Origin of the sequence: Xanthomonas sp. SHU 308 (assembly GCF_000364645.1) — a bacterium.
Lineage (GTDB): Bacteria > Pseudomonadota > Gammaproteobacteria > Xanthomonadales > Xanthomonadaceae > Xanthomonas_A > Xanthomonas_A sontii.
The window spans coordinates 1-57,671 of the sequence record NZ_AQOK01000337.1 but is presented as its reverse complement, the minus strand read 5'-3'; the positions used below and the strand labels follow the sequence as shown (position 1 = coordinate 57,671).

46 protein-coding genes and 3 tRNA genes (1 of these 49 running past the window's edge) are annotated in these 57,671 nt (G+C 65.7%); 42 read left to right on the top strand and 7 right to left on the bottom strand.

Going from position 1 to position 57,671, the window contains the following annotated elements:
• The 4 genes in view from D588_RS0111880 to D588_RS0111865 are tightly spaced (at most 41 nt apart) and all read left to right on the top strand, a layout consistent with a single transcriptional unit that may run on beyond the window.
• Nucleotides 1–987, top strand: partial view of a prepilin-type N-terminal cleavage/methylation domain-containing protein gene (locus D588_RS0111880; protein WP_043084567.1) — the 3' portion only. Its footprint begins 24 nt before the window's first position; the window shows 987 of its 1,011 coding nt (coding positions 25–1,011); its start codon lies off the left edge, out of view; its stop codon occupies nt 985–987.
• 41 nt (nt 988–1,028) lie between these two features.
• Nucleotides 1,029–1,517, top strand: a complete 489-nt coding sequence (locus D588_RS0111875; RefSeq protein WP_232764285.1) for a PilX N-terminal domain-containing pilus assembly protein — start codon at nt 1,029–1,031, stop codon at nt 1,515–1,517.
• 15 nt (nt 1,518–1,532) lie between these two features.
• The gene (locus D588_RS26645; protein WP_232764284.1) at nt 1,533–4,955 is read left to right on the top strand and encodes a PilC/PilY family type IV pilus protein; all 3,423 of its coding nucleotides are present in this window, start codon (nt 1,533–1,535) and stop codon (nt 4,953–4,955) included.
• The gene (locus tag D588_RS0111865; RefSeq protein WP_026143629.1) at nt 4,942–5,379 is read left to right on the top strand and encodes a type IV pilin protein; all 438 of its coding nucleotides are present in this window, start codon (nt 4,942–4,944) and stop codon (nt 5,377–5,379) included. The genes D588_RS26645 and D588_RS0111865 overlap by 14 nt, the downstream gene beginning before the upstream one ends.
• Nucleotides 5,380–5,419: 40 nt before the next feature.
• Here the strand turns inward: D588_RS0111865 and D588_RS0111860 are convergent.
• Nucleotides 5,420–5,496 (bottom strand) — tRNA-Asn (locus D588_RS0111860).
• A gap of 50 nt (nt 5,497–5,546) precedes the next feature.
• Nucleotides 5,547–6,074 (bottom strand): GspH/FimT family protein, encoded by a 528-nt coding sequence (locus D588_RS26640; protein ID WP_081613541.1) that lies wholly within the window; start codon nt 6,072–6,074, stop codon nt 5,547–5,549.
• Between the two features lie 147 nt (nt 6,075–6,221).
• On the opposite strand from D588_RS26640, the gene uvrB reads away from it, so the two are divergent.
• From uvrB to D588_RS0111840, 4 genes are all read left to right on the top strand, one after another.
• Nucleotides 6,222–8,252, top strand: coding sequence for an excinuclease ABC subunit UvrB (gene uvrB / locus D588_RS0111855; protein ID WP_017916129.1), 2,031 nt, complete (start codon nt 6,222–6,224; stop codon nt 8,250–8,252).
• 98 nt (nt 8,253–8,350) lie between these two features.
• Nucleotides 8,351–8,425, top strand: a tRNA-Val gene (locus tag D588_RS0111850).
• A 152-nt stretch (nt 8,426–8,577) separates the two neighbouring features.
• Complete coding sequence (locus D588_RS0111845) at nt 8,578–8,835, top strand: hypothetical protein (RefSeq protein ID WP_017907229.1); 258 nt, start codon at nt 8,578–8,580, stop codon at nt 8,833–8,835.
• 253 nt (nt 8,836–9,088) lie between these two features.
• The gene (locus D588_RS0111840) at nt 9,089–10,762 is read left to right on the top strand and encodes a type IV secretory system conjugative DNA transfer family protein (protein WP_026143628.1); all 1,674 of its coding nucleotides are present in this window, start codon (nt 9,089–9,091) and stop codon (nt 10,760–10,762) included.
• Nucleotides 10,763–10,947: 185 nt separating this feature from the next.
• Here the strand turns inward: D588_RS0111840 and D588_RS27840 are convergent, their stop codons facing one another.
• Nucleotides 10,948–11,085: a hypothetical protein gene (locus tag D588_RS27840; RefSeq protein WP_157835126.1), complete on the bottom strand. Its 138-nt coding sequence runs from the start codon at nt 11,083–11,085 to the stop codon at nt 10,948–10,950.
• 77 nt (nt 11,086–11,162) lie between these two features.
• Here D588_RS27840 and D588_RS0111835 point away from each other — a divergent pair, with 77 nt between their 5' ends.
• From D588_RS0111835 to D588_RS0111790, 10 genes are all read left to right on the top strand, one after another.
• Nucleotides 11,163–11,585: a hypothetical protein gene (locus tag D588_RS0111835; RefSeq protein WP_017916128.1), complete on the top strand. Its 423-nt coding sequence runs from the start codon at nt 11,163–11,165 to the stop codon at nt 11,583–11,585.
• 61 nt (nt 11,586–11,646) lie between these two features.
• Nucleotides 11,647–12,657 carry a type IV secretion system protein gene (locus D588_RS0111830; RefSeq protein WP_017916127.1) on the top strand — a complete coding sequence of 337 codons (1,011 nt, stop codon included), beginning with the start codon at nt 11,647–11,649 and terminating at the stop codon, nt 12,655–12,657.
• On the top strand, nt 12,654–13,415 hold the full coding sequence (locus tag D588_RS0111825) for a TrbG/VirB9 family P-type conjugative transfer protein (protein ID WP_043084564.1): 762 nt from the start codon (nt 12,654–12,656) through the stop codon (nt 13,413–13,415). The genes D588_RS0111830 and D588_RS0111825 overlap by 4 nt, the downstream gene beginning before the upstream one ends.
• A complete protein-coding gene (locus D588_RS0111820) occupies nt 13,412–14,590 on the top strand; it encodes a TrbI/VirB10 family protein (RefSeq protein WP_017916125.1) in 1,179 nt (392 codons plus the stop codon). Before D588_RS0111825 ends, D588_RS0111820 begins: the two co-directional genes overlap by 4 nt.
• A 19-nt stretch (nt 14,591–14,609) precedes the next feature.
• The gene (gene virB11, locus D588_RS0111815) at nt 14,610–15,653 is read left to right on the top strand and encodes a P-type DNA transfer ATPase VirB11 (protein ID WP_017907223.1); all 1,044 of its coding nucleotides are present in this window, start codon (nt 14,610–14,612) and stop codon (nt 15,651–15,653) included.
• Nucleotides 15,654–15,799: 146 nt separating this feature from the next.
• Nucleotides 15,800–16,672, top strand: coding sequence for a lytic transglycosylase domain-containing protein (locus tag D588_RS24605; RefSeq protein WP_193314146.1), 873 nt, complete (start codon nt 15,800–15,802; stop codon nt 16,670–16,672).
• Nucleotides 16,673–16,744: 72 nt separating this feature from the next.
• Entirely contained in the window at nt 16,745–17,146 is a 402-nt protein-coding gene (locus tag D588_RS0111805) for a TrbC/VirB2 family protein (RefSeq protein WP_043084570.1), read from the top strand.
• Nucleotides 17,139–17,450 (top strand): VirB3 family type IV secretion system protein, encoded by a 312-nt coding sequence (locus D588_RS0111800; protein WP_081613540.1) that lies wholly within the window; start codon nt 17,139–17,141, stop codon nt 17,448–17,450. The genes D588_RS0111805 and D588_RS0111800 overlap by 8 nt, the downstream gene beginning before the upstream one ends.
• A 169-nt stretch (nt 17,451–17,619) precedes the next feature.
• Nucleotides 17,620–20,091 (top strand): VirB4 family type IV secretion/conjugal transfer ATPase, encoded by a 2,472-nt coding sequence (locus D588_RS0111795; protein ID WP_017916121.1) that lies wholly within the window; start codon nt 17,620–17,622, stop codon nt 20,089–20,091.
• A 398-nt stretch (nt 20,092–20,489) separates the two neighbouring features.
• Nucleotides 20,490–22,100: an alpha-amylase family glycosyl hydrolase gene (locus D588_RS0111790; RefSeq protein WP_017916120.1), complete on the top strand. Its 1,611-nt coding sequence runs from the start codon at nt 20,490–20,492 to the stop codon at nt 22,098–22,100.
• Nucleotides 22,101–23,094: 994 nt separating this feature from the next.
• Here D588_RS0111790 and D588_RS0111785 read toward each other — a convergent pair.
• Together D588_RS0111785 and D588_RS0111780 are read right to left on the bottom strand one after the other, a co-directional pair.
• The gene (locus tag D588_RS0111785) at nt 23,095–25,857 is read right to left on the bottom strand and encodes a TonB-dependent receptor (protein WP_017916119.1); all 2,763 of its coding nucleotides are present in this window, start codon (nt 25,855–25,857) and stop codon (nt 23,095–23,097) included.
• Nucleotides 25,858–26,342: 485 nt separating this feature from the next.
• Nucleotides 26,343–28,436: a glycoside hydrolase family 97 protein gene (locus D588_RS0111780; RefSeq protein ID WP_017916118.1), complete on the bottom strand. Its 2,094-nt coding sequence runs from the start codon at nt 28,434–28,436 to the stop codon at nt 26,343–26,345.
• 240 nt (nt 28,437–28,676) lie between these two features.
• Between D588_RS0111780 and D588_RS0111775 the strand changes: the two genes are divergently transcribed.
• From D588_RS0111775 to D588_RS0111765, 3 genes are read left to right on the top strand one after another with little or no spacing between them, the layout of a single operon-like run.
• Complete coding sequence (locus D588_RS0111775; protein WP_026143625.1) at nt 28,677–30,878, top strand: Six-hairpin glycosidase-like protein; 2,202 nt, start codon at nt 28,677–28,679, stop codon at nt 30,876–30,878.
• A complete protein-coding gene (locus D588_RS0111770; RefSeq protein WP_017916116.1) occupies nt 30,875–32,359 on the top strand; it encodes an MFS transporter in 1,485 nt (494 codons plus the stop codon). Before D588_RS0111775 ends, D588_RS0111770 begins: the two co-directional genes overlap by 4 nt.
• Before the next feature lie 8 nt (nt 32,360–32,367).
• Entirely contained in the window at nt 32,368–34,041 is a 1,674-nt protein-coding gene (locus D588_RS0111765; protein ID WP_198526762.1) for an alpha-amylase family glycosyl hydrolase, read from the top strand.
• A 62-nt stretch (nt 34,042–34,103) separates the two neighbouring features.
• On the opposite strand, the gene D588_RS0111760 is transcribed toward D588_RS0111765, so the two are convergent.
• Nucleotides 34,104–35,177 carry a LacI family DNA-binding transcriptional regulator gene (locus D588_RS0111760; RefSeq protein ID WP_017916114.1) on the bottom strand — a complete coding sequence of 358 codons (1,074 nt, stop codon included), beginning with the start codon at nt 35,175–35,177 and terminating at the stop codon, nt 34,104–34,106.
• A gap of 325 nt (nt 35,178–35,502) precedes the next feature.
• Between D588_RS0111760 and thrS the strand changes: the two genes are divergently transcribed.
• Both thrS and infC read left to right on the top strand, forming a co-directional pair.
• Nucleotides 35,503–37,407: a threonine--tRNA ligase gene (thrS, locus tag D588_RS0111755; RefSeq protein ID WP_017911219.1), complete on the top strand. Its 1,905-nt coding sequence runs from the start codon at nt 35,503–35,505 to the stop codon at nt 37,405–37,407.
• 63 nt (nt 37,408–37,470) lie between these two features.
• Nucleotides 37,471–37,995 carry a translation initiation factor IF-3 gene (gene infC, locus D588_RS0111750; protein WP_304412340.1) on the top strand — a complete coding sequence of 175 codons (525 nt, stop codon included), beginning with the start codon at nt 37,471–37,473 and terminating at the stop codon, nt 37,993–37,995.
• A gap of 73 nt (nt 37,996–38,068) precedes the next feature.
• Here the strand turns inward: infC and D588_RS28200 are convergent, their stop codons facing one another.
• On the bottom strand, nt 38,069–38,236 hold the full coding sequence (locus tag D588_RS28200; RefSeq protein WP_198526761.1) for a hypothetical protein: 168 nt from the start codon (nt 38,234–38,236) through the stop codon (nt 38,069–38,071).
• Nucleotides 38,237–38,376: 140 nt separating this feature from the next.
• Between D588_RS28200 and rpmI the strand changes: the two genes are divergently transcribed.
• From rpmI to D588_RS0111655, 19 genes are all read left to right on the top strand, one after another.
• On the top strand, nt 38,377–38,574 hold the full coding sequence (gene rpmI, locus D588_RS0111745) for a 50S ribosomal protein L35 (RefSeq protein WP_010342861.1): 198 nt from the start codon (nt 38,377–38,379) through the stop codon (nt 38,572–38,574).
• A 10-nt stretch (nt 38,575–38,584) separates the two neighbouring features.
• The gene (gene rplT, locus D588_RS0111740; RefSeq protein WP_010342859.1) at nt 38,585–38,944 is read left to right on the top strand and encodes a 50S ribosomal protein L20; all 360 of its coding nucleotides are present in this window, start codon (nt 38,585–38,587) and stop codon (nt 38,942–38,944) included.
• Between the two features lie 203 nt (nt 38,945–39,147).
• Nucleotides 39,148–40,143: a phenylalanine--tRNA ligase subunit alpha gene (gene pheS / locus D588_RS0111735; RefSeq protein ID WP_010342858.1), complete on the top strand. Its 996-nt coding sequence runs from the start codon at nt 39,148–39,150 to the stop codon at nt 40,141–40,143.
• 131 nt (nt 40,144–40,274) lie between these two features.
• Nucleotides 40,275–42,653, top strand: a complete 2,379-nt coding sequence (pheT, locus tag D588_RS0111730) for a phenylalanine--tRNA ligase subunit beta (RefSeq protein ID WP_017916113.1) — start codon at nt 40,275–40,277, stop codon at nt 42,651–42,653.
• A 23-nt stretch (nt 42,654–42,676) separates the two neighbouring features.
• The gene (locus D588_RS0111725) at nt 42,677–42,976 is read left to right on the top strand and encodes an integration host factor subunit alpha (protein WP_003466661.1); all 300 of its coding nucleotides are present in this window, start codon (nt 42,677–42,679) and stop codon (nt 42,974–42,976) included.
• Nucleotides 42,957–43,313: a MerR family transcriptional regulator gene (locus tag D588_RS0111720; protein ID WP_009597860.1), complete on the top strand. Its 357-nt coding sequence runs from the start codon at nt 42,957–42,959 to the stop codon at nt 43,311–43,313. The genes D588_RS0111725 and D588_RS0111720 overlap by 20 nt, the downstream gene beginning before the upstream one ends.
• Before the next feature lie 103 nt (nt 43,314–43,416).
• Nucleotides 43,417–43,493 (top strand) — tRNA-Pro (locus D588_RS0111715).
• 570 nt (nt 43,494–44,063) lie between these two features.
• Entirely contained in the window at nt 44,064–44,756 is a 693-nt protein-coding gene (locus D588_RS0111710; protein ID WP_026143621.1) for a polysaccharide biosynthesis/export family protein, read from the top strand.
• Nucleotides 44,753–46,189, top strand: coding sequence for a GumC family protein (locus D588_RS0111705; protein ID WP_026143620.1), 1,437 nt, complete (start codon nt 44,753–44,755; stop codon nt 46,187–46,189). Before D588_RS0111710 ends, D588_RS0111705 begins: the two co-directional genes overlap by 4 nt.
• A gap of 309 nt (nt 46,190–46,498) precedes the next feature.
• A complete protein-coding gene (locus D588_RS0111700) occupies nt 46,499–47,959 on the top strand; it encodes an undecaprenyl-phosphate glucose phosphotransferase (protein WP_017916111.1) in 1,461 nt (486 codons plus the stop codon).
• A 178-nt stretch (nt 47,960–48,137) separates the two neighbouring features.
• Complete coding sequence (locus D588_RS0111695; RefSeq protein ID WP_017916110.1) at nt 48,138–49,409, top strand: hypothetical protein; 1,272 nt, start codon at nt 48,138–48,140, stop codon at nt 49,407–49,409.
• Nucleotides 49,406–50,503, top strand: coding sequence for an acyltransferase family protein (locus tag D588_RS0111690; RefSeq protein ID WP_017916109.1), 1,098 nt, complete (start codon nt 49,406–49,408; stop codon nt 50,501–50,503). Before D588_RS0111695 ends, D588_RS0111690 begins: the two co-directional genes overlap by 4 nt.
• Nucleotides 50,500–51,633, top strand: coding sequence for a glycosyltransferase family 4 protein (locus tag D588_RS0111685; RefSeq protein WP_017916108.1), 1,134 nt, complete (start codon nt 50,500–50,502; stop codon nt 51,631–51,633). Before D588_RS0111690 ends, D588_RS0111685 begins: the two co-directional genes overlap by 4 nt.
• Complete coding sequence (locus tag D588_RS0111680) at nt 51,630–52,679, top strand: GDP-mannose--glycolipid 4-beta-D-mannosyltransferase (protein ID WP_017916107.1); 1,050 nt, start codon at nt 51,630–51,632, stop codon at nt 52,677–52,679. The genes D588_RS0111685 and D588_RS0111680 overlap by 4 nt, the downstream gene beginning before the upstream one ends.
• Nucleotides 52,676–54,178 (top strand): lipopolysaccharide biosynthesis protein, encoded by a 1,503-nt coding sequence (locus D588_RS0111675; RefSeq protein WP_017916106.1) that lies wholly within the window; start codon nt 52,676–52,678, stop codon nt 54,176–54,178. Before D588_RS0111680 ends, D588_RS0111675 begins: the two co-directional genes overlap by 4 nt.
• A 52-nt stretch (nt 54,179–54,230) precedes the next feature.
• Nucleotides 54,231–55,418 carry a glycosyltransferase gene (locus tag D588_RS0111670; RefSeq protein WP_017916105.1) on the top strand — a complete coding sequence of 396 codons (1,188 nt, stop codon included), beginning with the start codon at nt 54,231–54,233 and terminating at the stop codon, nt 55,416–55,418.
• A gap of 50 nt (nt 55,419–55,468) precedes the next feature.
• Complete coding sequence (locus D588_RS0111665; RefSeq protein WP_017916104.1) at nt 55,469–56,260, top strand: polysaccharide pyruvyl transferase family protein; 792 nt, start codon at nt 55,469–55,471, stop codon at nt 56,258–56,260.
• Nucleotides 56,247–57,038 (top strand): WecB/TagA/CpsF family glycosyltransferase, encoded by a 792-nt coding sequence (locus D588_RS0111660; protein ID WP_017916103.1) that lies wholly within the window; start codon nt 56,247–56,249, stop codon nt 57,036–57,038. Before D588_RS0111665 ends, D588_RS0111660 begins: the two co-directional genes overlap by 14 nt.
• Nucleotides 57,039–57,112: 74 nt before the next feature.
• Nucleotides 57,113–57,583, top strand: a complete 471-nt coding sequence (locus D588_RS0111655) for a cupin domain-containing protein (RefSeq protein WP_017916102.1) — start codon at nt 57,113–57,115, stop codon at nt 57,581–57,583.
• The last annotated feature ends 88 nt before the right edge of the window (nt 57,584–57,671 follow it).

Below are 57,671 nucleotides of genomic sequence, written 5' to 3'. Positions count from 1 at the left end.
GTGCCGGGCCGGCGCCGCAGCGCGGGCCTGAGCCTGATCGAATTGATGATCTCGCTGGTGCTGGGCTTGCTCGTCGTGGGTGCGGCCATCGGCATCTTCCTCACCAACCGGCGGACCTACACGGCCACGGAGAATCTCGGGCGCATACAGGAGAATGTGCGCACCGCGTTCGAGCTGATGACCCGCGACATTCGCGAGGCCGGTGGCAATCAGTGCAACAGCAGCGACAACATGGGGATGTCGAACGTCATCAACAATCCTGCATCGCGCTGGTGGACGAACTGGTCGGGCAACCGGATGGTCGGCGTGTCGGCAAGCGGTAGCTTTCCCGATGTCGTGTCAAATCGTGTGGCCAATACCGATGGCCTGATGCTGTTGTCTTCCGGCGACGCGACCGCGGTCGTCACCGCGCATAACCCGGCATCCGCGCGGTTCACAGTCAATGCGAGTACCCATGGTTTCAGGAATGGCGACTTTCTGATCGCGTGCGGCCCGAATGCCCAAGGTACCGGGGTGTTGCGAATGGGCGCGCTGTTCCAGATGAGCAGCGGCCAGGGAGGTACTACCATCGGCCATGCTGCATCCGGGTCGCCGGGAAATTCTAGTGCCAACCTTGGCATTAACGGTTCCGTTTTCACCTATGGGCCGAACACCCTGCTCAGTCGGCTCAATGCATCGCGCTGGTTCATCGGCACCAACCCGCGCGGCGGGCGCTCGCTTTATCAGGGCGTGTTGACCAACACCACCGGAACTCCGTCGATCGTCGATCAGGAAGTGGCCGAGAACGTTCAGAACATGACCATCACCTATCTGATTCCCAGCAATGGCGGCTACGTCAGTGCTGCGACAGTGGGGGCGCGTTGGAGCCAGGTGAGCGCCATCAATCTGTCCTTGACCTTCCAGACCCAGGATGCGATTGGAACGAACGGGCAGCCGGTGACGCGCACGATCAGCAATGTCATCACTTTGCGGAATCGCAACGAATGAGTACAACGCCCTCCCCAATCCGGGTCGCGCGCCAGGCCGGCGTGTCCTTGATCGTCGTGCTGCTGCTGCTGCTGGTGATGACCCTGCTGGGCCTGGCGGTCGTGCGCGGGACGCTGATGCAGGAGCGGATGAGTGGTAATCTGCTTGATCGCAGCGTCAACTTCCAAGCTGCCGAGTCGGCGTTGCGCGAGGGCGAGGCGCTGGCTGCCGCGCAAACCGTCGTGCCCACCGGCAGCGGATGCAGCGCTGGCGTTTGTGGGCGTCCGCTGGCCACCCAGACCGAGCGCTGGCGCGACCCCGGCTTCAACGGTTGGATCAACGCCAGCACCGCCAGCCGCAGTGCGTCGGCGTCCGCCACGAGTTTCTACATCGAATACATGGGTTCGTCCGAAGCCTGGTTCGAGTGCAACAGCGACGAGAAGTACACAGGCCAGCAGATCTGCGTGCGACCCATGTATCGGGTAGTGGCGCGCAGCCAGGCGCCTGGCCGCGCCAGCGTCATTCTTCAGTCCAGTTATATCGCGCCGTAAGACGGAGTCACCGCCATGAGCCAGTTTCACGACCATCGTGTGCAGCGACGCGGCCTTTGGCCCCGTCTCAACGCATTCGCTGCGGCCTTTGCCTGCACCATGCTGGCGCTACCGGCAAGCGCCGGTATCGTGGTACCCAGCTACCCGCTGCAGTCGGGGGGGCGCATCGCGCCCAATGTGTTGTTCATCCTGGATGACTCCGGCTCAATGGAAAACAATTACATGCCGGATACGTTGCCGCAGGCCAGAGATGGTGACAACGGCAATAACATCAGCTCTTACGTGTATACGAGAAATTCGATCTACTATAACCCTGCGACGAACTACCAGCCTTGGGTTGACGCCAGTGGCGCGTCGATGGCCGGTGGTACTGATTATGGTAGTGTCTATAGCGACGCTCACAATTTGACGTCGCCGATTAATCTTTACGATTATACGATCACGTTCTATGTTCCAAAGGATCTGAGCGAAAAATCGGAATCCTATTTGTCTGATGCCGCAAATTACCATCGCTACCAGATCATGCGGGACGGCGTCATCATTCGCAGCGAATTGCTGTACAACGTTGCGAACCAACAGGGGTTGAGTGGCCGTGGTTGCACCAACAGCAGTCGCGGCTGGCAATGGAAGAACTGTACGCGCGCGACGCCCACTGGCAGAAGCGAGGCGGACGAGCGTACCAACTTTGCGACCTGGTACTCCTACAGTCGCACGCGCATCAAGGTGGCCAAGGGAAGTGCTGGACATGCGTTTGCAGATCTGGGGACCAATGTCCGGGTTGGTTTCCGCACGATCTGGCAAAGAACGGCGGATTCACTCCCGATGAACGATGCAAACCCCATCCCGGTGACCAGGAACGACGGCCTGTTCGACAACCCAAATGGACTGAATGGGGATAACAACAATCGTAAGGTCTGGTACGACCGGCTGTATGCTGCCTATGGCAACAATGGTACGCCGCTGCACAGGGCGCTCAGCAATGCCGGCGCGTATTTCAGTAGCAGCGATGCTTCGGGTCCCTATGGTCCGCAAGCCGGCGCCGCGCAGCTCGTTTGCCGGCAGAACTTCACGATTCTGACCACCGATGGCTACTGGAATTCCAAGGGTGGCTACACGCCTGTCAACGAGCAGGATAACGTCGCCGGTTCTGCCATTTCCGGGCCGACCGGTAATACGTACACGTATACTCCTGCACGGCCCTATGCAAGTCCTGACGCGGATACCTTGGCCGACGTGGCGATGCGCTACTGGAAGTCGGATCTCAGGCCCGACATGGCCAATTCGGTGCCTACCAATTCCGCGGATCCTGCGTTCTGGCAGCACATGACGACCTTCGCGATTTCCATCGGTGCGAAGGGCATTCTGGATCCGGAAAATGATCTTCCGGCCCTCACCTCGGGCGCGAAGAGCTGGCCGACGCCTTCCAACGACAGCATCGCCAATATCGACGATCTTTGGCACGCGGCCGTGAATGGGCGCGGCAGTTTCATCGTGGCGAGCAATCCCGACGAATTCACGCAGGGGCTGAAGTCCGCACTTGGGTCGATCGTCGAGCGTACCGGTACAGCCGGCAACCTCGCTGCGAATTCCAGCAGTCTCACCAGCAGTACGAATGTCTATCAGGCCAGTTTCGTCTCCGGTAAGTGGACTGGGGCGCTCAAGGCGATTCCGGTAACAAGTACCGGCGTGGACTCGACCAATCCGTCCTGGGTAGCTAGCATTCCCGGTTCGGGGCGCACTATCCGCACGTGGAGCGGCACGGCGGGCGCGAGCTTCCCCACCTCCGCGCAGCAAACGGCATTGGCGCGTGCGGCGACCCCAACCGCCGCCGCTGTCAGCGGAGCCAACAACGCGGCCTACATCACCGGCACCCAGGATCTGGAGCAAAATCGTCCCAACGGGTATTTGCGCACCCGTAGCACCTTGATCGGCGACATCGTCAATTCCTCGCCGGCCTACGATACGGTCAGCGGCACCATCTTCATCGGTTCCAACGACGGCATGATGCATGCGTTCAACGCCGATACCGGCGTGGAGCGCTTCGCGTATGTGCCAGCCAGTCTGAACTTCACCGACTTGGCCACCCTCAGCGCACCGGACTACGACCATCGCTTCTTCGTGGATGGCCCGATCAGCATTTCCCGCAGGGATCAATTGAACAATCAGACAATCCTGGTCGGCACACTCGGTCGTGGCGGCAAGGGCATCTATGCGTTGGATGTGACCAGCCCCGACAGTTTCTCCAACAACAATGTGCTGTGGGAAAAGTCCGGCGACAATCAGGTGTCGACCACGGCCGACAATAATATGGGTCTGAATCTGGGCGCACCGGTCATCGCCAAGCTCAACAACGGCGATCTCGCGGTCATCGTGGCCAACGGCCCTAACAGCACCAACGAGCGCGCTGTGTTGTTTGTGTACCGGCTCAGCGATGGTGCGTTGCTTTCGGAAATCGACACAGGGGTGGGCTCTTCCTCGTCTCCGAATGGACTGTTTGCGCCCGCTGTGCGCGACGTGGACGGCAACGGGACCATCGACTATGTCTACGCCGGCGACATGCAAGGAAATCTCTGGCGCTTCGACCTCTCCGCGACGACCTCTTCCAGCTGGAACGCCGCGAGCAATCGCCTGCGCCTGTTCACTGCGACCAACTCCACAGGCACGCCTCAGCCCATCACTTCGGCACCGGCGATCGCGCGTGACCCTGCCAGCTTCCAGTTGTGGATCTTCTTCGGTACCGGTCGTTTTCTCACCACCGACGATGTGACCAACACGACCGTGCAGTCGGTCTACGGGATCAAGGACTCCACGACCAGTGTCGCCAAGGCCGACCTGCAGCGGCGCAAGTTCGTGGCGAGCGGCGTGGTCAACAATCAGATGGTGCGTGTCATGGAGGCCAACAGCGCGTTGGCAACGGGCAAGAAGGGCTGGTATCTGGACCTGATCGATCCGCCGGTGCCCGATCCCGCGCCTGCGACGGCCAATGGCGAGCGCGTCTACACCGGTGTGAACGTCATTTCCGGCGTGCTGACCTTCACCAGCAACATCCCCGACGATGACCCGTGCCTGCCGGGTGGCAAGGGTCAGGACAATGCCATCGATGCGTTCACTGGCTCCAGTCTCAATCAGTCGTTCTTCGATTTGGATCGGGACGGGTCTTATGCCGACGAAACGCTGACGGTCGGTGGCGTGTCGATTCCTGTCGCGTCGGTGGCCCTCGGTGGCTTGGGCAGCGCGAGCAATTACTTCACCGGGGGGGGCAGGCGGCAGCGGCGGTCTGGCTTGCCTGAATATCAACGATGGCAGCGCGGTCTGCAAACGGATCCGCGAAATTCGCAAGGTGGGGCGTGTGCAGTGGAAGGAATTACTCCAGGAATGACAGCGCTCGACCCGAAACGTTTCCCGCATCCATTGGAGCCAAGGCATGCCCAGTCGTAGTCGATTCGCAGCACAGCGCGGTTTCAGTCTGATCGAACTGATGATCACGGTGGCGATCATCGCCATACTGGCCAGTATCGCCATGGTCAGCTACAACTGGGCGATGATCAAGGCGCGGCGTTCGGCCGCTGCTGGTTGTTTGCAGGAGGCGGCGCAATACATGGAGCGCTTCCATACCACCAACATGAGCTACGTGAGCGCGGCCGGCACTGCTCCTGCGCTGCCGGCGTGCAGCGCCGACGTCAGCAACTTCTACACTGTGAGCCTGGCTGCCAGCAATGCAACAAGTTTCAGTATCACCGCGGTGCCGATCTCGGGAAAGGCGCAAGCGCGGGATGCTGACTGCGCGACATTGGCGATCAATCAGAGCGGCCTGCGTTCGGCCAGTGGCTCTCTGTCCTCGACCCCGGCGAAGTGCTGGTGAGGCAAAAAAAACCGCCGGGTAACGGCGGTTTTTTTTTAGGTGGCGCCCGAAGTTGGACTCGAACCAACGACCCCCTGATTAACAGTCAAGTGCTCTAACCGGCTGAGCTATTCGGGCGAGGCGCGCATTGTAAGCAGATCTTGGACGGCTGGCAAGCGCCTTTTTCGCTAAGGCCGGCATCGATGCCCGCCTGCATGGCGGACCGAGCGCGCCCTCCCGGTCGCGCTGACGATCACTTCGGTCATGATCGCGTGCCGGCGACAGATGCTGAAGGTGAGATTGCTCCCTGCAGCGCGCCCATCGGGGAGGTAGCGCATCTGCGAGCGCCCGGAAGACGAAACAATGCGCAGTCTGGGATGGCTGGGGGCTGCGGCTTCGGCCAGGATGTCATCGGGTCGATTGGGCTGCCTGTCGCCATCCGGATCCGTGTAGATCATCCAGTTGCCGCTCCAGTCGATATCGGGGGCGCAGCGTCCTTGAGTCTTCGAGGGGCACAGAGCCACCGGTTGTCCGCGGGCGATAGCCCAGCTGCGCGCCAAGGCAAGGTGCGCCAGTAACTCGTTGGTCGTGGCCAGTTCCCGATGCCGGTCAAGCAAGCGCCCAAAAGGTGGGAGCCCGAGGCTCAGCACGACCAACACGAGTGCTAGGCTGACGATCGCTTCCAGCAGGGTAAAGCCTTGAGTCCTTGTGGCCATGTCCGCTCCTTAGTTCGCGCCCCAAGCTTGCGGCGGAGGGGGTGCGCAAAGGCATCGCCTGGAAGCTGATAGGGCTGTAGGAATAATCCAGACATCCCTGTCATCCTCTGCTGGCTATACTCGTCGGTCATCTGCAGGTGAAGATGCATGTCCGACCGTTTCCAACTCGTATCGCCGTATTCGCCGGCCGGCGACCAGCCGCAGGCGATCGAGAAGCTGGTGGCCGGCTTCGAGGCCGGCCTGGCCAAGCAGACCCTGCTCGGCGTGACCGGGTCGGGCAAGACCTACACCATCGCCAACGTGGTCCAGGCGATCCAGAAGCCGACCCTGGTGATGGCGCCGAACAAGACGCTGGCGGCGCAGTTGTACGGCGAATTCAAGGCGTTCTTTCCCAACAACGCGGTCGAGTACTTCGTCAGCTACTACGACTACTACCAGCCCGAGGCCTACGTGCCGTCCTCGGACACTTTCATCGAGAAGGACAGTTCGATCAACGAGCACATCGAGCAGATGCGCCTGGCCGCGACCAAGACCCTGCTGTCGCGGCGCGATGCGCTGGTGGTGGCGACGGTCTCGGCGATCTACGGCTTGGGCGCGCCGGAGGACTACCTGTCGCTGCGGCTGATCCTGTCGATCGGCGAGCACGTGGAGCAGCGCCAGTTGATCCGCCACCTGACCGACCTGCAGTACACCCGCAACGAGTACGAATTGCACCGCGGCAGTTTCCGCGTACGCGGCGAGGTCATCGATGTGTTCCCGGCCGAATCCGACAGCGAGGCCTTGCGCATCGAACTGTTCGACGGCGACGTGGAGCAGCTGACCCTGTTCGATCCGCTGACCGGCGAGACGCTGCGCAAGCTGCAGCGCTACACGATCTACCCCAAGACCCACTACGCCACCACCCGCGAGCGCACGCTCAGCGCGGTGGACACGATCAAGCTGGAGCTGAAGGATCGGCTCGAACAGCTGTACGCGCAGAACAAGCTGGTGGAGGCGCAGCGGCTGGCGCAGCGTACCCAGTTCGACCTGGAAATGATGGCCGAGGTCGGCTTCTGCAACGGCATCGAGAACTACTCGCGGCATCTGACCGGCAAGGCGCCGGGCGAACCGCCGCCGACCCTGTTCGACTACCTGCCGCCGGACGCCTTGCTGGTGGTGGACGAGTCGCACGTCACCGTGCCGCAGATCGGCGCGATGTACAAAGGCGACCGCTCGCGCAAGGAAACCCTGGTGGAATTCGGTTTCCGACTGCCGTCGGCGCTGGATAACCGGCCGCTGCGCTTCGAGGAATGGGAGGCGCGCTCGCCGCGCAGTATCTACGTCTCGGCCACGCCGGGGCCCTACGAGTTGCGCGAGTCGGCCGGCGAGATCACCGAACTGGTGGTGCGCCCGACCGGGCTGATCGATCCGGAAGTGGAGATCCGGCCGGTGGCGACCCAGGTCGACGATCTGCTGTCGGAGATCAACCTGCGCGTGGCCGATGGCGACCGCGTCCTGGTCACCACGCTGACCAAGCGCATGGCCGAGAACCTCACCGAGTACCTCGGCGAGCACGGGGTGAAGGTGCGCTACCTGCACTCGGACATCGACACGGTCGAGCGCGTGGAGATCATTCGCGACCTGCGTCTGGGCAAGTTCGACGTGCTGGTCGGCATCAACCTGCTGCGCGAGGGTCTTGATATGCCGGAGGTCTCGCTGGTCGCGATCCTCGACGCCGACAAGGAAGGCTTCCTGCGCTCCACCGGCTCGCTGATCCAGACCATCGGTCGTGCCGCGCGCAACCTGCGCGGCAAGGCGATCCTCTACGCGGACAAGATGACGCGTTCGATGCAGGCCGCGATCGACGAAACCGGGCGCCGCCGCGAGAAGCAGGTGGAGTACAACCTGGAACACGGGATCGTCCCGAAGTCGGTGGCGCGCCCGATCGTGGACATCCTGGAGGGCGCGCGCGAGGACGCGACCGAGGCCAAGTCGGGCAAGGGCAAAGGCAAGGGCAAGGCGCGCCGGGTCGCGGAAGAGCCGGCCGACTACCGGGCGCTGGCGCCGGCGGAGATCGCCGCGCGGCTCAAGGCGCTGGAGCAGGAGATGTACCAGCACGCGCGGGACTTGGAGTTCGAGGATGCGGCGCGGGTGCGCGACCAGATCAAGAAGCTGCGCGATGCCAGTCTGGTCGGCTAGGCGGGCCGCAGCGGTGCCCGATCGGAAGGTGGGTATTGTTCTTGTCCGCCAGGTGGGCTAAGATTCGCGCCCCTGCAGCGGTGCGCCGCGGCAGAGAAGGGCGGTTAGCTCAGCGGTAGAGCACTACCTTGACATGGTAGGGGTCACAGGTTCGAACCCTGTACCGCCCACCACGACGCGAAAAAGCGAACGTGGAAACGACAAAGCCGGCAGACGCCGGCTTTTTTGTGTCTGCGCTCACGCCACCGGGTGCGCTCGGATGCTGGCCGCGCGGCCGGGCTTGCTTTAGCATCCGAGCGGACGATCAGGCGAGGAGGCCAGGCGCATGGTGGAATACCATCATACGGTGCAAGTCAAAGGACGCTACCAGCTCGTGGCGTTGACCCGGGAGCCGGACTACAGCCCGGCCAACGTGGTGGGCTATACGGTCACCACCGACGGCGGTGCGCGGGTGGATCCGCACGACATGTCGTGGGACGAGGCGCGTGTCTTCCTGGACACTCTGGTCGAGCGCGATCGGGACGCGGTCAGCGCGGAAAAGAAGCCCTCGCGGAACAAGCCGAGCACGCGGCAGCGTCGCTAGCGCGCCTGCACGTCTGGGCGGGCGCAAACCCGCCGGTAGCGATCGCTCCGCAGGACATGCCGGAGTTCCGGGCCTTGCGCAGGCGCCATCTGGGGCCTGGCGCTTGTGATGGGCCGACCTCCCTGGCCAAGCGCCGTTTCCGGTCGATGCCGTGCTTGCAGGTCCTCCTGCCGCGCGCACACCGACGCAACTCCTCTCAAAGCACGGAACTCGCTCTAGAATGTCGGCCAGGATGGATCAGGGAGGATAGGGCTTGTCGAATCGTAAACTCGTTGCGGCGGCGCTCGTCGTCGTGCTCACGGCCGTCTGCGGCTATTTCCTGTCCGGCTATCTGGTCCTGCTGCTGCTGAAGCTGGACACACGGATGTTCGGGCTAGGCACCTACTACCAGTACGTTCATGCCATTGGCTTGCCGGAGGTGGCTCCGTACGTCGGCAAGATCAAATGGGCCGGCTACCTCGGCTTCGGCTTGCCCGGCCTGGTGGCCCTGCTGATCCTGGTGCTGATGTTCAGGCCGCCCAAGCGCAGCCTGCATGGCGACGCGCGCTTCGCCGGCGCGGCCGACCTGTCCAAGCATGGGCTGTTCAAGACCAGCGGCGACGGCATCGTGGTCGGCAAGTTCCGCGGCAAGCTGGTGCGCCTCAGTGGCCAGCAGTTCGTGATCCTGGCGGCCCCGACCCGGTCGGGCAAGGGCGTCGGCGTGGTCATTCCGAACCTGCTGGAGTACCAGGAATCGGTGGTCGTCCTGGACATCAAGCAGGAGAACTTCGATCTGACCAGCGGCTGGCGCGCCAGCCAGGGCCAGGAGGTGTTCCTGTTCAATCCGTTCGCCGAGGATCGTCGCACCCATCGCTGGAATCCGCTCAGCTATGTCTCCGACGATCCGGCGTTCCGCGTCTCGGACCTGATGAGCATCGCCGCCATGTTGTATCCGGATGGCTCCGACGACCAGAAGTTCTGGGTCAGCCAGGCGCGCAATGCGTTCATGGCGTTCTCGCTGTACCTGTTTGAGAACTGGGACGACGAGCGCAACATCGGCTTCCCCGGCGGTCTCGGCACGCCGACGCTGGGCGCGATCTACCGCCTGTCGTCCGGCGACGGCACCGACCTGAAGAAGTACCTGAAGTCGCTGTCGGAGCGGCGCTTCCTCAGCGGCAATGCCAAGTCGGCGTTCTCCAACCTGCTGTCGCAGGCGGACGAGACCTTCGCCTCGATCATGGGCACGCTGAAGGAGCCGCTCAACGCCTGGATCAATCCGGTGCTGGATGCGGCCACCAGCGACAACGACTTCCTGCTGACCGACCTGCGCAAGAAGAAGATGACCATCTACATCGGCATCCAGCCCAACAAGCTGGCCGAGAGCCGCCTTATCATCAACCTGTTCTTCAGCCAGATCATCAACCTCAACACCAAGGAACTGCCCAAGAGCAATCCGGCGCTGAAGTATCAGTGCCTGCTGCTGATGGACGAGTTCACCGCGATCGGCAAGGTCGACATCATCGCCTCGGCAGTGTCATATATGGCTGGCTACAATGTCCGCCTTCTGCCGATCATCCAGAGCATGGCGCAGCTCGATGCCACCTATGGCAAGGACATCTCGCGGACCATCATCACGAATCATGCACTGCAGATTCTCTACGCTCCGCGCGAGCAGCAGGATGCCAACGACTACTCCGAGATGCTTGGCTACACCACCTTCCGCAAGAAGAACGTCACCCGCGGCAAGGATGTGACCCGAAGCGTGTCGGAGGAGAAGCGGGCGCTGATGCTGCCGCAAGAGTTGAAGGCGATGGGCAACGATCAAGAGGTGTTCTTGTACGAGGGCATTCCGCATCCGGTGAAGTGCGACAAGATCAAGTACTACAAGGATCGCTACTTCACCGCGCGGCTGCGTCCCAAAGTCGATATTCCGACACTCTCGATATGAAAGTGTGACGAAAAACACCTATTTTTTGGGCGCATTTATCATTTGAACGTTTTTTTGCCAAATGCTTGACGTGAGCATGCCCCTGCGGCACATTCTCGCGAGTATGGCGGTGCGTTGGTAACAGAAACAGGAACAGGGGCGTGGGCCGAACGGCGCACGTAAGGGGTGACATGGAAGGTTTGCTGTCAAATTCCGTTTTCTTCGGCGCTGATCGCGCGGCCTCGGATCCGTCCGGTTGTCTGCCGCAGATCCGTGCCCGCGCCGTTTCCGGCGCCTTCCTTGCCGCGACGCGCGTGTCGTGCCGTCGCGTCGAACTTCGCCATCCAGCAGTGGGCCGCCTGCGCGCCGCCCGCTCTCTATACGTTTCCGCAATTCAGAGGCTCGCGTGAAAAGAACGCATATGTTTCGGCTGATCGCTACGTTGAGTGCCGTCGCGCTGTTGAGCGCCTGTGCAACCAGGCCGGCACCCGACTTCCGCGGCAAGTGGAAGCCGGTCAACCGTTTCTCCGAGTCGACCATGGAGATCCCGCTGTACTCGTCGTACGTGTATCAGGCGATCCCGATGGACGGCACGCTCAAGACGATGCTCGAGCGCTGGGCCAAGGATTCGAACATGCAACTGTCCTACGGCATCCAGTCCGATTACACGCTGTATGCCCCGGTCGCCAAGATCAACACCACCAGCATCCAGCAGGCGGTCGCCGAGCTGAGCGTGGTCTATGCGCAGGAAGGGCTGAGCGTGACCGCGGCGGGCAATCGCATCCTGGTGCAGCCGTCGTCGTCGCTGAGCGGCGCGCCGGCAGCCAGCGGCAGCGCGAAGTGACGTCACCGTCGGCCTGCACGCTGCGCGCCGACAGCCACATTACGAAACCTGGTGAAGTCTGATGTTCGGTAAAAAGCCGGTCGAAAGCGAAAACGTCAACAAAGCGGTAGCGAAGGCGGTCAACTACGAAATCAGCATTGCTGATCTGGCTCGCCGCAGCGAGCGCCGTGCGTGGTGGGTCGCGTTCGGCGCCATCATCATGTGCCTGCTCCTCGGCGGCGGGTACTACTACATGCTGCCGTTGAAGGAGAAGGTGCCGTATCTGGTGATGGCCGATGCGTATACCGGCAATTCTACCGTGTCTGTGCTGCGCAACATTGGCGATGTGCAGAGCGTCACCACCAGCGAGGCGTTGGCCAGGAGCAATGTGGCACGCTTCATTACCGCGCGCGAGTCCTACGACTCGGAGATGATGGGGCTCAACGACTGGAATACGGTGTTCTCGATGGCGCCCCGCGATACCGCGGTGGGGGCTGAGTACTTCAATCTGCATGCGCCCAGCAATCAGTCCGCGCCTTACTACATCTACGGCAAGGTGCGCTCCATTCGGGTCAAGATTCTGAGCATTACGCTGCTCGGTGGCGGCGGCAAGCCATATACCGGCGCCAATGTGCGCTTCCAGCGCAGCATCTACGACAAGAAGACCGGCCAATCCACGTTTCTCGACAATAAATTCGCCATTCTTGGCTTCCGTTACAACAATAATCTGGCCATGGACGAGGATCTGCGAGTGCAGAATCCGCTGGGTTTCCAAGTGACCGACTACCGGGTCGACAACGATTACTCGGCCATGCCGGTTCCGCCGTCGCCCGCCGTGCAGACGCCTGCCACGGGCGCGGTCCAGCAGCCGGCGTCCGCTCAGATGGATGGAACGACGGGGCAAGTGCCGGGGCAGCAGATGCCGGGCCAGCCGGTGGCGCCGGGCGCTGGCGGCACGATGCCGGTTCCGCAGCAGGCGCCGATGGCCAACCCGGCCAGCGCGCCAGTCTATCCGGGAGCGCAGCCCGCTACTGCGCCTCCCGTGCCCAACGTTGCACCTCAGCACAATGGTAATGGAGCGAACGTTCGATGAGTTTCCTGACGAAAACCGGTGCGGCGCATATTGCGTTGCTGGCTCTGGGCCTGTTTGCGCCGATCGCGTCGGCCCAGGTGGTTCAGCAGTACGAGTACGAGCCTGACAAGATCTACCAGGTGCGTACCGGCCTGGGCATCACCACCCAGATCGAACTGAGCCCGAACGAGAAGATCCTCGATTACAGCACCGGTTTCACCAGTGGCTGGGAACTCAGCCGTCGCGAGAACGTCTTCTATCTGAAGCCGAAGAACGTCGACGTCGACACCAACATGATGATCCGCACCGCCACCCATTCCTACATTCTGGAACTGAAGGTGGTGGCCACGGACTGGCAGCGGCTGGAGCAGGCCAAGCAGGCCGGCGTGCAGTACAAAGTGACCTTCACCTATCCGAAGGACACCAGCTTTGCCGCCGCCAGCGACGAGGTGAAGGATGAGTCGCAACTCGACACGCGGCTGACTAAGGACCGCCATTACTACTTCGACTACGACTATTCCACGCGTTCCAAGCAAATGTGGATCGTGCCGAGCAGCGTCTACGACGATGGCAAGTTCACCTACATCAAAATGGATCTGACGCGTTTCCCGACGGGCAATTTCCCGGCCGTGTTCGGGCGCGAGAAGGAAAGCGATGAGGATTTCCTGGTCAACACCACAGTCGAGGGCAATACCCTGATTGTCCACGGGACCTATCCCTTCCTGGTCATCCGCCACGGCAAGAATGTTGTCGGCTTGCGTAGGAACAAGCAAAAGTGAACTCGAATCTACCCCCGTCTGACGAAAACTACGGCAACGACCACGGTCAGCCGCGCTCCCCGCATGCGGACGATGCGCCGCGCGAGAATCCCTATTTCGCTCGCCAGCAGCAGACTGCTGACCCGAATCTGGACGCCAACGAGCCGGTGCTCCGCTCCAGCGATCTGAAGAAGCTCAATCGCAAGGCGCTGGTGTTCCTGGGCGGCATCGCCGCGCTGTTGGTCCTGGCGATCTTCTGGCTGGTGAGTGGTAGCAGCGCGCCTGAGCCGGCACCGAAGCCGCGCCAGGAAGCGGTGGTGGCACCTGCGTTGCCGCAGACCGCGGCGCCGCTACCGGTGCAGCCGGCCGAGCCGGTGCAACTGGCCGAGCAACCGAGCCTTCCGCCGCTGCCGCCGATGCCCACTGAAAAAGACCCCATGGTGCAGTCCTCGTCTCGGCAGGACCGCGGGCCGTCACTCCTGGAGCGGCGCATGGCCGGCATGCAGCAGGAAGCAGGCATGGGCGGGCAGGGTATCGGCATGCCGCAGGGTCAGGAGCTGGGAGGCTTGCAGCAGCAGGACCAGGTGACGTCCGCAAAGCCGATCGCCAATCCGGACGGTTTGCTGGTGCGCGGCACCTATATCCGTTGTGTGCTGGAGACCCGGATCATCACAGATTTCCCGGGCTTCACCTCCTGCATCATCACCGAGCCGGTGTACTCCATCAATGGCAGGCGCCTGCTGCTGCCGAAGGGATCGAAGATTCTCGGTCAGTACGGCGCCGCAGAGCCGACCGGTCCGCGCATGCAGGTGGTCTGGGATCGCATCACCACGCCTACCGGCATCGACGTGACCCTGGTTGGTCCTGGCGTCGACAACCTCGGCAGTGCCGGTCATCCGGGCCAATACAATGCACATTGGGCGAGCCGCATCTCGTCCGCGCTGATGATCAGCTTGCTCAGCGATGCCTTCAAGTGGGCGGCGGCCGAGCATGGCCCGAAGACCACGACGACCGGCCTCAACTCCGGCGTGGTCACCGAGCAGCCGTTCGAGAGCAATACGGCGCAGTCCATCCAGCGTCTGGCCGACCAGGCACTGGATCGCCGGCGTCCGGCCACCGTGACCATCAACCAGGGCACCATCGTGAACGTCTACGTGGCCAAGGACGTCGACTTCACGGCCGTGTTGCCGCGTTGACCGAGATCGAGACAGCGACGTGACGTTCGACGACTCTCCGACCGCGCAGATCTCCACGGATTTCCTGGATTACCAGTACTCGGTGCTGGGCATCCTGGATTACCTCAACTCGCCGGACGTGACGGAAATCTGCATCAACCGTCCCGGCGAGCTGTACCTGGAGACCCTGCGTGGCTGGCAGCGAATGGATATCCCTTCGCTGACCTTCGACCGCGCGCGGCAGTTCTGCACAGCGGTGGTCAACGAGAGCAATACCGGCCAGCGCATCACCGATGCCGATCCGGTGGTGTCGTTGACCTTTCCCACCGGGCAGCGCGCGCAGTTCGTGATCCCGCCGGCCTGCGATGCCGGCAAGGTGTCGATCACCATCCGCCTGCCGTCAAAGCACACCAAGACCCTGGAGCAGTACAAGGAAGACGGCTTCTTCCAGGAGATCCTGGAGGTGCAGTCGGGGCTCAGCGAGCAGGATCGCGAGCTGCTCGAACTACGGAGGCAGCGCGATTACGCCGAATTCTTCAAGAAGGCGGTGCTGTTCAAGAAGAACGTCGTCGTCGCCGGCGCGACCGGCAGCGGCAAGACCACCTTCATGAAGTCGCTGGTCAATCACATCCCGCACGAAGAGCGGCTGGTGACCATCGAGGACGCGCGCGAGCTCTTCATCAGCCAGCCCAATTCCGTGCATTTGCTCTACTCGAAAGGTGGACAAAGCACGAGCAACGTCACCGCGAAGAGCTGCATGGAAGCATGCCTGCGCATGAAGCCGGACCGCATCATCCTTGCGGAGCTGCGCGGCGACGAGTCGTTCTACTTCATCCGCAACTGCGCCTCCGGTCATCCCGGTTCCATCACCAGCTGCCATGCTGGCAGCATCGGGCAGACCTGGGATCAGTTGGCGCTCATGGTCAAGGCGTCGGCCGAAGGGTCGGGCCTGGAGTTCGCAGTCATCAAGCGGTTGTTGATGATGACCATCGACATCGTTGTCCACATCAAATCGCACGCGGGCCGGCGCTATATCACCGGTATCGATTTCGATCCGGAACGCATGCAGTCGGGTGGGGGATGAATATGTTCATTAAGGTGAAAGGGCGAAACAGCGCCGATTGACTTTGAATTTTTCTTCCAACACGATTGATTTGCGACATCTGCGGCGTTCTTGGCGATTTGCCACGACGCCGATGCATAGGGAGTAACCACGGCATGTTGCCAGGCATGGAACTACTCAGCTGTCCCGAAATGGCGGTTCCGGCTGAAGTCATGCAGCACGTTGTGCGCGTCGAGTCGTCGCACAATCCGTTCGCGATCGGCGTGGTCGGCGGCCGCCTGGTGCGCCAGCCGCAGAACCTGTCCGAAGCCGTCGCCACCGCGCGGATGCTGGAAGAGAAGGGTTACAACTTCTCCCTGGGCCTGGGGCAGGTCAATCGCTACAACCTGATCAAGTACGGCCTGGATACCTACGAGAAGGCGTTCAAGACCTGTCCGAATCTGCAGGCCGCGTCGAAGATCCTGGCCGAGTGCTATAGCCGCTCCGGCGGCAACTGGGGCAAGTCGTTCAGTTGCTACTATTCCGGCAACTTCGAGACCGGGTACCGCCACGGTTACGTGCAGAAGGTCTACGCGTCGATCAATCAGAGCAGGGCGCTTGCCGCGTCCACCGCTGGTGCGATCCCGGTGATCCCGGCGGGAGGCGTGCGCCGCGTGGTCACAGACTCGGTGAAAGCCGCGGCGGTGCGCGAAGTGGATTCGATCGTGTCGAGGCGGATCGACGCGGCGGCCGGTCAGCTTGCCAGCGGTCTCGCCACGCAAGGTCAACCATCACTGCGTGCCCAAGCTGCCGTTGCGGCGCCAGCGCAGCCAACGGCAGGTGCTGTAGCGGCCGTGTCGGCACAGGCGGCTGCCGCAGATTCCGATCTTTATGTAATACGACCGACAGGCGCCGGCAAAGGAGTGGCGGTTCCTGCAGGTGGCGGAGCGCCCACAGTTCCGCACGTTGCCGCACACGCGCCTCAGGCAGTGGCGGGAACGGCCGTTCCTGGCACAAGTACGCCGCCGCCGACGTCTGGCGACGGGGCCTTCGTATTCTAGCCAGATGCAGTAGCACGGCCATGCAAATGGCTTTTGACCACCCCCTGTTTCCAAATCAAGGAGAAACCCATGATGTTCAAGAAAGCTAAAGTGAATTCGAACGCCAAGGTCATCGGTATGGCGGCGTTGAAGGCGGCGATGTTCACCGCAGCCGTGTTCGCCTCTGGCGTCGCGATGGCGGCGGGCGCCGGTGTCGACTATGCCGGCGCCGACCAGAAGGTCTGCGGCTTCCTCGGCAAGACCAACAACATTCTGAACATGGCTTCGATCGTGGTGGTGACGATCGCCGTCGTCTTTGCCGGTTACCAGATCGCCTTCGCGCACAAGCGGGTCTCCGAAGTGGCTCCGGTTCTGCTGGGTGGCGTGTTGATCGGTGCTGCCGGCCAGTTGGCCAAAATGCTCATCGGCGACACTGGCCAGACGGCCTGCACCGCGGCCATCACGCTCGTTCAGCACGCCGTGCAGTATGCATAAGAACGTACTTTTCCGGGGCTGCACCCGGCCTGCGATGTTTTTCGGGGTGCCGTACATCCCGTTCTTCATCGGCGCGGGCGGCGGCTTCCTGATGGGTATCTATTTCAATATGTGGCTGCTGGCGCTCATTCCGGTCATCGTCTTCATCATGCAGCAGATGACCAAGCGGGACGAGATGATCTTCCGCATGCTCGGGTTGCGCTGGATGATGCGGATGCGCGTGCGCAACCTGCAGCGCTATTCCGGCATGTGGGTGTTCTCGCCGAATGAGTACAGGAAAGAGGTGCCGGGCGCCAAGCGCTAGCTTGGAACCGGGCGCCGGGTCTCGACCCCATGCACGACGCCTGTGTCGTGCATGGGGTTGTTCGGTTTTTCGTGTCGACTCGCCGGCAGTGCTGGTGTGAGCGGGGTCGGCGGTTCCCGGTGCATCTGCGCCGGGCCTTGGCAAGACGAAACGGATTCTGAGTTCTATTATGTTCATCCCGGATACTTCGATCAGCGAATTCATCTCCATCTCCACGCATGTGGCGCCGTCCGTTCTGAAGACGACGGGAGGAGATTTCATGCTGGTCTGGCACCTGGGCGGGCTTCCATTCGTGGGCCGCGAAGAGTGGGAGATCGAACACCGGCACAACACGTTCAACCGCATGCTGCAGACGCTGCGCGCTCCGGATTTCGCCAATGTGGCGTTCTGGGTGCACGATGTGCGCCGCCGCCGTCGCATCAAGAACGGCAGCAAGTTCAAGCAGGCGTTCAACCAGGCCTTGTCTGATCAGTACTACGGGACATTGTCCTCGCAGAAGATCATGCAGAACGAGCTGTACATGACCATGATGTATCGCCCGGTAGTGACCGGTAAGCGTCTCATGGATAAGTCGTCGAACATTTCCCAGTTGCAGTCAGAACAGGACCAGGCGATCGCCAAGGTCCTTGAACTTGCAGGCAACGTCGAAGCCGTGCTGAAGGATTATTCGCCGTACCGGCTTAGCATGTACGAGGCCACCAATGGCGTGGTGTTCTCCGAGACGCTGGAGTTCTTCGGTTATCTGATCAATCGCATCGACGAGCCGGTACCGGTGCTGCAGGCGCCGGTGCCCGCCTATCTGCCGGTCAGCAAGCACATGTTTGCCAACAAGACCGGCGACTTCGTGATCAAGACCCCGGAGGGTGTCAATCATTTCGGTGCCATTCTGAACATCAAGGAATACACCGACGGAACCTATCCCGGCATCCTCAATGGCCTGAAGTATCTCGACTTCGAGTATGTGGTGACCCACTCCTTCAGCCCGATGGGCCGGCACGACGCGCTGAAGGTGCTCGATCGCACCAAGGGCATGATGGTGTCCTCGGGCGACAAGGCGGTCAGCCAGATCCACGAACTCGACTTGGCGATGGATCAGCTGTCGTCGGGCAACTTCGTCCTGGGCGAGTACCACTTCACCATTGCGGTCTACGCCGATACGCAGGAGAAGCTCTCGCAGCAGGTGGCGACCACCCGCGCGGAACTGTCCAATGCCGGCTTTGTCTCGACCAAGGAGGATCTTGCGGTTGCGTCCTCTTTCTACGCCCAGTTGCCAGGGAACTGGCGCTACCGTACGCGTATCGCCAGTGTCAGCTCGCTGAACTTCCTCGGTCTGTCGCCGCTGCACAATTTCGCTCAGGGCAAGCGCGAGAACAATCCGTGGGGCGAGTGCGTCACCACCTTGCAGACCACCAACGGCCAACCGTACTACTTCAATTTCCACGCCACGCATCCTGCGGAGAACTCGCTCGGCGAGAAGGCGATCGCCAACACCATGGTGATCGGCAAGTCGGGTACCGGTAAGACCGCGTTGATCAACTTCCTGCTCAGCCAGGTGCAGAAGTTCGATCCGATCCCGACCATCTTCTTCTTCGACAAGGATCGCGGCGCCGAGATCTTCGTGCGCGCCTGCGGCGGCAATTACCTGGCGCTGGAGAACGGCAAGCCCACCGGCTTCAACCCGTTCCAGTGCGAGCGCACCGAGGCGAACGTGCAGTTCCTGGCCGACCTGATCAAGGTCCTCGCCGGCAAGATCGAGTACACCTCGCGCGAGGAGGAGGACATCTTCCGCGGCGTGGAGGGCATGCTCGACACGCCCATGCATCTGCGCAGCATGACCAACTTCCGCAAGAGCCTGCCCAACATGGGCGACGACGGCCTGTACGCGCGCATGCGCAAGTGGACCGCCGGCAACTCGCATGGCTGGGTGTTCGACAATCCGGTCGATACGATCGACCTCGAGAAGGCCAGCATCATCGGCTTCGACTACACCGACGTCATCGACAATCCGGAAGTGCGGGTTCCGGTCATCAACTATCTGCTGCATCGGCTGGAAGCCCTGATCGATGGCCGGCCGCTCATCTACGTGATGGACGAGTTCTGGAAGATCCTCGATGGCAAGGGCGGCCTGAAGGAATTCGCCAAGAACAAGCAGAAGACCATCCGTAAGCAGAACGGCCTGGGTATCTTCGCCACCCAGAGCCCGGAGGATGCGCTCGCTAGCGACATTTCCGCGGCGCTGGTCGAACAGACCGCGACGATGATCCTGCTGCCCAATCCCAATGCCAGCAAGGAAGACTACATGGACGGCCTCAAGCTCACCGAGGCCGAGTACCAGGTCGTGGTCAGCCTGGACGAGCGCTCGCGCTGCTTCCTGGTCAAGCAGGGCCATGGATCGTCGGTGTGCCAGCTCAATCTGCGCGGCATGGACGATGCGCTGTCGGTCATCTCGGCGTCGACCGACAATATCGAAATCATGCACCAGGTGCTGGAGCGCAAGGCCAAGGAACACGGCGTCGCGCCGGACGATCTGACGCCAGAACAGTGGTTGAACGAGTTCTACGCACGTCGCAAGGGCTCCGGAAAATCGGGTCCGGCGAGGTCGGTGTCTTCGGATAATCGGGGGGCCGCGGCGGTCAGCTGACCGCTTTGCCCAAATCACGCATGACGGCTTTTCTACAAGAATCGAGGAGAGCAGGAAAAACCAGGACTACGATTCGCTCGGACAGTATCAACGAGTCTGTCCGCTCGCATTGAAGTCCGGTAGTTGGAAGGGAACAAAGCCGGCAAATATGTCGCCAACGGAACACTGAAAAAGACATGCAGGCTTAGGTCTGTCGATTGCCCTCGAAGAAGTTGGTCTGGCTAGGCGATCAGGCATGTCAAAACTATCTGGTCGCTATACCTGGTACTCGAAGCCTTAGGGGTGAGACTCCTGAATACGTATGCAAGTACCGCTGAAATTCCTGCATCAACGCTACTCTAGCGCAGCGTTTCGCGTGCCCGTCGCACGCGCGATTTCTGCCCGAAGGGGGGCGTTGCATGTCTCAGGCTCCATGGTGGCGCGGTGCCGTCATCTATCAGATCTATCCGCGTAGTTTTCTCGACGCCAACGGCGACGGTATCGGCGATTTGCCGGGCATCGTGCGCAAGCTGGACTACATCGCGGCGTTGGGCGTGGATGCGATCTGGATCTCGCCGTTCTTCAAGTCGCCGATGGCCGATTTCGGCTACGACATCGCCGACTATCGTGAGGTCGATCCGCTGTTCGGTACCATGGCCGACTTCGATGCCCTGCTGGCCAAGGCGCATGCGCTGGGCCTGAAGGTGATGATCGACCAGGTGCTCAGTCACACCTCGGTGGAGCACGACTGGTTCAAGGAAAGCCGGCAGAGCCGCGACAATCCTAAGGCGGATTGGTACGTGTGGGCCGATGCGCGTGAGGACGGGGCGCCGCCCAACAACTGGCTGTCGATCTTCGGTGGCGTGGCGTGGCAGTGGGAACCGCGCCGCGGGCAGTACTATCTGCACAATTTCCTTGCCTCGCAGCCGGATCTGAACTTCCACAATCCGCAGGTGCAGCAGGCGACGCTGGACAACGTGGAGTTCTGGCTGGCGCGCGGTGTCGACGGCTTTCGCCTGGACGCGATCAATTTCTGCTTCCACGATCCGCAACTGCGCGACAACCCGCCCAAACCGCCGGAAAAGCGCGTCGGCCGCGGTTTCAGCCCGGATAATCCGTACGCCTTCCAGTACCACTACTACAACAACACGCAGGCGGAGAACCTGCCGTTCCTGCAGAAGCTGCGCAGCCTGCTCGACCGCTATCCGGGGACGGTAAGCCTGGGCGAGATCTCGTCGGAGGATTCGCTGGCGACCACGGCCGAATACACCCGCGCCGGGCACCTGCACATGGGCTACAGCTTCGAATTGCTGACCGACGATTTCAGCGCGGCCTACATCCGCGAGACGGTCTCGCGCCTGGAAGCGGCGATGACCGAAGGCTGGCCGTGCTGGGCGATTTCCAATCATGACGTGCAACGCGCGGTGACGCGTTGGGGGCAGGGTGCCGAGACGCCGGCCTTCGCGCGGCTGCTGATCGCGATGCTGTGTTCGCTGCGCGGCTCGGTCTGCGTCTACCAGGGCGAAGAGCTGGGCCTGGGCGAGGCAGAGGTGCCGTTCGAGGCGCTGCAGGATCCCTACGGCATCGCATTCTGGCCGAACTTCAAGGGCCGCGATGGGTGCCGGACGCCGCTGCCGTGGGATGCCAGCGAGCAAGCTGGGTTCAGCACGGGGACGCCTTGGCTGCCGATCGCGGCAGCGCATCGCGCGCAATCGGTGGCGGCGCAGGAGGCCGACCCGCAGTCGGTCCTGCATGCGATTCGCCAGTTCCTGGCCTGGCGCAAGCGCCATCCGGCCTTGCGTGAGGGCGACATTGTCTTCCACGAGACGGCCGAGCCCGTGCTGATGTTCCAGCGTCGCCACGCCGCGCAGCGCTTGCTGCTGGCGTTCAATCTGTCCGCCGAGGCCGCCGACGTGGCGCTGCCTGAGGGCAGCTGGCAGGCGCTGCAGGTGCCGGGCGTGGTCGCGGGTGCGGTCGAAGAGCGCTTGCGTTTGCCCGGCTATGCGATGGTGTGCCTGCAGGGCGCATGAGCGGGACCAAGTGATTCCTGCGACGGCAGCGTCGCATCCTGCTGTGTGGCTACGGCACTGCCGAGACGGTGTTTGTGAGAGACAGTCCGGCGTGCACTGCGTCGGATAGGCCGCATGCATGCCACCGACGTGGGCGCTTGTTGGACGACAAGGATCGCTCTGGAAGTTCAGTGTCCGTAGTAAGCATGTTGTGGTGACCACGCCACGCCGTCTTCGCGGTTTGGCGTGCCCGGTAATCAGGGCACGCGTCGTCGCCGACAATCACGCCGTCCTGGAACCAAGGCCAGCTCGGAGACTTGCCTTGCTGGCCCACACAACAGACTGCTGCGTCGCTGTCGCTCTTGCTGCCGGCTAGGCGACGCGGCCACGAATCCGCCGTCATCGCTGCGCTGGTGTCCATCGCGGCAATGTCACCATGTCTGCACGCCAGCCCTTGTGTTCTGAAACGCCGCTTTTCCAGCGACGCCACCTGGTCTCGATCTTGCGGCCTCCTGGCTGAGACCCATCTTTGAAGATGGTGCTGCTCACCTCGGTCAGCTGCCGCAGTATCGATTCGGCGCGGATGCATGGTCCGTGGCGCGGCCGGGCCGACCAGTTCGGAGTTCAGCAATGAATGTCCAGGCATGGCGCTTTCTGGCACGCAGAGGGCTTGGGCCATGCACTCCTGAAGTGCAGATCTTTTTCGGCGACGCGGCCATTCCGCGCACTCGCGGCTTTTTTGTCGGGAACTTCGCGGACGCGGCGAGATCTCCATCAGTTCCCGCACGATCGCTTGCTGTAGATCTTCTCGCAGGCGAAGGGGCTGGTGTGCGCCCTCCAGGCCGCTCGTCTTGATCCCGATCGGCAAACCAGATCGCCACCGCTGCTCGATCCTGATCTCATCGTTTTCTCGTCGGCCACCGCGGCATTTGACGCAACCGTCCGCGGCAACCGCCCCAACGAAAACGCCCGCCGGGTGCGCCGGCGGGCGTCGTCTGCAGCCTCTACGCGGGACTCAGAACTTGTAGTTCACGCCCAGCATGTAGGTGCGTCCCCATTCGACGTACTCCAGCGGGCGATCCTTGGTGCCGGCGTAGGTGCGGTAGGGCGAGTTGGTCAGGTTGCTCGCCTGCAGCAGCAGGCTCAGCCCGGCGAGGGTGCTGCCGTCGGCGAAGGTGTAGCTGACCTGCGCGTCGGTGACGTTCTCGCCGACGACGTAGCGCAGCGTGCGGTTGCCGTTGAAGTTGCCGATCTCGCCGATGAAATCCGAGCGCCGCCGCTGGCTGACGCGGGCCTCGAAGCCGTTGCGCTCGTAGTAGGCGGTGAAGTTGTACACGCGCTTGGACAGCCCGGGCAGGTCGATCGGCGCCGAGCCCACGCTGGAGGCGCTTTCGGGATCGACGATCTTGATGTCGCTGTCGTTGAACGTGGCACTGGCCTGGATGCCGAAGCCGCGCAGGCTGTCGGTGAACATGTCCAGCGGCAGCGAGGCGGTCAGCTCGAGTCCGCGCAGGGTGCCGCCCTTGCCGTTCTGCGGCGAGGAGAAGGTGCCGGTGGTCTGCACCGGCATGGTCATGTTGGGCGGCCGAACGTAGCTGGCGAGCAGGGCGGAGAAGTCGTAATCGTCGCGCGATTGCGTGTAGATGTAGCTCTTCAGGTCCTTGTAGAACACCGCGGCGGCCACGTAGGCCTTCTCGCCGAAGTACTTCTCGTACGACAGGTCCAGCGCGTTGGCGCGCCACGGGTCGAGCAGGGGATTGCCGCCGCTGCCGCCGGGCTTGCCGGTGGAGGTGTCCACGCCGAAGTCCAGGCCGGCGCGCATCTGGTCCACGCGCGGCCGCGCCACCTGCTTGGCTGCGGCGAAGCGCAGGGTCTGCTGGTGCGGGAACAGGAAGGCCAGGTTGAGGCTCGGCAGCCAGTCGTTGTAGGTCTTGCCGGCGTCGATCGGCAGCACGTTCTGGCCGGCCGGACGGGACTGGTCGAAGTAGCTGGACTGCGAGCTCTGGTCGGCGTGCTGCAATTGCACGCCGATGTTGCCGCGCACGCCGACCTCGCCGATGTCGGTGTTGATGTTGGCGCGGAGCCAGGCCGTGGTGATCTTCTCCTGCACCGTCCAGGACTTCGGAATCAGGTAGTCCAGATTGGTGACCGGGTTGAAGGTCATGTAGCGCGAGACCGCCGCCGGCACGTTCCAGGCCGGGATGGTGCCGATGCCGGCGAAGCCGAGGTTGACCGGGTCGTACTGCAGATCGCTGGCGATGCTGGTGTCGCCTTGCGCGCCGAGCAGGATGTTGCCTTCGGCCTGGGTCTTCTGCTTGCGGCGGTCGGCGTAGTTCACGCCCACGTCGATGTCCGAGAACCAGGTCAGCGCCTGCGGCGCGGGCAGCGTCGCCGCCAGGCGGCCGCCCTTCAGCCGGTCTTCGACCTCCGGCACCTTGCCGTAGCCGGAGCCGTAGATGGTGTTGGTCAGGAACAGGTTGTTCGGGTCGGAGTAGTCGCGGCCGGGTGTGATCTGCGAGAAGCCGTTTGGATGGACGGCGATACCGATCGAATCGAACTGCGGTCGCGGGATCAGCTGCAGGTTGTTTTCGAGGTTCAGTTCGTCGCGGGTGGCCTTGGAGTAGTTCAGGTCGGCCATTAGCCGGACGCTCCCCAGGTTGAACTCGTTGTTCCAGCCGAACGCGTCGATTTTGTCCTTGCGCTTGTTGTACATGCCACGGACAAGCGGATAGGCGTTGTTGATGGTGCCGCCGGTGAAGGTGCCATCGGCGTTGCGGCTGACATTGGTGAACACCGGGAGGATAGATGCCGGGTTGTTCGGATCCTCGCCATTGCCGCTGAGACTCAGCTCGAACTGATTGGCGGTATCGATCTGTTCGGCTTCGGTATGGAACGCATCGAAGGTGCTGGTCCAGGTGTTGGATGGCCGGAATTGCACGGTCGCCATCACGCCATCGCGCTTGTTGTTGCCGGTACGGCGCAATGCCTTGATGCCGTCCGAGAAGAAGGTGCCTTGCGGAACGCCGCGGCGCTCGCCCTTGTCGGTTTTCTCGGTCGTCCACGGCTCGTACAGGCCGACCTGGTTTTCCTGGATGGGCATGTCGCTGTGGGCATAGCCGATCGAGAAGCCCAGGGTGTTGTCCAGGAACTGGTCGATGTAGCTGGCGCTGAAGCGGTTGCCGAAGGCGTCGACGTTGGCGGCCTTGCCGAGCGAGCTCTTCTGCAGGCGGCCGCTGACGGCGATCACCCGGTCCGGGAAGCTCAGCGGACGCACGGTCTGCATGTCGATGGTGCCGGACAGGCCCTGGCCGACCAGGCCGGCATCGGGCGTCTTGTACACGGTCACGCCGTTGACCAGCTCCGACGGGTACTGATCGAACTCGACGCTGCGGTTGTCGCCGGTGCTGACCACTTCGCGGCCGTTGAGCAGGGTGGTGGCGAAGTCGGGCGACAGGCCGCGCACGCTGATCACCTGGGCGCGGCCGGCGACGCGCTGCGCGGCCAGGCCGGGCAGGCGCCCGAGCGATTCGGCGATGCTCACGTCCGGCAGCTTGCCGATGTCTTCGGCCGAGATCGCTTCGACGATGGACGTCGAATCCTGCTTGATCGCGATGGCGTTCTCGATGCCGCGGCGGATGCCGGTCACCTGCACCTTGTCCAGTTCGGTGACCGGATCGTTGGATGTGGTGGCGGTGGTATCGGACTGTGCAGCAGCCAGCATCGGCGTCATCGCGACGGCCAGCGCCAGCGTCAGCGCGTTGCGCTTGTGGTTCAACATTTTCCCCTCCCAGGCAATGTTGTCTTGCGAATGTCTGAACCGGCGAGGCGGCCGGATGTGCGTGTCGCGCAGCCGCAGGGCGGTGTCGCGATTGCGCTGTATGGTAGACACGCGGCTTCGTCGCGAACGTCCGCTGCATACGTATTCACTGGCCTGCATCGCATTGGAAGCGCTTTCAGGATCGCAATGTCGTGCGCGCGCCGCTACGCCGGTGCCGCGGCGAGCATGCGCGTGCTTCATGCAACTGACGTCGTGCTGCATGCACATTCGGGTGCTGCACTGAGAGTGATGCCAGGGAGTACGCCGGCATGCGGACGTCGGGCGAGCTTGCAGATGGCGCGACATGGTTTGGCGGACGCGCCGCGCCGCTGACCTGCCGCGCACGATGGCGCGGCGCCGCAGAGGCGAACGCCGTGATCCGGCATGGCGAGTGCATGCCTCCGCCGCAGTGCTGCCGGCGGTGCCGCGTGCCGCATGGTGGTGCGTCAGCGCGACGCCGCCGTGCCAGCGGAGGCCGGTGCCGGGTCCAGCGGGACGAAACGGATCGCCTGGCCGCCGCCGGGTGCCAGCTTCACCTGCAACTGATCGCGGCTGGTGACCATGCGCTGCTCGCGCACGAAGTCGAACGGATTGTGCTGGTAATCGGCGGCGTCGCCGTCGCGGTAGATCTCGGCGCGATAGCGTACGCCGGGTTCGAGGAAGCTCAGCGCGATCGGCAGCACGCGGCCGTGCTCGTCGGTGATGCTGCCGAGAAACCAGTCGCGGCTGTGGCGATCCTTGCGCACGATGGTCACGTAATCGCCGATCTCGCCGTCGAGCACGCGGCTGTCGTCCCAGTCCACCGCCAAGTCCTCGATGAAGCGGAAGGCGTCGCGGTGCTGCAGGTAGTGCTCGGGCAGGTCGGCCGCCATCTGGATCGGGCTGTACAGGGTCACGTACAGTGCGAGTTGCCGCGCCAGCGTACTCGGAATCGCGCGTCCGCCGCGGCCCGTCAGGCTGAGGATGCCGGGGGTGTAGTCCATCGGCCCGGCCAGCATCCGCGTGAACACCAGGTTCACTTCGTGCTCCGGCGGGTTCGGCGGCTCGCCCCAGGCGTTGTACTCCATGCCGCGCGCGCCTTCGCGCGAGAGCCAGTTCGGGTAGGTGCGACGCAGGCCGGTGTCCTTGATCGGCTCATGGGCGTTGACCGACAGGTGGCGCTTGGCGGCTTCCTCCACCACCTTGAGATGGTGGCGGGCCATGAACTGGCCGTCGTGCCATTCGCGCAACAGCGGGCCGCCGGCAGGATTGCGCCGGTCCACCTGGCCGTCGTCGCAGACGTAACCGGTCTTGAAGGTGTCCACGCCCAGCCGCGCGTACAGGTCCAGCGCCGCATCGAGCTGGTCTTCGTAGTGTTCCACCGCGCAGCCGGTCTCGTGGTGACCGATCAGGTGCACGCCCTTCTTCGCCGCGTAGGCGCTGAGCGCATCGATGTCGAAGTCCGCGGTGGCACGGGTGAAGTCGAAGTCGTCGCCGTTGCCGACCCAGTTGCCGTCCCAGCCGGGGTTCCAGCCTTCGACCAGCACGCCACGAAAGCCGTGCGCTGCGGCGAAGTCGATGTAGCGGCGGGTGTTGGCGGTGGTGGCGGCATGCCTGGGGCCGCGCGCCCAGGTGTCCTGGTTCAGGTGCATCGACCACCACACGCCGATGTACTTGGCCGGGTGCACCCAGCTCACGTCGCCCAGCGCGTTGGGTTCGTTGAGGTTGAGGATCAGGTTGGAATCGACCAGACCGCCGGCCGTGTCGCTGATCTGCAGCGTGCGCCACGGTGTGTCGAAGGGCAGGGACCGGCGCACCTTCCAGCCTTCCGCCGAAGGCGACAGTTGCGCATGCAGGCGCTGGCCTTCGCCGCGGCGCAGCCACATCCCTGCGTAGTCGACCAGGGCCGCCTCGTGGATGGCCAGGTGCAGGCCGTCCTGGCTGCGCAGGGTGAACGGCGTGTGCGCCAGTGGCACCTCGCGCAGCGGCGTGCGTCGGTACAGGTATTCGTAGTGGATGGGTGCGCCGGCGGGAATCCACCAAGCTGTGGCGTCGGGGACGATGTCGAACTCGGTGAGTTCCTCGTCGATGATCGCTTCCTGCATGCCGGCCTGCTGCGGAAAGCTATAGCGGAAGCCGAGCCCGTCGTCGTAGACCCGGAACACCACCGCGAAGCGGCGCTGGCGGCCGCCACGCTCGCCCAGGTCCACGCGCAGTTCGTTGTAGTGGTTGCGCACGTAGCGGCGCTCGCCCCACGGCTGTTCCCAGGTCTCGTCGACGCTCCGGCTGTGCTGGTCCAGCACCTCCAGGTCGCGATCCAGCGCGCCGTCGCGCAACTGGAAGCCCAGCCGCGATTCGCCGATCACCGCCTCGCCCAGCCGCTGCACGCGATAGCTGGGGCGGCCTTCGTCCAGTTGCAGGGAGACGCGCAGGATCCTGCCCGGCGAGTCCACGCTGGCCACCGTCTGCGGCGCGGCGTGCAGGCATGGCGCAACGCACCACAACACGCTCGCCAGCAACGACGGCAGACGCAGGCGCGACAGGACCTCAAACAGCGGCATCTCCCCTCCCAGGGCGACCGTGGCATCGCAACGACTATAGCGAGGCGGTTCCTGGCCGCCGGAGGCCCGTACGATGAATACGTATGCAACTGCACGCGCCGCGGTGCCGCCCGTCTACCATGTCCGCAGCGCCCCGCGATGCGGAGGCGGCGACCGCAGCGCCGGCATGCCGGCCTGCGCTTCCACCATGCAGGCAAAGAGGGAGGGAGGTCGATCGGTGCGAGCCGGTCTGCCGCTTCGATGCTGAAGATGATTTGCTTGGCCGCCACCTTGGGTGCTGCGGCGTCGGCGTCTGCTGGACAGGCGTCATTGCAATGGCGTGGCCAGACCGCGCAGGCCGAGGCCACGGCCGACGGCGGTTTTGTGCTGCACGCGGCCCAAGGCACACGCACGGTGCCGGCGCAGCCGTTGCGCAGCGAGACCGATAGCCCGTTGTTCGACGCGCTGTTCGCGCTGGCGCAACAGGAACTGCACGACGATCAGGTGCAGGCGATCCGCGATCCGGCGTTCGATCACGGCAAGCCGTTGCCGTGCGATTGCTACCAGACCGGCGAGCGCTGGCCCTACGTGTGGACCCGCGACGTCAGCTATGCCGCCGACCTGGCCCTGGCGCGGCTGGATCCGGAGCGCACGCGCCGCTCGCTGCGCTTCAAGCTGTCGCCGATGCGCGGCACCGACGCGCTGCCGGGGCTGTTCGTGGCGCAGGACACCGGCTCCGGCGGCAGCTGGCCGGTGAGCAGCGACCGGGTGGTGTGGTTCCTGGCCGCGCGGCACCTGCTGGACGATCCGGGCTTCGCCGCCGATACCCGCGCCGCGCTCACTGCCACGCTGGCGCAGGATCGCGCGTTCGCGTTCGACCCGCGCATCGGCCTGTACCGCGGCGAGACCTCGTTCCTGGACTGGCGCGAGCAGACCTATCCGGCCTGGACGCGCGAGGATGTCGGCTTCATCGCCAGTTCCTTCGCGCTGTCCACCAACGTGCTGCATTACCAGGCGCTGCGCCTGGGCGAGCGCCTGGCCCGGGAGCAGGGCGACACGCAGGCGGCCGCGCGCTATGCCGACTGGGCCGATGCACTGCGCCAGGCGATCGCGCAGCGTTTCTGGCGCGAGGACCGCGGCACTTACGTCGGCTACATCGGCACAGCCGAGCATCCGGTGCGCTACGAACGCTACGACCTGCTGGGCCTGTCGCTGGCGGTGCTGGCCGACGTGCTGCCGGCCGCGCGCGCGCGCCAGGCGCTGGCCCGCTATCCGGCGGTGGAGGCGGGCAGCCCGGTGGTGTGGCCGCAGCAGCGCGACGTGCCCATCTACCACAACCGGGCCATCTGGCCGTTCGTCAGCGCCTATGCGCTGCGCGCGGCGCGGCAGACCGACGACAGCGCGCGCATCGACCTGGAAGTGCGCTCATTGCTGCGCGGCGCCGCGCTGGCCGGCTCGAACATGGAGAACTACGAGTTTCTGAGCCAGGCCGCACATGTGGACGACGGCCCGCTCAGCGGCCCGGTGGTCAATTCACCGCGGCAGTTGTGGTCGGTGGCCGGCTATCTGGCGATGGTGATGGAAGGCGTGTTCGGCGTGGAGGACGACGGCCGCGTGCTGCCCAAGCTGCCGACCAGCCTGGTGCCCATGCTGTTCGGCGAGCGCCAGGAGATTGCGTTGCAGCTGAAGGACCGCCGGATCGTGCTGCGCCGGCCGATGCAGCTGCAGGGCGACCTGCTGGTCGCCGGCAAGACCCACAGCCAGAACGGCGTCATCACCATCGACTTGGTGGCACGCCACAGCGGAAGTGCGCCCTTGCAGATGCTGACGGCAGAAGACGCCTTCGCACCGCTGGCGCCGCCGGCACCGCAGGTGCGACGCGAGACCGGGGGCTGGCGGGTGCAGGCGGCTGCGGACACGGTGTTGTACGTCGATGGGCAGGCACGCACGGGCAGCGCCGACGGCGCGCTGCTGCCGCTGGCCGAGCGCGTGCAATGCCTGAGTCTCACCCGGAAGGGTGCGCGTTGGGAGTCGTTGCACAGCCCCACTGTCTGCGTCGGCAACGTCGCCCGCGTGGAGGGCGCCGACGATTGGAGCTGGACCGCGCCGCACGATGGCGCCTATCGACTGAGCGTGCGCTACGTCAATGCGCATGGGCCGATCAACACCGGTGTCACCGCCGCGGTCAAACGCCTGCAGGTGCAATGCGGCGACGCGCCAGCGCAATCGCAGCCGCTGGTGATGCCGCACAGCGTCGGCGAGCAGACCTCGACGGCGGCGCTGTTCGTGCTGCAGGCCGGGCAGCGCTGCCACGCCCGGCTGCTGCCGGCGGCAAACATGAGCGCACTGCAGCACTTCGCGCGCTACACCGGTGGCCAGGGCGGCGCCGATGGCGTGGTCAATACCGCCGATGTCGCCGCGCTGCTGATCGCGCCGGCCGGCCCGATCGAGGAGCATCCATGAGCGCCTTGCCACGTACCAAGCCGGCGCTGTCGTTCTGGCAGATCTGGAACATGTGCTTCGGCTTCCTCGGCATTCAGTTCGGCTTCGCGCTGCAGAACGCCAACGCCAGTCGCATCTTCCAGACCCTGGGCGCGGACATGGAGCAGGTGCCGGGATTGTGGATCGCCGCACCGTTGACCGGCCTGATCGTGCAGCCCATCGTCGGCTACCTGTCCGACCGCACCTGGAACCGCTTCGGCCGGCGTCGCCCGTACTTCATGGTCGGCGCGCTGTTCACCACGTTGGCCCTGCTGGTGATGCCGAACTCGCCGACGCTATGGGTGGCGGCCGGCACGCTGTGGGTGCTGGACGCCTCGATCAACATCTCGATGGAGCCGTTCCGCGCCTTCGTCGGCGACCAGTTGCCGACACGCCAGCGCGCCACTGGCTACGCCATGCAGAGTTTCTTCATCGGTGTCGGCGCGGTGGTGGCGAGCATGCTGCCGTGGCTGCTGGCGCACTGGGGCGTCAGCAACACCGCCGGCTCAGGGGAGGTGCCGGCGACGGTGCGCTACGCGTTCTATTTCGGCGGCGCCGTGCTGTTCCTGTCCATCGGCTGGACCGTACTGCGCACCCGCGAGTATCCGCCCGAAGACCTGCACGGCTTCGACGACGTCACGCAGGCCGCCACGGCGGCGCAACCGCGCCGTGTCGATGGCGCCGCTGCGCTGTGGTGTGCGGTGGGCATTGCCGGCGCGGTAGCCATCGCCTGGTGCCGCGGCGACCGCATGCTGTACGTGCTGGCCGGCCTGTGCATCGCTTACGGCGTGCTGCAGGGCGTGGCGCCGCGCCTGCGTCGCGGACACATGCTGGCGGCGATCGTCTGCGATCTGCAGACCATGCCGCGGGCGATGCGACGGCTGGCCGGGGTGCAGTTCTTCTCCTGGTTCGCGTTGTTCGCGATGTGGATCAACACCACCGCCGCGGTCACCCAGACCCACTACGGCACCCAGGACGTCACCTCGGCCGCCTACAACGAGGGCGCCAACTGGGTCGGTGTGCTGTTCGCCGCCTACAACGGCTTCGCCGCACTGGCCGCGATCGCCATTCCGCTGCTGGTGCGCGCCTGCGGGCTGCGCGTGAGCCATCTGCTCAACCTGTGCCTGGGCGCGGCCGGCCTGCTGTCGTTCCTGTGGATCCGGGATCCGCAGTGGCTGCTGCTGTCGATGGTCGGGGTGGGCTTCGCCTGGGCCTCGATCCTGTCGCTGCCCTACGCGCTGCTGTCGGACAGCGTGCCGGCGGCGAAGATGGGCGTGTACATGGGCATCTTCAATTTCTTCATCGTGATCCCGCAGTTGGTCGCGGTCAGCGTGCTGGGCTTCGTGCTCACGCACTGGCTCGGCGGCCGGCCGCTGTACGCGCTGGCGATCGGCGGCGGCAGCCTGCTGGTGGCGGCGCTGTGCGTGCTGTGGGTGCCGTCGGATTCGGGAGCGAACGCATGATCGATCGGATGTCGTTGTTGGCGCTGGCCCTGCTGGGCGCCTGCGCCGCGTCGGCGCAGGCCCAGGCGCCTGCGCAGGAGGAGTTCTACGGCACGCTGGAGCCGTTCGCCAGCGAGGCGGTGTACTTCGTGGTCACCGACCGCTTCGTCAACGGCGATCCCGGCAACGACCATCGCGACCAGGGCGGCGCGCACCGCACCTTCGATATCCCGATCCCGGCGCCGCCGGGCGAGAGCGACAACATCGGCTACCTCGGCGGCGACTTCAAGGGCGTGGTCGACAACGCCGGCTACATACGCGACCTGGGCTTCGGTGCGGTGTGGATCACCCCGATCGTCGACAACCCGGACGAGGCCTTCACCGGCGGCAAGCCGATCACCTGGGGCAGCTCGCTGAGCGACCGTGGCAAGACCGGTTACCACGGCTACTGGGGCGTCAATTTCTACAAGCTCGACGAACATCTGCCGAGCCCCGGTCTGGATTTCGCCGGCTTCACCCAGGCCATGCACGCGCAGCAGTTGAAGGTGGTGCTGGACATCGTCGGCAATCATGGCTCGCCGGCCTGGACCATGCCCAAGCGGCAGCCGATGTTCGGCCAGGTGTTCGACCGCGACGGCACGCTCATCGCCGATCACCAGAACCTGCCGCCGTCCAAGCTGGACCCGGCGCATAACCCGCTGCACGCGTTCTACAACACCGGCGGCAACCTGGCGCAGTTGTCCGATTTCAACGAGCGCAACCCGGCGGTGATGGAGTATCTGGTCGGCGCCTATTCGCAGTGGCTGGGGCAGGGCGCCGATGCGTTCCGGATCGACACCATCGGTTGGATGCCGGACAGCTTCTGGCACGAGTTCGTGCGCCGCATCCGCGCGCAGCGCCCGGGCATGTTCATGTTCGGCGAGGACTTCGACTACAACGCGCACAAGATCGCCGGCCACACCTGGGCCAACAACGCCGGCGTCAGCGTGCTGGATTTCCCGCTCAAGCAGGCACTGGCGGCGACGTTCGGCCACGCCCAGCGCGGCTACGAAACGCTGCAGCCGGCGCTGTACCTGGAACGCGGCCCGTACGCCAATCCGTACGAGCTGATGACCTTCTACGACAACCACGACATGGCGCGGCTGGACGCCAGCGACGCCGGTTTCATCGATGCGCACAACTGGCTGTTCACCGCGCGCGGCATCCCGGTGATCTACTACGGCTCGGAGACCGGCTTCATGCGCGGGCGCGCCGAGCATGCCGGCAACCGCAACTACTTCGGCCAGGCGCGGGTGAACGCGGCGCCGAGCAGTCCGATCTTCGCGCCGCTACGGCGCATCGCCACGCTGCGCCAGCGTAGCCCGGCGTTGCAGCGCGGCCTGCAGCTCAACCTGCAGCTGTCCGGCGACGAGGCGGTGTTCTACCGGGTGTTCCAGCATGCGGGCAGCACTCAGACCGCGCTGGTGCTGCTGAACAAGAGCGACGCGCCGCGCACGCTGGAAGTGCGCCGCTATCTGCAGCCCGGCACCTGGCACGACGGCTTCGACGGCAGCGCCACCGAGGTGACCGATGCGCTGCGCGCCGAGGTGCCGGCACATGGCGTGCGCGTGTTCCTGTCCGATGCGCCGATCGTGCGCCCGGACCTGCGCGCGCGGCTGCGCTGGCTGATGGCGGCCAAGGACGGCGTCGCGCCGACGCCGTGAACGCGGCGCTGCCGGTCGGCGTCAGCGCGCCGGCCGTCGGCGCGTCGGTGCCAGAGTAGGGCTCAGTTGCGCAGCAGCGAGGAGCCGCGCAGCGCCAGTGTCACCGGCAGGGTGCGGCTGCTCACCGGCTGCCCGGCGATCTGCGCCAGCAGGGTGTCCACCAGCACCGCACCGGCCAGCTTGGTGTCCTGCTGCACCGTCGACAACGCCGGATCGACGCTGGCCGCCACCGGGATATCGTCGAAGCCGGCCAGGGCCACGTCCTCGGGCACGCGCAGGCCGTGCTCGCGCAAGGCCTTCAGTGCACCGATCGCGATCAGGTCGCTGGCGGCGAACAGGGCATCGAAGCGCTCGCCGCGGCCGAGCAGGGCCAGGGCGGCCTCGTAGCCGGACTGCTCGGTGGTGATCGCATCGACCTGCAGCGCCGGCGTGGCGTCGGCGCCGGCCGCGCGCAGCGCCTGTAGATGGCCGCGGTAGCGTTCCAGGAATTCGGGGTAATGGTTGGAGGCGTCGCCGAGGAAGGCGATGCGGCGGCGGCCCTGCGCCAGCAGGTGCGCGGTGATGTCGTGCCCGCCCTGAAAGTTGTCGCTGCCGATCGACACGCCCGGCTGCCCGGGCAGCACCGCGCCCCAGCGCACGAAGTGCGTGCCCTGGTCGACCAGGTGCTGCAGCCGTTGCTGCGCCTGCAGGTAGTCGCCATAGCCGAGCAGGATCAGCCCGTCGGCCTTCTGGCTGTCGCCGTAGTCGGCGCGCCAGTTGTCCGACAACTGCTGGAACGACACCAGCAGGTCGTAGCCATGGCGGGCGCAAGCGCGGGTGATCGAGCCCAGCATCGAGTGGAAGAACGGGTTGATCAGCGAGTCGTCGGTGGTCGGGTCTTCGAAGAACAGCAGCGCCAGGGTGCCGGCATTGCGCAGGCGCAGGCTGGAGGCGTGCTTGTCGACCTTGTAGTTCAGCTCGCGCGCGATCGCCAGGATCTTGCGCCGGGTCTGCTCGTTGACCGCGGGACTGCCGCGCAGCGCGCGCGAGACCGTGGGTTGCGACACGCCTGCCAGATAGGCGATGTCCAGCGATGTGGCCTTGCCTTTGATGACGGCGCGTCCGGGTGCGGGGAAAACGTCGGCGAAGCATGCCATGGCGGCTGCTGGAGCTCTTGCTGCGGCGCAGCGAAGACCTCGGGCGCGCACCAGGAATGACCGTTTTGGTAAACGGCCGCAATTACCATTTTGGTAAAAGCTGGTTTACCATTCTTGTCTATCGACCTGATCCGGACATGGGTGGCCCGCGGCGACGCCGGCCGAGCGTGCGACATGAGCACTACCACCGCCCTCGCTTGAGTTCCCGCCCAAGGCTGTCCGAGCAGGCGCCCTTGTGGCGCCTTCTTTCTGTCCCGCGCCCAGGCTGGCCTGCCGCCGAGGTGGCGCGGACGTCATCCCCCAGTTTCCCTTTCCGCCGACTCCCATGATCACGATCACGCTCCCCGACGGCAGCCGCCGCGAATTCGAACACCCCGTCAGCCCCATGGACGTGGCCCAGTCCATCGGCCCCGGTCTGGCCAAGGCGACCATCGCCGGTCAGGTCGATGGCCGCCTGGTCGACGCCTGCGACCTCATCGACCACGACGCCAGCCTGCGCCTGATCACCGCCAAGGACGCCGAAGGCGTGGAGATCATCCGCCACTCCTGCGCGCACCTGGTCGGTCACGCGGTCAAGCAGCTGTATCCCGAGGTCAAGATGGTGATCGGCCCGGTCATCGCCGAAGGCTTCTACTACGACATCTACAGCGAGCGCCCGTTCACCCCCGAGGACATGGCGGCGATCGAGAAGCGCATGCAGGAGCTGATCGCGCAGGACTACGACGTGATCAAGAAGGTCACCCCGCGCGCCGAGGTGATCGAGCTGTTCAAGCAGCGCGGCGAGGACTACAAGCTGCGCCTGATCGAGGACATGCCCGACGACGTCACCGCGATGGGCCTGTACTACCACCAGGAATACGTGGACATGTGCCGCGGCCCGCACGTGCCGAACACGCGTTTTCTCAAGGCCTTCAAGCTGACCCGCATCTCCGGCGCCTACTGGCGCGGCGACGCCAAGAACGAGCAGCTGCAGCGCATCTACGGCACCGCCTGGGCCGACAAGAAGCAGCTCGAGGCCTACATCCTGCGCATGGAGGAGGCCGACAAGCGCGATCACCGCAAGATCGGCAAGCAGCAGGACCTGTTCCACCTGCAGGAGGAGGGCCCAGGCCTGGTGTTCTGGCACCCCAAGGGCTGGTCGATCTGGCAGGTGGTCGAGCAGTACATGCGCAAGGTCTACCGCGACAGCGGCTACGGCGAGGTGCGCTGCCCGCAGATCCTGGACGTGTCGCTGTGGCAGAAGTCCGGCCACTGGGACAACTACCAGGACAACATGTTCTTCACCGAGTCGGAGAAGCGCACCTACGCGGTCAAGCCGATGAACTGCCCCGGCCACGTGCAGGTGTTCAACCAGGGCCTGCACAGCTACCGCGACCTGCCGATCCGCTACGGCGAGTTTGGCGCCTGCCACCGCAACGAGCCGTCCGGCGCGCTGCACGGCATCCTGCGCGTGCGCGGCTTCACCCAGGACGACGGCCACATCTTCTGCACCGAGCAGCAGATCGAGGCCGAGGTCACCGCCTTCCACCAGCAGGCGCTGAAGGTGTACGGCGACTTCGGCTTCGACGACATCCAGATCAAGATCGCCTTGCGCCCGGAAAAGCGCCTCGGCGACGACGCCACCTGGGACAAGGCCGAGGCCGCCCTGCGCGCTGCGCTCGGCGCCTGCGGGGTGGAGTGGCAGGAACTGCCGGGCGAGGGCGCCTTCTACGGCCCGAAGATCGAGTACCACCTCAAGGACGCGATCGGTCGCACCTGGCAGCTCGGCACCATGCAGGTGGATTTCATGATGCCCGGCCGCCTCGGCGCCGAGTACGTGGACGAGCACAGCCAGAAGAAGCATCCGGTCATGCTGCACCGGGCCATCGTCGGGTCGATGGAGCGGTTCATCGGCATCCTGATCGAGCATCACGCCGGCATGTTCCCGGCCTGGCTGGCGCCGGTGCAGGCCGTGGTCATGAACATCACGGACGCACAGGCAGACTATGTAGACAACGTGCGGAAACTCCTTGCAAATCAAGGCTTCCGCATCGAGGCCGATTTGCGGAACGAAAAAATCGGTTATAAGATTCGCGAACACACGCTGCAGCGGGTGCCGTACCTGTTGGTCGCGGGCGACCGCGAGACGGAAAACGGCGCGATTGCGGTCCGTACGCGATCGGGGGAGGATCTGGGCACCATGTCGGTCGCCGCCTTCGCCGAACGGCTGCGCGCCGAGCAGTTGGCGTGACACCACCCTGGTGCGGACGGAGCCTCCGTCCGCGCCAGTCCGATTCCCCTGGGAGATTGCAACATCAGTACCCCTGACAACAAACAGAACCGCAAGAACCAAGAGATCCGCGTGCCGCGCGTGCGCGTGATCGGCGCGGACGGCGAGATGGTCGGCGTGTTGACCCGCGACGAAGCGCTGGCGCTGGCCGAAGAGGATGGACTCGATCTGGTCGAGATCCAGCCGCAGGCCGATCCGCCGGTCTGCAAGATCATGGACTTCGGCAAGTTCAAGTTCGAGCAGCAGAAAAAGGCCAACGAAGCCAAGAAGAAGACCAAGCAGGTCGAGATCAAGGAAATCAAGTTCCGTCCGGTCACCGACGAAGGCGATTACCAGATCAAGCTGCGCAACATGCGCCGTTTCATCGAGGAAGGCGACAAGGTCAAGGTCAACATCCGCTTCCGCGGTCGCGAGATGAGCCATCAGGAGCTCGGTCGCGAAATGGCCGCGCGGATCGAGGCCGATCTGGGCGAAGACATCGTCATCGAATCGCGTCCGCGCCTGGAAGGCCGGCAGATGGTGATGATGATCGCGCCGAAGAAGCGCTGACCCAGGCCAGGATCGCGCCCCGCCCCGTGCGGGCGCGCGGCCGCACGGGCGCCAACGGCGCCCACCGGCATGGTCATCCCCGCGTTTTTTGCCCCGGCGCAGGCTGCGTGGTGATGCCGTGCGCGCCGTTTTCGATTCCCCATTCCCCATTCTCGATTCCCGGCGCGCCAGTGCGCGCCCACCCGAACCGCATGATTTGCAAGGCATTCCAAGCCCTGGCATAATGCGCGGCCCAGTTCATCGGGTTTGCCGCTCGCGCGGCAATAGGACCCGCCCGGATCCTTAGTGGATCAAGGGCTTACAAGCAGGTAAGGGCACGGACGGAAAGTGTGGCGCAGCCACCGCCCTGACCAGTGACAAAACACCATCAAGGACATTGCAATGCCCAAGATCAAGACCAACCGGGCGGCGGCCAAGCGTTTCCGCAAGACCGCCTCCGGCAAGTACAAGGCCGGCCACGCCAACCGTAGCCACATCCTCACCAAGAAAGCGACCAAGCGGAAGCGCAACCTGCGGCAGACGAACCACGTCCGTGCCGAGGACGCAGGCCGTCTGGACCGTATGCTTCCCTACCTCTGAGGACTGAACCATGGCTCGAGTCAAGCGTGGCGTCCAGGCGCGCCGTCGTCACAAGAAAGTTCTGAACCTCGCCAAGGGCTACTACAACGCCCGTCGCAAGGTCTTCCGCGTCGCCAAGCAGGCGGTGATCAAGGCGCAGCAGTACGCCTACATCGGCCGCAAGCAGAAGAAGCGCAATTTCCGTTCGCTGTGGATCACCCGCATCAATGCGGCGGCCCGCATCAACGGCATGAGCTACAGCCGTTTCATGAACGGCCTGCTCAAGGCCGGCATCACCCTCGACCGCAAGGTGCTGGCGGACATCGCCGTGCACGACGCGCAGGGCTTTGCCGCCCTGGCGGAGAAGGCGAAGGGCGCGCTGGCGGCATAAGTTTGCGAGTCCCTGCAGGAACCCGCGCGTCCGCGTGCGGGGTTTCGGCGGGAGCCATCGCAGGCGTGCAGGGGAAGGGCGCAAGTCCTTCCCCTTTTGCGTTTTTGGGCGTCCCGATGCGGGGTGCCTGCCGGGTAGGTGAGGTCCCGCATCGGTGGGACACGGTGGCCACGGTTCGGCCGGAGCAGTGAGGCGCGAGTGCAATGAGTGAGATCGATTCCCTGAGCGGGCAGGCGCTGGCGGACATCGCCGCGGCGCAGAGTCCGGAGGCGCTGGAGCAACTGCGGGTCGCGCTGCTCGGCAAGAGCGGCAGCATCACCGCCCAGCTCAAGCAGCTCGGCGCGCTGGCGCCGGAGCAGCGCAAGCTGGCCGGCGAGGCGATCAACCGCGCGCGCGACACGGTGTCCGCCGCGCTGGCCGAGCGCCGCACGCTGCTGGAAACCGCGGCGCTGGACGCGCGCCTGGCCGCCGAGCGCATCGACGTGACCCTGCCGGGGCGGCGCGGCGAACGCGGCGGGCTGCATCCGGTCACCCGCACCCTGGAGCGCATCACCGAGATCTTCGCGCGGCTGGGCTACGAGTTGTCCGACGGCCCCGAGATCGAGGACGACTGGCACAACTTCGAGGCGTTGAATTTCCCGCCGCACCACCCGGCGCGGGCGATGCACGACACCTTCTATTTCGGCGACGGCCGCCTGCTGCGCACCCACACCTCGGGCGTGCAGGTGCGCTACATGGGGGAACATGCGCCGCCGCTGCGCATGATCGCCGCCGGCAAGGTCTACCGCAGCGACAGCGACCAGACCCATTCGCCGATGTTCCACCAGGTCGAAGGCCTGCTGGTCGACGAGCACGCGACCTTCGCCGACCTCAAGGGCACCCTGGCCGAGTTCGTGCGCGCGTTCTTCGAGCGCGATTTCCAGATGCGCTTCCGTCCCAGCTACTTCCCCTTCGTCGAGCCCGGCGCAGAGGTCGACATCGCCTGGCAGCAGCCCGACGGCAGCACCCGCTGGCTGGAAGTGCTCGGCTGCGGCATGGTGCACCCGAACGTGCTGCGCAACGTCGGCATCGACCCGGAGCGCTACACCGGCTTCGCCTTCGGCATGGGCGTGGAGCGCTTCGCGATGCTGCGCTACGGCGTCAACGACCTGCGCGCCTTCTTCGAGAACGACGTGCGGTTCCTGCGGCAGTTTGCTTGAGGCTGGGAGTCGGGAAACGGGAATCGGGAATGGGCAAAGCAACGCAAAGGCTCGTTTCCCCTCTCCGTTTCCGTTCCTAGTAGACCGCGTCTTCGATTCCCCATTCTCCATTCCCGATTCCCGGCCCTTCCATGAAATTCAGCGAAAACTGGCTGCGCAGCCACGTTCCGACCCAGGCCACGCGTGAGCAGCTCACGGCGACCCTGACCGCCATCGGCCTGGAGGTCGAGGAGGTCGTGCCGCTCGGCGACGGCCTGCAGCAGGTGGTGGTGGCGCGGATCGTCGAGGCTGCGCCGCATCCCGAGGCCGACCGGCTGCAGGTGTGCCGGGTCGATGCCGGGCAGGGTGAGCTGCTGCAGATCGTCTGCGGTGCGCCCAATGCGCGCGCGGGCCTGGTCGCGCCGCTGGCGCTGGTGGGCGCCCAGGTCGGCGGCATCGCGATCAAACCGGCCAAGCTGCGCGGCGTCGCGTCCAACGGCATGCTGTGCTCGGCCAAGGAGCTGGGCCTGGACAGCGATGCGTCCGGCCTGTTCGAACTGCCCGACGATGCGCCGATCGGCCAGGCGCTGATCGAGTATCTGGGCCTGCCCGACGCCAGCATTGAGATCAAGCTCACGCCCAATCGCGCCGACTGCTTCGGCGTGCGCGGCATCGCCTACGACGTGGCCGCGGCCTGCGGCAGCGACGTGTTGCCGCTGGCGGTGACGCCGGCCGCGGTGAGCAGCGAGCGTACGCTGCCGGTCGCGCTGGACGCGGGCGCCGACGCGCCGCGTTACTGCGGCCGCGTGGTCGAGGACCTGGATCCGGCGGCGAAGACGCCGCTGTGGATGGCCGAGCGCCTGCGCCGCAGCGGCGTGCGTCCGCTGTCGCTGCTGGTGGACATCACCCAGTACGTGATGCTGGAACTGGGCCAGCCGATGCATGCCTTCGACCTGGACACCTTGCAGGGTCCGGTCGGCGTGCGCCACGCGCGCGACGGCGAGACCCTGACCCTGCTCGATGGCCGCGAGGCCGTGCTGGATCCGGCGTTCCTGCTGATCACCGATGCCGATCGGCCGGTGGCGCTGGCCGGGCTGATGGGCGGCCACGCCACCCGGGTCACCGAGACCACCCGCCACGTGTTCCTGGAGGCCGCGCATTTCGCCCCGGCCGCGATCATGGGCCGCGGGCGCAAGCTCGGCCTGCACACCGATGCCGGTCACCGCTTCGAGCGCGGCGTGGATCCGGCGCTGCCGCGGCAGGCGCTGGAGCTGGCCACGCGGCTGGTGCTGGAGCTGGCCGGCGGGCGCGCCGGTCCGGTGGTCGAGGCCGCCTTGCCCGAATTCCTGCCGGCGCCGGCGCCGATCGCGCTGCGCCGCGCACGCATCCTGCGCGTGCTCGGCATCGAGATCGCCGACGCCGACGTCGAGCGCATCCTGCGCGCGCTGGGCATGGACGTGGTCGCCTCGGCCGACGGCTGGCAGGTCACCGCGCCGAGCCGCCGCTTCGACATCGCCATCGAAGAGGATCTGATCGAGGAGCTGGCGCGCATCCACGGCTACGACCGCCTGCCGACCACCTTGCCCGGCGGCGCCACGCGCATCGCCATGGACAGCGAGACCCAGCTGGACGAGCGCAGCGTGCGTCGCCAGTTGCTGGCGCGCGATCTGCTGGAAACCATCAACTACGCCTTCGTCGATGCCGCGCTGCTGGACCAGTGGGGCCTGCACGACGGGCGCGTGGCCCTGGCCAATCCGCTCAGCGCCGAACTGGCGGTGATGCGTCCGTCGTTGCTGCCTGGGCTGGTCGCCGCGCTGGGCCGCAACGCCGCGCGCCAGGCCGGGCGCGTGCGCCTGTTCGAGCTTGGCAAGGTGTTCGCCGCGGCGGCGGAAGCCGGCGCCGCGCCGACCGAAACCCAGCGGGTGGCGGCGGCGGTGTGCGGCGATGCCGACGCCCTGCAATGGGGCCTGCCGGCGCGCAAGGTCGATTTCCACGACCTCAAGGGCGACCTGGACGCCTTGGCCGCAGCCTCCGGCGCACGCCTGGACTACCGGCCGTCGGCGCACCCGTTCGCGCATCCGACCCGATCGGCCGACGTCTATCGCGACGACGTGCGGATCGGCTGGATCGGCCAACTGCATCCGCGGCTGCTGCAGGCGATGCAGATCGACGTCGATGTGCTGGCGTTCGAGCTGGACCTGGCGCCGCTGGCCGCGCGTGCCCTGCCACGCGCCGCCGAGCTGTCGCGGTTCCCGTCGGTGCGCCGCGACCTGGCCTTCGTGTTGCCGGAAGCGGTGAGTTGGGCGGCGCTGGCGCGCAGCGTGCGCGCGGCGGTGGGGCCTTTGCTGCGCGAGGTCGTGCTGTTCGACCGCTATGTCGGCGCGGGGGTCGAGGCTGGTTGCAAGAGTCTCGCTATGGGCTTGATTTTGCAGGACAACACGCGCACTCTGACAGACCGCGACGTGGAGGCGGTGGTCGCCGATGCGGTGGCCGCGCTGGCGCGGGAACACGACGCGCGGATGCGTGGTTGAGAAGCACAGGGGATAGCAGGGCGATGGCGTTGACCAAAGCGGAAATGGCCGAGCGGTTGTTCGACGAAGTCGGGCTGAACAAGCGCGAGGCCAAGGAATTCGTCGATGCGTTCTTCGACGTGCTGCGCGATGCGCTCGAGCAGGGGCGGCAGGTGAAGCTGTCCGGTTTCGGCAACTTCGACCTGCGCCGCAAGAACCAACGGCCCGGCCGCAATCCCAAGACCGGCGAAGAGATCCCGATTTCGGCGCGGACGGTGGTGACCTTCCGCCCCGGACAGAAGCTCAAGGAGCGAGTGGAGGCTTATGCTGGACCCGGGCAGTAACCGCGAACTTCCGCCGATTCCGGCCAAGCGCTACTTCACCATCGGTGAGGTCAGCGAGCTGTGCGACGTCAAGCCGCATGTGCTGCGCTACTGGGAGACCGAATTCCCCAGCCTGGAACCGGTCAAGCGGCGCGGCAACCGGCGCTACTACCAACGCCACGACGTGCTGATGGTGCGGCAGATCCGCAGTCTGCTGTACGAACAGGGCTATACCATCGGCGGCGCACGCCTGCGCCTGGAAGGCGAGGGTGCCCGCCAGGAATCGGCACTGAGCAACCAGATCATCAAGCAGGTGCGGCAGGAGCTGGAAGAAGTCCTGCAGTTGCTGCGGCGGTGAGCCACGGCGGCGCTGCTGCCGCTAGGAATGGCCGCGGCAAACCCGCTATAATCGCCAGCTCGCCGCAAGGCGGGTCCGCCATGACGGCGGAAACGCAACACACCGGGGTATAGCGCAGCCTGGTAGCGCACTAGTCTGGGGGACTAGTGGTCGTCGGTTCGAATCCGGCTACCCCGACCATCTTTCGAAGGCCCATGTCTGCGACATGGGCCTTTTTGTTTGGGCGCGTCGGATCGGCAGCGCACGTATGGCCGATGTCGGGAATGGGGTGCCCGCCGGGATGCCAACGCGTGTCGGTATCGCGATGTATGGCGATCTGTATCGGCGCAGGGAGGCTGGCGCGTCGCCGTAGACAAAATGCGTGGGATTGCGCTGTCCCGCGACGAGGTCGTCGCCCCACCAGAGCGGAAAGCCCCATGGGAACTGGGAGCTACGCAGCGTCAATGCGTTGACATTGATCACGTTAACATCGCGTCGATGGAACGTTCACGGGTCCTTGCTACGCTGAATAGCCGGACATGTAGTTGAACCCTCGCGTTACTGCGTCAAAAAAATGTCGGGTAACGCCTTGGTGGCGGCAGATGCCTGTGCCATAGTGCGTTGCAACACGAAGCTTCGCTGTTGGCCAGGGCCGTTCGTCCCAGGCAGGAATTGACACCGTAATCATCCTCCGACCGGGAACGGAACCCTGGCCGGCTGGGGGAGTGCGGCGCTTCGAAAACCAATCGACAGAGGGCATCAGCATCGCGCATGGGTAAACTTTCCGTGACCTTCCACTGGGCGCTGGCCCTGTTCTGCCTGGGGCTGCTGTCCGCATGCAGCAGCGGGCCGGCGATGCGTACCGACCTGCCGGCGGGCGATCCGCTTGCCGCTTCAATGGGCAAGCCGGAATACCTGCTCGGCCCGGGCGACCTGCTGACGGTCAAGGTGTTCCAGGTCGACGATCTGGAACGGCAGGTGCGGGTCGACAACGAGGGCCGCATCTCGCTGCCGCTGATCGGCGACGTGAAGGCCGCCGGCTCCAGCGTCAATGCGCTGCAGAAGGAGATCGCCGACCGCTACCGCAACGGCTATCTGCAGAACCCGCAGGTGTCGGTGCTGGTCGACGAGTTCACCGGCAACCGGGTCACGGTCACCGGCGCGGTCAGCGAGCCGGGCATCTATCCCATCCAGGGCTCCGCCTTGACCCTGCAGCAGGCGCTGTCGCTGGGCAAGGGCGTCAGCGACGTGGCCAGCCGCGGCAATGTGGTGGTGTTCCGCACCGTCGGTGGACAGAAGATGCTGGCGCGTTTCGATCTGCGCGAGATCCAGAAGGGCGCCGCGCCGGATCCGGCGATCTACGGCGGCGACATCGTGGTGGTGTACCGCTCCGATGCGCTGGTCTTGCTGCGCACCGTGGTGCAGCTGACCCCGTTCGTGATGGTCTGGAGGGCCTACCGATGAGCGCCTCCACCTTGCCTCCCGTTTCCGCGCCGCGCCCGCGTCCTGTGGGTGCCCCGCTGAGCCCGGCCGACATCGGCCTGCTGGATTACTGGAATGCGCTGTACCGGCAGCGTTGGCTGATCACCGGCATCACCGGGGCAGTCGTCCTGCTGGCGTTGCTGGTCCTCCTGCTGATGACGCCGAAGTATCGGGCCACCAGCGTGCTGCAGATCGAGCGCGAATCGCTCAACGTCGCCAATGTCGCCAATCTGATGCCGGTGGAATCGCCGCAGGATCGCGACTTCTACCAGACCCAGTACGAACTGCTCGGCAGCCGGTCGCTGGCGCGGCAGGTGATCCGCGAGGCCAAGTTGACCGAGGCGCCGGCGTTCAAGCCGCTGGTCGACGAAGCCCTGGAGAAGCTGCAGGACAACGGCGACGGGCGTGCGCCGACGCCGCAGGCGCGTGCCGCCGCGGCGGAGAACGCGCTGGTCGGTCCGGTGCTGGACGCCTTGACCATCGAGCCGGTGCGCGACTCGCGCCTGGTGCGGATCAACTTCGATTCGCCCGACCGGGTGCTGGCCACGCGCGTGGCCAACACCTACGCCAAGATGTTCATCGCCTCGACCCAGGAACGCCGGCTGCAGGCGTCCTCGTTCGCCGCGCGCTACCTGTCCGAACGCCTGGCGCAGCTGCGCGACAAGGTCGAGGAGTCGGAGAAGAACGCGGTCGACTATTCCAGCCAGGAACAGATCGTGTCGATGGGCGACGACAAGCCCTCGCTGCCCACGCAGAACATGAGCGAACTGAATGTGCGCCTGGCCGCGGCGCAGGACGCGCGGATCAAGGCCGAGGCGGCCTGGCGCCAGGCCGGCATCGGCGACGGCATGGGCCTGCCGCAGGTGGTCAGCAACCCGCTGATCCAGAATCTGCGCGCCGAGCAGGCCAAGATGACCGCCGATTACCAGCAGAAGCTGGCGACGTTCCAGCCCGGCTACCCGGAGATGCAGCGCCTGCAGAATCAGATCGCCGAGACCAAGCGGCAGATCGCCGACGAGGTCGCCAATATCCGCAGCGCGCTGAAGAACGACTACGAGTCGGCGCGTCAGCAGGAAACCTTGCTGGCCGACCGCATCGCCGCCCTGAAGAACGACGAACTGGACCTGCAGACCCGCAGCATCCGCTACACCATGCTGCGCCGCGAGGCCGATACCAACCGCCAGCTCTACGACGCGCTGCTGCAGCGCTACAAGGAGATCGGCGTGGTCGGCAACGTAGGCACCAACAACATTTCGATCGTCGACCGCGCCGATGTGCCGGGCAAGCCGAGTTCGCCGAAGAAGCTGCTCGGCCTGGCGCTGGCCTTCGTGTTCGGCCTGTTCCTGGCGGTGGCGGTGGCGCTGGTGCGCTACTTCATCCGCGAGGCCGAAGCCGCGGCGGCGGCCTCGGCGTGATGTCGCGGTGTCATGGCGCGCCGCACCGCGCGAGGCGCGGGTGCGTGCCGCACCGCACACAACGGCATCGGTTCGACGCACAGTCTTCAGTGAGGTGATACGTGGTTCAGCTAGGCAATGAGGTGCTCCATTATTTTCCAGCGCGGTTGTACGAAGACGTTGTTCTGTTGAAGTAATCACGGGCTGCCGTGGACCTGGGGTCGGCGAGGGAGGCGCCGCAGCGGTCCACAGGCAGGCGAAATCGAGGCCCGGCGGCGTCGCATGTTCCCCCGCATGCCGATCGACCGGGTTTGGATAGGAATCCCGATCATGCTTTTGGCAGACCTGAGTAGCGCCACCTATACGACCTCCTCGCCGCGCATGTTGTCCAAGTACGCGGCCGCGGCAGACATCCTGTTGCGCGTGTCCGACCTGACCGTCATGGTCGGCGGCGCGTTGCTCACCCACCGGTTGCTGTTCGGCACCTGGATGCCGGAACCGGCCTACAGGGTGGCGATCGGCACCACCCTGCTGTACGCGGTGATCTGCTTCGCGCTGTTCCCGCTGTACCGCAGCTGGCGCGGGCGCGGCCTGTTGCGCGAGATGATGGTGTTGAGCCTGGCCTGTGGCGGCGTGTTCGCCCTGTTCGCCATGCATGCCTTCGTGGTGCAGTTCGGCCAGCAGGTCTCGCGGCTGTGGATCGGCACCTGGTTCGTCACCAGCCTGGGAACGTTGCTGCTCTCGCGCACGCTGGTGCGCGGCGTGCTCAACCGGTTGCGCTCCGAAGGCGTGGACGTGCAGCGCGTGGTCGTGGTCGGCCTGCGCCATCCGGTGGTGAAGATCCACAACTACCTGAGCCGCAATCCCTGGGTGGGCATGCAGGTGGTGGGCTACTTCAGCAGCGACTACGACCTGTCGGTGGCCGACCATCCGCAGAAGCTGCAGTGCCTGGGCGAGGGCACCGCAGACGCGCTGATCGACTACCTCGACGACCACCAGGTCGAGCAGGTGTGGATCTCGTTGCCGCTGGGCGAACGCGACCATATCAAGCAGCTGCTGCAGCGCATGGACCGCTATCCGATCCAGGTCCGGCTGATTCCCGATCTGTTCGACTTCGGCATGCTCAACCAGTCCGGCGACCAGATCGGCAACGTACCGGTGATCAACCTGCGCCAGGGCGGCGTGGACCGCAACACCTACTTCGTGGTCGCCAAGGCGCTGCAGGACAAGCTGGTGGCCCTGGCCGCACTGGCCGTGCTGTGGCCGCTGATGCTGGCGATCGCGGTGGGCGTGAAGCTGAGCTCGCCGGGCCCGGTGTTCTTCCGCCAGCGCCGCCACGGCCTGGGCGGGCGCGAGTTCTACATGTACAAGTTCCGCTCCATGCGCGTGCAGCAGGAGCCCAGCGACGTGGTGGTGCAGGCCACGCGCGGCGACAGCCGGGTGACCCGTTTCGGTGCGTTCCTGCGCCGCACCAGCCTGGACGAACTGCCGCAGCTGTTCAACGTGCTCGGTGGCAGTATGTCGGTGGTGGGGCCGCGTCCGCACGCGGCGCAGCACAACACCCACTACGAAAAGCTGATCCACCATTACATGCAGCGGCACTACGTCAAGCCGGGCATCACCGGCTGGGCGCAGGTCAACGGCTTCCGCGGCGAGACGCCGGAACTGCGCACGATGAAGAAGCGCATCCAGTACGACCTGGACTACATCCGCCGCTGGTCGTTGTGGCTGGACACGCGGATCATCGTGCTGACCGCGTTCAAGGTGCTCGGGCAGAAGACCGCCTACTGATGCGCCCGATGCGTCTTCTTCCCGCCGACCGTGAACAGCGCCGGCGTCGCTTCCGCGTCGCCGTCGTTCCCGTGCTGCGTGCGTCGAACGGCGTGGCGCGCGACACGTTTTTGCCGCGCGTGACGGCAGCCGATGGCCGCGTTGGCGTGCAACGCGCCGCCGCTGCAGCGAGGTGCGCATGCTGAGCGTGCCGGACATGCCGCTGCGCGAGCAGCGCCGCAACCTGCTGATCGAGCTGGTACTGCTGTTCGCCGTCGGCTACAACTTCGTGCTGGCCGTGATCAACGCCAAGGTGTTCCGGGTCAGCCCGGCGATGACCTACGCGGTGGAACTGGCGGTCTATGCGGCCTGTTTCCTGCTTGGCATGCGCGCGCTGGACCGCAAGCGCATGGCGATGGTGTTCACCGGCATCGCGCTGCTGGCGCTGCTGATGCTGGTGCGCCTGTTCATGGCGTGGACGCTGGATCCGAAGTTCTTCCGCGATGCGCTGATCCCGTTCGCCTTCCTGATGCTCGGCGCGGCCTATACCGGCTCGCTGCCGCGCATGTTCGTGCGCATGGCGCTGCTGGTGTCGCTGGTCGCGGTGTTCGAACTGGCGCTGCCCAAGGTCTACGGCGACGTGGTCAACCCCAAGAGCTATTTCGTCAACGCGCGCGGCGCCAGCGCGTCTAGCTTCTGGAATCAGGACAGCAACCTGTTCGTCAGTGCGACACGGCCGGGTGCGCGCAATTTCCTGCCGTCGTCGAACCTGCCGCGCGCCTCCTCGGTATTCATCGAGCCGGTGACGATGGGCAACTTCATCATCTTCTTCACCGCGATCCTGCTGACATTCTGGCGCTGGATGCGGCCGTTGGCGATCGTCGCCTCGGTGGCGATGATCGGCTTCCTGATCGTGGCCTCGGACGGGCGCCTGGCCGCCGGTACCTGCGTGATGATGGCGCTGCTGAGTCCGTTGCTGCTGCGCATGGACCAGCGCCTGGGCTTCTTGATCTTCTTCGCGGTGATGGGCGGAGCGTGGCTGCTGGTGTGGGCCTCCGGCATCCAAAGCTACGAGGACACCACGTTGGGCCGGGTGTTCTTCACCGTCGATTCGATCCGCAGGATGAGCGCCGATGCGTGGATGGGGCTGGACGTGGACCAGCCGTACCGCTACTTCGACAGCGGCATCGCCTACTTCATCTCCTCGCAGTCGGTGCTGCTGGTGCTGGCGTTCCTGCTGGCGTACTCGTTCGCGATGCTGATGCGCACCATCGAAGGGCAGTTGTTCAAGAACCTGCTGATCTTCGCCTTCTCGCTGAGCCTGCTGGTCTCCAACGGCTACTTCTCGATCAAGACCGCGGCGCTGTGGTGGTTCGTCTGCGGGTGCCTGTGGCAGATGACGCCGCGCCTGCGCGAGTCAGCCGCAGTGCCTGCGGCGCCGGCTCCCCGCATCCCGGCGGTGCCGGCATGAGCGCGCCCGCCACGGCCGTCTCCGCGTCCGTGCCGGCGCAGGGGCGCGGCGCACGGGCGAGCGCGCCGCGCGACATGCGCATCGATGCGGCCAAGGCGATCGCGATCCTGCTGGTGGTGTTCGGCCATGCCAAGGGCATTCCGCACGCCTACGTGATCCTGGCCTACAGCTTCCACGTGCCGATGTTCTTCCTGTTGTCGGGCTGGGTCGGCGAGGCCTTCGGCAACCGCCCGCTGACCCTGGCCACGGTCGGCAAGCTGGCGCGCAGCCTGCTGCTGCCGTACGTGACGTTCTTCTTCGTCGCCTACGCGTATTGGATGCTGACCCGGCATATCGGCAGCAAGGCGCAGCTGTGGGGCGATCGGCCGTGGTGGGAGCCGCTGCTGGGCCTGGTCAGCGGCATCGGGCCCAAGCTCTACGTGATGCCTGCGCTGTGGTTCCTGCCGGCGCTGTTCGTGACCACGCTGGCCTATCTGGCGCTGCGCCGGACGCTGTCGTTGCCGGCCCTGGCCGCGCTGTCGCTGCCGCTGGCGTGGGGCTGGGCCTGCTGGTTCCCAGGGCAGGACATGCGCCTGCCGTTCTCCCTGGACGTGCTGCCGGTGGCGCTGTGCTTCTTCGCGATCGGCGCGCTCGCCGCCACGCGGGCGCAGTGGTGGCCGGCGCGGCCTGCCGGCAATGCGCTGGCGGCGCTGCTGCTGGGCGCGGCCTGGTTCGCGATCGCCTGGCACAACGGCCGCGTGGACGTGAACATGCTCAAGTTCGGCGATTCCCCGCTGGCGTTCCTCGCCGCCAGCCTGCTCGGCAGCGCCATGGCGCTGTGCGTCGCCGGGCTGCTGCAGCACTGGGCCTGGGTGCAGTGGATCGGACGCAACACCTTGCTGATCCTGTGCACGCATACCTTGTTGTTCTCGGTGATGGCCGGCGTCGCCGCCCGCACCGGTCTGGTCCGCGGCGATGCCTGGGGACCGGCCTGGGCGGTGTCGGTGAGTGTGCTGGCGGTACTGGCCAGCGTGCCGATCCGCATGGTGCTGGTGCGGATCGCGCCGTGGATGATCGGCGTGCGCCGCAGTGCGGTCGCGGGAGCGACGGCATGAAGGTGGTGCACGTGGTGCGCCAGTTCCATCCGTCGGTCGGCGGCATGGAGGAGGTGGTGCTGAATATCGCGCGCCGCCATCTGCAGCAGGGCCGCGACCAGGTCGAAGTGGTGAGCCTGGAGCGGGTGTTCACCGATCCGCAGCAGCGCCTGGCGCCGCGCGACAGCCATCAGGGTGTGCCGATCGTGCGCTTGCCGTACCGCGGCTCCTCGCGCTACCCGCTGGCGCCGTCTGTTTTGTCGGCAGTGCGCGGCGCCGATCTGCTGCACGTGCACGGCATCGATTTCTTCTACGACTTCCTGGCCCTGACCCGACCGCTGCACCGTGTGCCGATGATCGTCTCCACCCATGGCGGTTTCTTCCATACCACCTATGCCTCGCGCCTGAAGATGCTCTGGTTCAAGACCCTCACCCGTGCCTCCGCACTCGCCTACGCGCGGGTGGTGGCGACCAGCGAGAACGACGGCCAACTGTTCTCGCAGGTGGTCGCGCCGCAGCGGCTGCGGGTGATCGAGAACGGCGTGGACGTGGACAAGTTCGCCGGGCAGGGCAGCGCCACGCCCGGGCGCACGCTGATCTACTTCGGGCGCTGGTCGGTCAACAAGGGCCTGCTGGAGACCCTGGACCTGCTGCGCGCGCTGGCCGCGCAGGATCCGGCCTGGCAGTTGATCGTGGCCGGGCGCGAATACGACTTCAGCGTGGCCGACCTGCAGCAGGCGATCGCCGAGCGCGGCCTGCAGCAGCGGGTGCGCCTGCAGGTGGCGCCGACCCAGGCGCAACTGGCGCAGTTGCTCGGCAGCGCGCAGTACTTCGTGTGCCTGTCGCGGCACGAGGGCTTCGGCCTGGCCGCGGTGGAGGCGATGAGCGCGGGGCTGCTGCCGATCCTCAGCGACATCCCGCCGTTTGCGCGCCTGCAGCGCGAGTCGGGGCAGGGCGTGCTGGTCGATCCGGCCGATGCGCAGGCGGCCGCGGCCACGGTGCGTGCCTTCGCCGCCGGCACTGATGTGGACTTCGCCGCGCAGCGCGCAGCGGCGATGGCCTACGCGCATCGCTACGACTGGGATCGTGTGGTCGGCGCCTATCTGGACGAATATCGCCTGGCGCTGGGCGGCACGGAGGGCGGCCGATGAGCGGCGAGAGCCAGCGCCATGGCACGTCGCAGCAGGCCGCGCCGGCGGTCACCGTGCTGCTGTCCACCGAGCGCCCGACCGCGACCACCAATCCCTATCTGACCCAGCTCTACGCGGCGTTGCCGCCGCAGGTGCAACTGCGCTTCTTCTCGATGCGCGCGGCACTGCTGTCGCGCTACGACGTGCTGCACCTGCATTGGCCGGAGTACCTGCTGCGGCACCGCACCGCGCTCGGTGCGCTGGCCAAGCAGCTCTGTGTCGCCGTTCTGCTGCTGCGCCTGCGCCTGGCCGGCGTGCCGCTGGTGCGCACCCTGCACAACGTGGCGCCGCACGAGGACAAGGGCTGGCGCGAACGCCTGCTGCTGCGCTGGATCGACCGCCAGACCGCGCGCTGGATCCGCATCAATGCGACCACGCCCGAACGCACGCCGGCCACCGACACCATCCTGCACGGCCATTATCGCGACTGGTACGCGCCGCTGCTGCAACCGCCGCGTGTCCCCGGGCGCCTGCTGCATTTCGGGCTGCTGCGCCCGTACAAGGGCGTGGAGACGCTGATCGCGACGTTCGGCGCGCTGCCCGATCCGCAACTCAGCCTGCGCATCGCCGGCAATCCGATCGATGCGCAGATCCGCGGGGTGGTCGAGCGCGCCTGCGCCGAGGATCCGCGGATCAGTGCGCGCCTGCAGTACGTGGAGGACGCGATGCTGGCGCAGGAGGTCGGGGAGGCGGAACTGGTGGTGCTGCCGTACCGGCAGATGCACAACTCCGGCACCCTGCTGCTGGCGCTGTCGCTGGCGCGCCCGGTGCTGGCGCCGTGGAGCGAGGCCAATGCCGCCATCGCCGACGAAGTCGGCGCGCAGTGGGTGCAGCTGTACCGCGGCGAGCTGGATGCGGCGCAACTGGCGCAGGCCCTGGCGCACGCGCAGCAGTTGCCGGCCGACGCCGTGCCGGACCTGTCGCGGCGCGACTGGAACGGCATCGGTCTGCAGCATTACCGCAGCTATCTGCAGGCGCTGACCGTGCGCCGCGGGGAGGACGCATGAGCAGCGCCGAGACCCCGCGGCCGGCAGCGCCGCAACCCGGACTGGGCGCCCGCGCCGCCGGCGGCGCGGCGGTGACCATGGCCGGGCAGCTGGCCAAGATGGTGGTGCAATTCGGCGGCATCATTCTGCTGGCGCGGCTGCTGACGCCCTACGACTACGGCCTGATGGCGATGGTGACGGCGATCGTCGGCATGGCCGAGATCCTGCGCGACTTCGGCCTGTCCTCGGCCGCGATCCAGGCCAAGCACGTCAGCCGCGAGCAGCGCGACAACCTGTTCTGGATCAACAGCGGCATCGGCCTGGCGCTGGCGATCGTGGTGTTCCTGTCCTCGTCGTGGATCGCGCACTTCTACCGCGAGCCGGCCTTGCTCGGCATCTCGCAGGCGCTGGCGGTGACCTTCCTGTTCAACGGCATGACCACGCAATACCGCGCGCACCTGAGCCGCGCGCTGCGCTTCGGCCAGGTCTCGCTGAGCGACGTCGGCGCGCAGGTGCTGGGCCTGCTGGCCGGCGTCGGCGTGGCCCTGGCCGGCTACGGCTACTGGGCGCTGGTCTGGCAGCAAGTGGTACAGGCCCTGGTCAATCTGCTGATCGCCGGCGCCTGTGCGCGCTGGCTGCCGCGCGGCTACCGGCGCGATGCGCCGATGCGCACCTTCCTGAGCTTCGGCTGGAATCTGATGGCGGCGCAGTTGCTCGGCTATGCCAGCCGCAACGTCGGCCAGGTGATCATCGGCCACCGCATCGGCGCCGAAGCGCTGGGCCTGTACAACCGCGCGTTCCAGCTGCTGATGATGCCGCTGAACCAGATCAACGCACCGGCCACCTCGGTGGCGCTGCCGGTGCTGTCGCAGCTGCAGGACGATCCGTCGCGCTTCGGTAACTTCCTGCTGCGCGGGCAGACGGTGATGGTGCACCTGATCGTCGCACTATTCTCCTTCGCCTGTGCGCTGGCGATGCCGCTGATCGTGCTGGTGCTGGGCGAGCAGTGGCGGCCGGCGGTGCCGCTGTTCCAGGTGCTGACCCTCGGCGGCATCTTCCAGACCGCCTCCTACGCCACTTACTGGGTGTTCCTGGCGCTGGGCCTGATGCGCCAGCAACTGGTGTACTCGGTGGTGGGGCGGGTGATGCTGATCGCCTGCATCTTCGCCGGCTCGCTGTGGGGCGTGATGGGCGTGACCGTGGGCTACACGCTGGGTCTGCTGGTGATGTGGCCGCTGTCGGTGATCTGGATCGCGCGCATCGCGCCGCAGATCCCGGCCTGGGAGCTGTTCAACAACGCCTTGCGCGCGGTGCTCGGCTACGGCGTCTGCGGCGTTGCCGCGTACTTCGCCGCACAGCAGTGGGGTGGCGCGTCGTTGTGGCTGCAACTGATCGTCGGCGCGGTGGCGATGGCGCTGGGCTGCCTGCTGGTATTCGCGCTGTGGCCGGCGTTCCGCCGCGATGTGTTGGCGATCCTGCAGATGCGTACGCTGTTGCGTCAGGCGCGGGGGCCGCGATGAACGCCGGACTGCCGCGTCTTTCTTTCCCTTCCATCCGCCTAGGAGCGAGCGCATGAGCGATTCTTCCGCAGCGGCGCTGCCCGCATCGGCACCGGCCGCGGCCACCAGTGGGCGTGCGCCGTGCTATCTGGTGCTGTCGGCGCACGACTACCGCACGCCGCGTCGCGCCAACATCCACTTCATTGCCGACGAGCTGGCCAAGCGCGGCACCACCCGCTTCTTCTCGCTGCGCTACAGCCTGCTGTCGCGGCTCAAGGGCGACCTGCGCCTGCCGCTGGACGCCACCGCCAACCAGGTGGTCCGCCACAACGGCGTGGACTGCTATCTGTGGCGCGCGCTGCTGCATCCGTTCAACACCCGGCGGCGCTGGCTGCGGCCGCTGGAAGACCTGATGTTCAAGGTCTACGCGGCGCGTGCGCCGGACACGCTGATCCGCTGGATGCGCGAGGCCGACGTGATCGTGTTCGAAAGCGGCATCGCGGTGGCGTTCATCGCGCTGGCGGCGCGGATCAACCCGACCGCACGCAAGGTGTACCGCGCCTCCGACGGCTTGAGCACGATCAACGTCGCCGACTACATCGAGCGCGAATTCGACCGCGTGGCGCCGAGCCTGGACGTGATCGCGCTGGTGTCGCCGGCGATGGCCGAGGAGGTCGCCAGCCGCCACAACGTGTACCACGTCGGTCATGGCGTGGACCACGACCTGCACACGCTCGGCGACCCCTCGCCGTACGGGGAGGGCATCCATGCGGTGGCGGTGGGCTCGATGCTGTTCGATCCCGATTTCTTCGTCGCCGCCAGCCGCGCCTTTCCGCAGGTCACCTTCCACGTGATCGGCTCGGGCATGGGGCGCGCGCCGGGCTATGGCGACAACGTGGTGGTGTACGGCGAGATGAAGCACGCCGAGACCATCCGCTACATCAAGCACGCCCGCTTCGGCATCGCCCCGTACGCGTCCGAGCAGGTGCCGGCGTATCTGGCCGACAGTTCGATGAAGCTGCTGCAGTACGACTTCTTCGGCCTGCCGGCCGTCTGTCCCAATGCCGTGGTCGGCCGCTATCCGTCGCGCTTCGGTTACACGCCCGGCGACGAGGCGTCGATCATCACGGCGATCGGGCAGGCGCTGCAGGCGCCGCACGTGCGCCATCGGCAGTGCCTGAGCTGGTCCGATACCACCGACCGGGTGCTGGACCCGGCCGCCTACCCGGAGACCCGTCTGTTCGCCGACGGCGTGGCCTGAGTCCACGCCCCGGCTTGTCCGCCGTACCCCCGCGCAACCAAGGAGGACCGATGTCCGCATTGCAAAAATGGATCGATTACGAAGAGCGCCGGGCGCTGTTCTGGTGGAAGCCGAAGAACGGCGAGATCAACGTCGGCGATCATCTTTCCAAGATCATCGTCTCCAACGTGCTTGGCCAGCGCGACCGCACCTTGCTGGACAAGCGCGACAAGCGCACGCGGCTGATCGCGATCGGCTCGGTGCTCCATTTCGCCCGCGACGGCGACACCGTGTGGGGCAGCGGCGTCAACGGCAAGATTCCCGCCGACCGCCATACCTTCCGCCAGCTCGACGTGCGTGCGGTGCGCGGCCCCAAGACCCGCGCGTTCCTGCGCGAGCGCGGCCTGCAGGTGCCGGAGGTCTACGGCGATCCGGGTCTGCTGATGCCGTTGTTCTTCCCGCGCGAGGCGCTGTTGCCGCCATCGGCACGGCAGCCGTTCCTGGTGGTGCCGCACTTCAACGAACCGTTGGACAAGTATGCGCAGTACAAGGACCACCTGGTGCTGCCGAACCGCCAGCCGGCCGCCTTCGTGCGGCAATTGCTCGGCGCCGACCTGGTCGTGTCCAGCTCCTTGCACGGCCTGATCCTGGCCGAAGCCTACGGCGTGCCGTCGGTGTACCTGGACTGGGGCAACGGCGAGGACCGCTTCAAGTACGACGACTACTACGCCGGCACCGGCCGCAGCCGCTGGCATGCCGGGCACACGGTGGAGGAATGCGTGGCGCTGGGCGGCAATACCGTGTTCGACCTGGCCGCGGTGCAACGCGGCCTGCTGGAGAGCTTTCCGCATGACCTCTGGTGAGCGCGCGACCGGCGAGGTGCTGGCGCTGGGCGGTTATCCGATCCTGCGCAGCACCGAGACCGAGTTCGTTGCCGCGTTGCTGCAGGCGCTGGCGCGCGGCGAGCGCCGCCAGGTGTTCTTCGCCAACACCAACTTCGTGGTGCAGTGCCAGGCCCTGCGTGCGCAACTGGCTGCGCCGGACGTGTGCATCGTCAACGACGGCATCGGCATGGACCTGGGCGCGCTGCTGGTGCACGGCCGCCGCTTCGCCGGCAACCTCAACGGCACCGATCTGATTCCGGCGCTGTGCCGGCAGAGCCCGCGGCCGCTGCGCTTCTTCCTGCTCGGCGGCCGGCCCGGCGTGGCCGACGCCGCGGCGCAGACCTTGCGGCAGTCGCTGGGGCAGCAGGTGGTCGGTACCTGCGATGGCTATGCCGAGTTCGCCGCGGCCGGCGACGGGCTGGCCGCGCGCATCAACGCCAGTGGGGCCGACGTGCTGCTGGTGGCGTTCGGCAATCCGCTGCAGGAGCGCTGGCTGCTGCAGCAGGCGGGGCAACTGCAGGTGCCGCTGGCGTTCGGCGTGGGCGCGTTGCTGGACTTCCTGTCCGGCACCGCCCGGCGCGCGCCGGCCTGGGTGCGCCGGCTGCGCCTGGAATGGATCTACCGCCTGCTGCGCGAGCCGCGGCGCCTGCTCAAGCGCTACAGCTGGGATCTGCTGGTGTTCTTCGCGCTGTGCCTGCGGCATGGCAGGCGGCTGGGCGCCACGCCGCCTGCACGGGACTCGCTGCGCCCCTCGTGACGTCGACCGGCCGCCGCCGCGGAAATGGCGCGGCCTGACATCCGCACGGCCGTGCGCCGGATTAGACTGGACGCATGTCCAGCGCCGCCGCCTTCCGAATCGCCGCCTTGGTGCGCGACCTGTCGCTGCTGCCGCACCCGGAAGGCGGGCGCTACGCGCGCGTGCATACCTCGGCCCTGATGGTGCAGCACGAGCAGACGCTGCGCCCGGCCTGCACCGCGATCCGCTTCCTGCTGGCGCAGGGCGAAGTCAGCAATTGGCACCGCATCGATGCCGACGAGACCTGGCAATGGGAAGAGGGCGGGGCACTGGAACTGCTGGGCTTCGATCCGCAGCATGGCCTGCAGCGCTACCGCCTGGATGCCAGCGAGCGTGGCGGCATGCCGTCGGTGGTGATCGCGGCCGGCACCTGGCAGGCCGCGCGTCCGCTGGCCGACTACTGCCTGGTGCGCTGCGTGGTGGCGCCGGGTTTCCTGTGGGAGCGCTTCGAACTGCTGGCGGACACCGACCCGCTGGCCACGCACCTGCCGAAGCTGGCGGACTGATGACGGCGCGGCGCGGGATGCGCGCAGCGACCGCGCCGGGGGCCGTCGCGCGCCGGCTCGGCTCGGCGTTGTGCCTGGCGGCGGCGTT

Bases quoted from the DNA above. Each gene is read 5' to 3' on its own strand.
- D588_RS26640 (WP_081613541.1), bottom strand. From the start codon at position 6,074: ATGGCCACAAGGACTCAAGGCTTTACCCTGCTGGAAGCGATCGTCAGC.
- D588_RS0111685 (WP_017916108.1), top strand. From the start codon at position 50,500: ATGAAGGTGGTGCACGTGGTGCGCCAGTTCCATCCGTCGGTCGGCGGC.
- rplT (WP_010342859.1), top strand. From the start codon at position 38,585: ATGGCTCGAGTCAAGCGTGGCGTCCAGGCGCGCCGTCGTCACAAGAAA.
- D588_RS0111775 (WP_026143625.1), top strand. From the start codon at position 28,677: ATGCTGAAGATGATTTGCTTGGCCGCCACCTTGGGTGCTGCGGCGTCG.
- D588_RS0111720 (WP_009597860.1), top strand. From the start codon at position 42,957: ATGCTGGACCCGGGCAGTAACCGCGAACTTCCGCCGATTCCGGCCAAG.
- D588_RS0111765 (WP_198526762.1), top strand. From the start codon at position 32,368: ATGTCGTTGTTGGCGCTGGCCCTGCTGGGCGCCTGCGCCGCGTCGGCG.
- D588_RS0111695 (WP_017916110.1), top strand. From the start codon at position 48,138: ATGCTGAGCGTGCCGGACATGCCGCTGCGCGAGCAGCGCCGCAACCTG.
- D588_RS0111865 (WP_026143629.1), top strand. From the start codon at position 4,942: ATGCCCAGTCGTAGTCGATTCGCAGCACAGCGCGGTTTCAGTCTGATC.
- D588_RS0111705 (WP_026143620.1), top strand. From the start codon at position 44,753: ATGAGCGCCTCCACCTTGCCTCCCGTTTCCGCGCCGCGCCCGCGTCCT.
- D588_RS0111790 (WP_017916120.1), top strand. From the start codon at position 20,490: ATGTCTCAGGCTCCATGGTGGCGCGGTGCCGTCATCTATCAGATCTAT.
- D588_RS0111825 (WP_043084564.1), top strand. From the start codon at position 12,654: ATGAGTTTCCTGACGAAAACCGGTGCGGCGCATATTGCGTTGCTGGCT.
- D588_RS0111700 (WP_017916111.1), top strand. From the start codon at position 46,499: ATGCTTTTGGCAGACCTGAGTAGCGCCACCTATACGACCTCCTCGCCG.
- D588_RS0111710 (WP_026143621.1), top strand. From the start codon at position 44,064: ATGGGTAAACTTTCCGTGACCTTCCACTGGGCGCTGGCCCTGTTCTGC.
- D588_RS0111655 (WP_017916102.1), top strand. From the start codon at position 57,113: ATGTCCAGCGCCGCCGCCTTCCGAATCGCCGCCTTGGTGCGCGACCTG.
- D588_RS27840 (WP_157835126.1), bottom strand. From the start codon at position 11,085: ATGGCGAAGTTCGACGCGACGGCACGACACGCGCGTCGCGGCAAGGAA.
- D588_RS0111845 (WP_017907229.1), top strand. From the start codon at position 8,578: ATGGTGGAATACCATCATACGGTGCAAGTCAAAGGACGCTACCAGCTC.
- D588_RS0111780 (WP_017916118.1), bottom strand. From the start codon at position 28,436: ATGCCGCTGTTTGAGGTCCTGTCGCGCCTGCGTCTGCCGTCGTTGCTG.
- D588_RS0111670 (WP_017916105.1), top strand. From the start codon at position 54,231: ATGAGCGATTCTTCCGCAGCGGCGCTGCCCGCATCGGCACCGGCCGCG.
- D588_RS0111800 (WP_081613540.1), top strand. From the start codon at position 17,139: ATGCATAAGAACGTACTTTTCCGGGGCTGCACCCGGCCTGCGATGTTT.
- D588_RS0111770 (WP_017916116.1), top strand. From the start codon at position 30,875: ATGAGCGCCTTGCCACGTACCAAGCCGGCGCTGTCGTTCTGGCAGATC.
- D588_RS26645 (WP_232764284.1), top strand. From the start codon at position 1,533: ATGAGCCAGTTTCACGACCATCGTGTGCAGCGACGCGGCCTTTGGCCC.
- rpmI (WP_010342861.1), top strand. From the start codon at position 38,377: ATGCCCAAGATCAAGACCAACCGGGCGGCGGCCAAGCGTTTCCGCAAG.
- D588_RS24605 (WP_193314146.1), top strand. From the start codon at position 15,800: ATGGAACTACTCAGCTGTCCCGAAATGGCGGTTCCGGCTGAAGTCATG.
- uvrB (WP_017916129.1), top strand. From the start codon at position 6,222: ATGTCCGACCGTTTCCAACTCGTATCGCCGTATTCGCCGGCCGGCGAC.
- D588_RS0111680 (WP_017916107.1), top strand. From the start codon at position 51,630: ATGAGCGGCGAGAGCCAGCGCCATGGCACGTCGCAGCAGGCCGCGCCG.
- D588_RS0111675 (WP_017916106.1), top strand. From the start codon at position 52,676: ATGAGCAGCGCCGAGACCCCGCGGCCGGCAGCGCCGCAACCCGGACTG.
- D588_RS0111760 (WP_017916114.1), bottom strand. From the start codon at position 35,177: ATGGCATGCTTCGCCGACGTTTTCCCCGCACCCGGACGCGCCGTCATC.
- D588_RS0111830 (WP_017916127.1), top strand. From the start codon at position 11,647: ATGTTCGGTAAAAAGCCGGTCGAAAGCGAAAACGTCAACAAAGCGGTA.
- D588_RS0111665 (WP_017916104.1), top strand. From the start codon at position 55,469: ATGTCCGCATTGCAAAAATGGATCGATTACGAAGAGCGCCGGGCGCTG.
- D588_RS0111690 (WP_017916109.1), top strand. From the start codon at position 49,406: ATGAGCGCGCCCGCCACGGCCGTCTCCGCGTCCGTGCCGGCGCAGGGG.
- D588_RS0111660 (WP_017916103.1), top strand. From the start codon at position 56,247: ATGACCTCTGGTGAGCGCGCGACCGGCGAGGTGCTGGCGCTGGGCGGT.
- D588_RS0111795 (WP_017916121.1), top strand. From the start codon at position 17,620: ATGTTCATCCCGGATACTTCGATCAGCGAATTCATCTCCATCTCCACG.
- D588_RS28200 (WP_198526761.1), bottom strand. From the start codon at position 38,236: ATGAACTGGGCCGCGCATTATGCCAGGGCTTGGAATGCCTTGCAAATC.
- pheT (WP_017916113.1), top strand. From the start codon at position 40,275: ATGAAATTCAGCGAAAACTGGCTGCGCAGCCACGTTCCGACCCAGGCC.
- thrS (WP_017911219.1), top strand. From the start codon at position 35,503: ATGATCACGATCACGCTCCCCGACGGCAGCCGCCGCGAATTCGAACAC.
- pheS (WP_010342858.1), top strand. From the start codon at position 39,148: ATGAGTGAGATCGATTCCCTGAGCGGGCAGGCGCTGGCGGACATCGCC.
- D588_RS0111785 (WP_017916119.1), bottom strand. From the start codon at position 25,857: ATGTTGAACCACAAGCGCAACGCGCTGACGCTGGCGCTGGCCGTCGCG.
- D588_RS0111725 (WP_003466661.1), top strand. From the start codon at position 42,677: ATGGCGTTGACCAAAGCGGAAATGGCCGAGCGGTTGTTCGACGAAGTC.
- D588_RS0111805 (WP_043084570.1), top strand. From the start codon at position 16,745: ATGTTCAAGAAAGCTAAAGTGAATTCGAACGCCAAGGTCATCGGTATG.
- D588_RS0111835 (WP_017916128.1), top strand. From the start codon at position 11,163: ATGTTTCGGCTGATCGCTACGTTGAGTGCCGTCGCGCTGTTGAGCGCC.